This window comes from Pelotomaculum sp. PtaB.Bin117 (assembly GCF_002067195.1).
GTDB classification, from domain to species: Bacteria; Bacillota; Desulfotomaculia; order Desulfotomaculales; family Pelotomaculaceae; genus Pelotomaculum_D; species Pelotomaculum_D terephthalicicum.
Genome location: NZ_MVQM01000166.1, coordinates 1 through 57671 on the forward strand (window position 1 = coordinate 1; position 57671 = coordinate 57671).

At 45.7% G+C, this 57671-nt stretch carries 48 protein-coding genes, 1 tRNA gene and 2 riboswitches (1 of these 51 running past the window's edge); of the genes, 33 read left to right on the top strand and 16 right to left on the bottom strand.

Annotation, left to right across the window (positions count from 1 at the left end; all coding sequences use genetic code 11):
• The 10 genes from A4E54_RS12795 to A4E54_RS12840 all read left to right on the top strand — a co-directional run.
• The coding region (locus A4E54_RS12795; RefSeq protein WP_286726335.1) for a hypothetical protein at positions 1 to 351 on the top strand (351 nt) is incomplete at its 5' end.
• Positions 352 to 626: 275 nt separating this feature from the next.
• Entirely contained in the window at positions 627 to 2291 is a 1665-nt protein-coding gene (locus tag A4E54_RS12800) for a bifunctional diguanylate cyclase/phosphohydrolase (protein ID WP_286726336.1), read from the top strand.
• A gap of 516 nt (positions 2292 to 2807) precedes the next feature.
• Positions 2808 to 3728 (top strand): AEC family transporter, encoded by a 921-nt coding sequence (locus A4E54_RS12805; RefSeq protein ID WP_286726337.1) that lies wholly within the window; start codon positions 2808 to 2810, stop codon positions 3726 to 3728.
• Between the two features lie 252 nt (positions 3729 to 3980).
• Entirely contained in the window at positions 3981 to 5303 is a 1323-nt protein-coding gene (locus A4E54_RS12810) for a glycosyltransferase family 39 protein (protein ID WP_240084797.1), read from the top strand.
• A gap of 196 nt (positions 5304 to 5499) precedes the next feature.
• Positions 5500 to 6948: a sigma-54 interaction domain-containing protein gene (locus tag A4E54_RS12815; RefSeq protein WP_240084798.1), complete on the top strand. Its 1449-nt coding sequence runs from the start codon at positions 5500 to 5502 to the stop codon at positions 6946 to 6948.
• Positions 6949 to 7198: 250 nt separating this feature from the next.
• Positions 7199 to 9304 carry an acetate--CoA ligase family protein gene (locus A4E54_RS12820; protein WP_286726340.1) on the top strand — a complete coding sequence of 702 codons (2106 nt, stop codon included), beginning with the start codon at positions 7199 to 7201 and terminating at the stop codon, positions 9302 to 9304.
• A 60-nt stretch (positions 9305 to 9364) separates the two neighbouring features.
• Positions 9365 to 10549 (top strand): methyl-accepting chemotaxis protein, encoded by a 1185-nt coding sequence (locus tag A4E54_RS12825; protein WP_240084800.1) that lies wholly within the window; start codon positions 9365 to 9367, stop codon positions 10547 to 10549.
• 123 nt (positions 10550 to 10672) lie between these two features.
• Complete coding sequence (locus A4E54_RS12830; RefSeq protein ID WP_240084801.1) at positions 10673 to 11581, top strand: PLP-dependent cysteine synthase family protein; 909 nt, start codon at positions 10673 to 10675, stop codon at positions 11579 to 11581.
• A gap of 205 nt (positions 11582 to 11786) precedes the next feature.
• Positions 11787 to 12932: an aminopeptidase gene (locus A4E54_RS12835; RefSeq protein ID WP_240084802.1), complete on the top strand. Its 1146-nt coding sequence runs from the start codon at positions 11787 to 11789 to the stop codon at positions 12930 to 12932.
• Positions 12933 to 13026: 94 nt separating this feature from the next.
• The gene (locus tag A4E54_RS12840) at positions 13027 to 13923 is read left to right on the top strand and encodes a sensor domain-containing diguanylate cyclase (protein WP_240084803.1); all 897 of its coding nucleotides are present in this window, start codon (positions 13027 to 13029) and stop codon (positions 13921 to 13923) included.
• A 17-nt stretch (positions 13924 to 13940) separates the two neighbouring features.
• Here the strand turns inward: A4E54_RS12840 and A4E54_RS12845 are convergent, their stop codons facing one another.
• The 3 genes from A4E54_RS12845 to A4E54_RS12855 all read right to left on the bottom strand — a co-directional run bounded on the left by A4E54_RS12845 (position 13941) and on the right by A4E54_RS12855 (position 18230).
• A complete protein-coding gene (locus A4E54_RS12845; RefSeq protein WP_376741825.1) occupies positions 13941 to 15890 on the bottom strand; it encodes an ABC transporter ATP-binding protein in 1950 nt (649 codons plus the stop codon).
• Positions 15891 to 15894: 4 nt separating this feature from the next.
• Positions 15895 to 17622, bottom strand: coding sequence for an ABC transporter ATP-binding protein (locus A4E54_RS12850; protein WP_240084804.1), 1728 nt, complete (start codon positions 17620 to 17622; stop codon positions 15895 to 15897).
• Between the two features lie 188 nt (positions 17623 to 17810).
• Positions 17811 to 18230 carry a MarR family winged helix-turn-helix transcriptional regulator gene (locus tag A4E54_RS12855; protein WP_240084811.1) on the bottom strand — a complete coding sequence of 140 codons (420 nt, stop codon included), beginning with the start codon at positions 18228 to 18230 and terminating at the stop codon, positions 17811 to 17813.
• Positions 18231 to 18559: 329 nt separating this feature from the next.
• Between A4E54_RS12855 and A4E54_RS12860 the strand changes: the two genes are divergently transcribed.
• On the top strand, positions 18560 to 19540 hold the full coding sequence (locus tag A4E54_RS12860; protein ID WP_240084805.1) for an eCIS core domain-containing protein: 981 nt from the start codon (positions 18560 to 18562) through the stop codon (positions 19538 to 19540).
• Positions 19541 to 19578: 38 nt separating this feature from the next.
• Here A4E54_RS12860 and A4E54_RS12865 read toward each other — a convergent pair whose 3' ends face one another.
• Positions 19579 to 19977: a hypothetical protein gene (locus tag A4E54_RS12865; RefSeq protein ID WP_240084806.1), complete on the bottom strand. Its 399-nt coding sequence runs from the start codon at positions 19975 to 19977 to the stop codon at positions 19579 to 19581.
• Between the two features lie 443 nt (positions 19978 to 20420).
• Here A4E54_RS12865 and A4E54_RS12870 point away from each other — a divergent pair, with 443 nt between their 5' ends.
• Both A4E54_RS12870 and A4E54_RS15810 read left to right on the top strand, forming a co-directional pair.
• Positions 20421 to 20585 carry a YegP family protein gene (locus A4E54_RS12870; protein WP_240084807.1) on the top strand — a complete coding sequence of 55 codons (165 nt, stop codon included), beginning with the start codon at positions 20421 to 20423 and terminating at the stop codon, positions 20583 to 20585.
• A 180-nt stretch (positions 20586 to 20765) separates the two neighbouring features.
• A complete protein-coding gene (locus tag A4E54_RS15810; protein WP_240084808.1) occupies positions 20766 to 20948 on the top strand; it encodes a stalk domain-containing protein in 183 nt (60 codons plus the stop codon).
• Between the two features lie 188 nt (positions 20949 to 21136).
• Here the strand turns inward: A4E54_RS15810 and A4E54_RS12875 are convergent, their stop codons facing one another.
• The 3 genes from A4E54_RS12875 to A4E54_RS12885 form a co-directional block, all read right to left on the bottom strand.
• Positions 21137 to 22342, bottom strand: coding sequence for a cation:proton antiporter (locus tag A4E54_RS12875; protein ID WP_286726341.1), 1206 nt, complete (start codon positions 22340 to 22342; stop codon positions 21137 to 21139).
• Between the two features lie 165 nt (positions 22343 to 22507).
• A riboswitch (Fluoride riboswitch) is annotated at positions 22508 to 22566 on the bottom strand.
• Positions 22567 to 22606: 40 nt separating this feature from the next.
• A riboswitch (Fluoride riboswitch) is annotated at positions 22607 to 22663 on the bottom strand.
• A gap of 506 nt (positions 22664 to 23169) precedes the next feature.
• On the bottom strand, positions 23170 to 23994 hold the full coding sequence (locus A4E54_RS12880) for a methyl-accepting chemotaxis protein (RefSeq protein ID WP_282442340.1): 825 nt from the start codon (positions 23992 to 23994) through the stop codon (positions 23170 to 23172).
• Positions 23995 to 24519: 525 nt separating this feature from the next.
• Positions 24520 to 24608, bottom strand: a tRNA-Leu gene (locus A4E54_RS12885).
• A 199-nt stretch (positions 24609 to 24807) separates the two neighbouring features.
• Between A4E54_RS12885 and A4E54_RS12890 the strand changes: the two genes are divergently transcribed.
• On the top strand, positions 24808 to 27231 hold the full coding sequence (locus tag A4E54_RS12890; protein ID WP_240083845.1) for a Lon protease family protein: 2424 nt from the start codon (positions 24808 to 24810) through the stop codon (positions 27229 to 27231).
• 53 nt (positions 27232 to 27284) lie between these two features.
• Here A4E54_RS12890 and A4E54_RS12895 read toward each other — a convergent pair whose 3' ends face one another.
• Together A4E54_RS12895 and fliK are read right to left on the bottom strand one after the other, a co-directional pair.
• On the bottom strand, positions 27285 to 27587 hold the full coding sequence (locus A4E54_RS12895) for an EscU/YscU/HrcU family type III secretion system export apparatus switch protein (protein ID WP_240083846.1): 303 nt from the start codon (positions 27585 to 27587) through the stop codon (positions 27285 to 27287).
• Positions 27588 to 27599: 12 nt separating this feature from the next.
• Positions 27600 to 28196 carry a flagellar hook-length control protein FliK gene (gene fliK / locus A4E54_RS12900; protein ID WP_240083847.1) on the bottom strand — a complete coding sequence of 199 codons (597 nt, stop codon included), beginning with the start codon at positions 28194 to 28196 and terminating at the stop codon, positions 27600 to 27602.
• Positions 28197 to 28335: 139 nt separating this feature from the next.
• Here fliK and A4E54_RS12905 point away from each other — a divergent pair, with 139 nt between their 5' ends.
• From A4E54_RS12905 to A4E54_RS12920, 4 genes are all read left to right on the top strand, one after another.
• Positions 28336 to 29046, top strand: a complete 711-nt coding sequence (locus A4E54_RS12905) for a LysE family transporter (protein ID WP_286726342.1) — start codon at positions 28336 to 28338, stop codon at positions 29044 to 29046.
• A 55-nt stretch (positions 29047 to 29101) separates the two neighbouring features.
• A complete protein-coding gene (amrA, locus tag A4E54_RS12910; protein ID WP_240083849.1) occupies positions 29102 to 30502 on the top strand; it encodes an AmmeMemoRadiSam system protein A in 1401 nt (466 codons plus the stop codon).
• A gap of 18 nt (positions 30503 to 30520) precedes the next feature.
• Positions 30521 to 31534: an AmmeMemoRadiSam system radical SAM enzyme gene (gene amrS / locus A4E54_RS12915; RefSeq protein ID WP_240083850.1), complete on the top strand. Its 1014-nt coding sequence runs from the start codon at positions 30521 to 30523 to the stop codon at positions 31532 to 31534.
• Positions 31535 to 31703: 169 nt separating this feature from the next.
• Positions 31704 to 32015 (top strand): ribbon-helix-helix domain-containing protein, encoded by a 312-nt coding sequence (locus A4E54_RS12920; protein WP_286726343.1) that lies wholly within the window; start codon positions 31704 to 31706, stop codon positions 32013 to 32015.
• 126 nt (positions 32016 to 32141) lie between these two features.
• On the opposite strand, the gene A4E54_RS12925 is transcribed toward A4E54_RS12920, so the two are convergent.
• On the bottom strand, positions 32142 to 32585 hold the full coding sequence (locus A4E54_RS12925) for a YaiI/YqxD family protein (RefSeq protein WP_286726344.1): 444 nt from the start codon (positions 32583 to 32585) through the stop codon (positions 32142 to 32144).
• Between the two features lie 184 nt (positions 32586 to 32769).
• On the opposite strand from A4E54_RS12925, the gene A4E54_RS12930 reads away from it, so the two are divergent.
• Positions 32770 to 33747 carry a GTPase gene (locus A4E54_RS12930; protein WP_286726345.1) on the top strand — a complete coding sequence of 326 codons (978 nt, stop codon included), beginning with the start codon at positions 32770 to 32772 and terminating at the stop codon, positions 33745 to 33747.
• Between the two features lie 50 nt (positions 33748 to 33797).
• Here the strand turns inward: A4E54_RS12930 and A4E54_RS12935 are convergent, their stop codons facing one another.
• Positions 33798 to 35006: a DUF2225 domain-containing protein gene (locus A4E54_RS12935; RefSeq protein ID WP_286726346.1), complete on the bottom strand. Its 1209-nt coding sequence runs from the start codon at positions 35004 to 35006 to the stop codon at positions 33798 to 33800.
• 444 nt (positions 35007 to 35450) lie between these two features.
• Between A4E54_RS12935 and A4E54_RS12940 the strand changes: the two genes are divergently transcribed.
• The 14 genes from A4E54_RS12940 (at position 35451) to bioA (ending at position 52979) form a co-directional block, all read left to right on the top strand.
• Positions 35451 to 36686: a glycosyltransferase family 2 protein gene (locus A4E54_RS12940; protein ID WP_240083855.1), complete on the top strand. Its 1236-nt coding sequence runs from the start codon at positions 35451 to 35453 to the stop codon at positions 36684 to 36686.
• Positions 36687 to 36933: 247 nt separating this feature from the next.
• Positions 36934 to 37977, top strand: coding sequence for an N-acetyl-gamma-glutamyl-phosphate reductase (argC, locus tag A4E54_RS12945; RefSeq protein WP_286726347.1), 1044 nt, complete (start codon positions 36934 to 36936; stop codon positions 37975 to 37977).
• A gap of 175 nt (positions 37978 to 38152) precedes the next feature.
• Positions 38153 to 39364 (top strand): bifunctional glutamate N-acetyltransferase/amino-acid acetyltransferase ArgJ, encoded by a 1212-nt coding sequence (gene argJ / locus A4E54_RS12950; protein ID WP_240083857.1) that lies wholly within the window; start codon positions 38153 to 38155, stop codon positions 39362 to 39364.
• Between the two features lie 12 nt (positions 39365 to 39376).
• The gene (gene argB / locus A4E54_RS12955; protein ID WP_240083858.1) at positions 39377 to 40264 is read left to right on the top strand and encodes an acetylglutamate kinase; all 888 of its coding nucleotides are present in this window, start codon (positions 39377 to 39379) and stop codon (positions 40262 to 40264) included.
• A gap of 91 nt (positions 40265 to 40355) precedes the next feature.
• Positions 40356 to 41552 (top strand): acetylornithine transaminase, encoded by a 1197-nt coding sequence (locus A4E54_RS12960; protein ID WP_240083859.1) that lies wholly within the window; start codon positions 40356 to 40358, stop codon positions 41550 to 41552.
• Between the two features lie 20 nt (positions 41553 to 41572).
• Positions 41573 to 44776 carry a carbamoyl-phosphate synthase large subunit gene (carB, locus tag A4E54_RS12965; protein ID WP_286726349.1) on the top strand — a complete coding sequence of 1068 codons (3204 nt, stop codon included), beginning with the start codon at positions 41573 to 41575 and terminating at the stop codon, positions 44774 to 44776.
• Between the two features lie 26 nt (positions 44777 to 44802).
• Complete coding sequence (gene argF, locus A4E54_RS12970; RefSeq protein ID WP_286726351.1) at positions 44803 to 45744, top strand: ornithine carbamoyltransferase; 942 nt, start codon at positions 44803 to 44805, stop codon at positions 45742 to 45744.
• Between the two features lie 145 nt (positions 45745 to 45889).
• On the top strand, positions 45890 to 47101 hold the full coding sequence (locus A4E54_RS12975; RefSeq protein ID WP_240083862.1) for an argininosuccinate synthase: 1212 nt from the start codon (positions 45890 to 45892) through the stop codon (positions 47099 to 47101).
• Between the two features lie 39 nt (positions 47102 to 47140).
• Complete coding sequence (locus A4E54_RS12980) at positions 47141 to 48079, top strand: hypothetical protein (RefSeq protein ID WP_240083863.1); 939 nt, start codon at positions 47141 to 47143, stop codon at positions 48077 to 48079.
• Positions 48080 to 48207: 128 nt separating this feature from the next.
• On the top strand, positions 48208 to 48390 hold the full coding sequence (locus A4E54_RS12985; protein WP_240083864.1) for a hypothetical protein: 183 nt from the start codon (positions 48208 to 48210) through the stop codon (positions 48388 to 48390).
• Between the two features lie 329 nt (positions 48391 to 48719).
• On the top strand, positions 48720 to 50114 hold the full coding sequence (argH, locus tag A4E54_RS12990) for an argininosuccinate lyase (protein ID WP_240083865.1): 1395 nt from the start codon (positions 48720 to 48722) through the stop codon (positions 50112 to 50114).
• A 190-nt stretch (positions 50115 to 50304) separates the two neighbouring features.
• Positions 50305 to 50871 (top strand): biotin transporter BioY, encoded by a 567-nt coding sequence (locus A4E54_RS12995; protein ID WP_240083866.1) that lies wholly within the window; start codon positions 50305 to 50307, stop codon positions 50869 to 50871.
• 6 nt (positions 50872 to 50877) lie between these two features.
• Positions 50878 to 51591, top strand: coding sequence for a dethiobiotin synthase (bioD, locus tag A4E54_RS13000; RefSeq protein ID WP_240083867.1), 714 nt, complete (start codon positions 50878 to 50880; stop codon positions 51589 to 51591).
• Positions 51592 to 51605: 14 nt separating this feature from the next.
• Positions 51606 to 52979, top strand: a complete 1374-nt coding sequence (bioA, locus tag A4E54_RS13005) for an adenosylmethionine--8-amino-7-oxononanoate transaminase (protein WP_240083868.1) — start codon at positions 51606 to 51608, stop codon at positions 52977 to 52979.
• A 14-nt stretch (positions 52980 to 52993) separates the two neighbouring features.
• Here bioA and A4E54_RS13010 read toward each other — a convergent pair whose 3' ends face one another.
• From A4E54_RS13010 to A4E54_RS13030, 5 genes are all read right to left on the bottom strand, one after another.
• The gene (locus A4E54_RS13010) at positions 52994 to 53164 is read right to left on the bottom strand and encodes a hypothetical protein (RefSeq protein ID WP_240083869.1); all 171 of its coding nucleotides are present in this window, start codon (positions 53162 to 53164) and stop codon (positions 52994 to 52996) included.
• Positions 53165 to 53177: 13 nt separating this feature from the next.
• Positions 53178 to 54398, bottom strand: a complete 1221-nt coding sequence (locus A4E54_RS13015; RefSeq protein ID WP_240083870.1) for a Ger(x)C family spore germination protein — start codon at positions 54396 to 54398, stop codon at positions 53178 to 53180.
• The gene (locus A4E54_RS13020; RefSeq protein WP_240083871.1) at positions 54388 to 55488 is read right to left on the bottom strand and encodes a GerAB/ArcD/ProY family transporter; all 1101 of its coding nucleotides are present in this window, start codon (positions 55486 to 55488) and stop codon (positions 54388 to 54390) included. The genes A4E54_RS13015 and A4E54_RS13020 overlap by 11 nt, the downstream gene beginning before the upstream one ends.
• Positions 55489 to 57114 (bottom strand): spore germination protein, encoded by a 1626-nt coding sequence (locus A4E54_RS13025; RefSeq protein WP_240083872.1) that lies wholly within the window; start codon positions 57112 to 57114, stop codon positions 55489 to 55491.
• A 188-nt stretch (positions 57115 to 57302) separates the two neighbouring features.
• A protein-coding gene (locus tag A4E54_RS13030) for a hypothetical protein (protein ID WP_286726355.1) crosses the window boundary here: on the bottom strand, positions 57303 to 57671 show its end. It continues 678 nt past the right edge of the window; 369 of the gene's 1047 nt are visible here — the last part of the coding sequence; its start codon lies beyond the right edge, outside the window; it ends in the stop codon at positions 57303 to 57305.

The following is a 57671-nucleotide window of genomic DNA, read 5'->3' on the forward strand; positions in this document are numbered from 1 at the left end:
AACCTCTTCATCGGCGAGCCCAACACCGGCAAGTCCAACATTCTTGAGGCACTGGCCCTCCTCTCGTGGTGTGGGCACCCTGCCGACGAGCCTCTGCAAGAATATGTTCGCTTTCACACTATGCCGAACCTGTTCTACGATCAGTTGTTGGACCAGGAAATTGCCGTGACGGCATCACTATCTGACCAGTCGCGCCCCAGACTGCATGTTGCCGTGGATTTTCCAGGTATACGTTTTAACGATGCTTTCAGAAAATGCTGTCTTCAAAAAGGCGTTTATATCACGCCGGAGCACCGGCAATTTATCGGACCCTATGCTCCACTTGATATCGAAAAACGGTTTTATACTTAGTCAATCAGTGCCAATTCTCTGGCGCGAAAAACCGCATCATAGCGGTGCCGACCTCCAGCTTTTGGTAAGCAACCTTGGTTAACCCTTGAGTGTCTAAAAAGATGTACTTAATGAGGAGGGTTATTGCAGTATGGATATTAACCTAAACTATAGGTATGTGAACAATTTTGATTATAATCTTGTCTCGATGAGCTGAGAGGAAAATAGTCTGGCTGTCTGCAAAATTATTTGGTAAAATTGGACTAAAAAGCTAGCCTACTTTGATGGGAGCGACTATGCAAACTTCTGCCCTGCTATTAATTGCTTCACTCGGGGCCATTTCTGTTTTATTGATGTTGTATGTCTATATCTTTATGTTTGAACGTAGACTTTTTCTTGGCCTCTGGTTTATTGGCTGGGCCATCATTGCGTTTAATTATAGTCTGGATGCTTTTTTCCCTAACTTGTTGAGACAAAACTGCCTGATTTTATTTCTTAGTCTAAGTTCATATTTCTATGCAAACCTTTTAATATCTTGGGGTACTTTAATATTCCTGAAAATCAAAGCTGGAATATCCCTATTTTTAAGGGTAGGGATAATATGGTTATTATTTTTTATCTTTTTTTTAAATCAAAACTGGTCGGATCTGCAGATGATTAAATATACCTATTTAGCGGTATTTGCTCTATCCTCCTGGGTAGGCGCAGCTATGATCAAATCGGCCAAAAGGTACGGAAAACTCGCTCTTTTTTTAGGTTTATTAAATATAGCCTGGGTTGGCAATACCGTTATTTTTTCTTATATTCTAAAAATGCCCCAGATGGCTCCCTATATTGTTTCGCATACAATCTTACTTTTCAATGCAATTGGACTTATTCAGCTTTTTTTAAAAGAGCAAAAGGATGAGATTGGGCGAGGATTGGCTCATATAACTTACCTCACTTTCCACGACGAATTAACCGGATTGTATAATAAGACTTATTTTGATAAGAAAATACAAGAGTTGGCAAAAAATAATGACTGCCTGCCCATCTCCTTGCTCGTTGGCGATATGAACGGGCTAAAATTCGTTAATGATGTTTTTGGTCATCAGGATGGAGATAATTGGCTTAAAAGGATGGCCTTCATTATTCAACAATCTTGTCGTCAAAATGATATTATAGCAAGATGGGGCGGTGATGAGTTCGCTGTTATTCTTCCAAACACCGACAAAGAAACAGCTCTCGATATTGGACATAAGATTAACGCAGCATGTAAAAGCAACCAGGAGACAGATATTCTTTTAAGTATATCCTTGGGTGTAGCAACTAAAACCGATAGTAAAGCAGATTTGTCTAAGGTCTTAAAAGAAGCTGAAGAATTAATGTATGAAATTAAGCTTATCGAAGGCAAGAAAGCCAGGTGGGCTATCGCTGAAATCTTAGGTAAACTGTTGCAGAAAAAAGATTATGAAACCAAAGAACATATTGAAAGATTGGAATCTTTCGCTAAAGAGTTCGCACGAATTCTTAATTTCCCCAAGGAAAATTTTAATAATCTTGTGCAGGCTACAAATTTACATGACATCGGTAAAATCGGTATACCTGAAGATATTGTTCTGAAGAAGTCCCATCTTAATGAATCAGAATGGTTTATTATGAAAAAACATGTCGAAATTGGCTATCGAATTGCTCACGCGTCCGGAGAATTTGCCCATCTCGCCGATATCATTTTATATCACCATGAATGGTGGAACGGCCAAGGCTATCCCCAGGGGCTTAAAGAAGAAGAGATTCCTCTTTTGTCACGGATCATATCCATTTTAGACGCCTTTGATGTCATGACCCACCAGCAGCCTTATAAACCCGCCAAGACTATAAACGAAGCACTGCATGAACTTTGTCTCAAAGCAGGAACTCAGTTTGATCCTACTTTAGTTCCGATATTTATTAAGATGATGACCGATAAAAGCCTTAGCTAAAACAGACGATTATTCCCCTCTGGGGATAAACTGCCGGGGGAATAGAGTTCTTGATGAGTTCGTTTGACGATAATTTTAGAGATAAGTTTATCCGAATCAACGCACTAAGGCATATAGAAAATTGTATTATTGTCGAAACGGTAACGTCGAATTTAAAGGAAGGGATACATTCCTAAATCAGAATAGGAGATTAGTAACATAGCTTCTGAAGTATTAGAAAAAATGACTCTATATTTTAATGGTGATATCAGAAGGGTTAACCATGCCCTAAAAGTGTATGGTTTTGCTAAAGCCATGGATAAGGATACCACTAAACCCACATTTGATGAAGTTACTAAATCAATTTCTTATAAAAAAATTTTGTTCAATGATTAAAGAATTCGGTACAGACAGGTACATAAAGAAATTATTTACAATCAAAATGCTTTATATTATGTTTATTTCAGATCAGCCAAACTGAATAAATAAGAGCTGGCTAACTTATTGAGATATATAAAAGGTTTGGAGGAAAGTTAATTGATTGAAACGTTGAAGTTGGTTTTTCCATTTGTGCTATTCTTTATAATCGGTTACTTATTTAAAGTTAAGTTTAAATATGCGGAAGAAATGGGTCAAATAATAACAAAAATAATTCTATATATTACTCTTCCAGTTACGATTTTCTTATCATTCGTCAGTAATACGGAAAATTTAGGAAATGCAATTTATTTACCATTCATAGGCTTACTTATTCCGCTAATTCTATTTGGCATTACATATATTGTATCAAAGAGACTCAATTTAGATGAAAAAACTGAGTGTGTGTTTATTACATGTCCTCTGATAACAAATGCTATGCTATTTTTAAGTCCATTTATCTATTTGGTTTATGGTGATGTTGGTGTTACACGGCTCAGTTTATACGATGTAGGAAATTCGATTACTATTTATATGATAGCACAAACACTATTCGTCTCGTATGAGTGCAAAAGATTCAATTTATTTAAAGGTTTAAAAACGTTGTTGATGTCATTTCCAATATGGGGGCTTGTTGCTGGCTTAGTTGTAGGTGGAGTAGGAATTGTTATACCAGAGTTTATAATGAAACCGCTTAAGATAATCAGAGAAGTAAACACATTCTTACCGTTATTCGTATTAGGTTTTTACTTTAAGCCCGTGTTAGATAATATAAAAGTTGTTTTTAATGCTGTCTTCATAAAGATGGTTTTAGGACTTTGCTTAGGAATAGGCTTATCGTTTTTGTTCACAGAATCAATAGATAAAATTACTATTATCTTAGCATCTTCGGCACCAGTAGGAGCTGTAAGTTTAGTTTTTGCATCGGTATATGGTAAAGACACTAAATTTGCTTCAAGTTTAGTATCTTATTCTGCAGCAGTTGGAATTATTGTACTTACGATTTTAGAATATTCTTTTAATGTTTTTGGATTAAAATAATTATTTGTACCAATGTGGTAAAGCTGCAATGGCTCTTTTACCTAATAATAATCCCGCTTGTTTTCTGAACCTAAACAAATCAGATTTTATCTATTAGAGAAGGAATTAGACGCCTGGCGAATATTTTTATGGCTCTTTATGGGAAGAACTAAAAGGAACATTATCGAATGTATTAAAAATATTTTTTTCTTTTAGAATGGATGGACACTCAATGCGATCGAGAGTAAATGCTAGATCATAGAGGAGGCAATAATGGAATTTATAGGTAATATCGTAAAATATACTTCTCTCGCCTTAGTGATTTTGAGTTGTATACTTATTATTATTAGATTTCTAAATGAGCTTGAGTTTACTTCGATCATTCCACCAGTTTTAAAAAATATTACACGCAAAATAATTCTTGAAAGGGAGAATTTTATCGATTCAGAGAAAAGTGAAGCTCCTAAAAATATTTTTATAAAATTTCTGTTATTTGTGTTTGCAAGTAGAATATTAATATTTGCGGTTACATATATAATTCAAATGTTGCTGAAAAAACAGTTTATCAACCTTGGCACATACTTGCAAATGTGGTTTATCCAAGATACTCCTCATTATATAAACATAGCACAGAACGGATATCAAAATGTAGGAGAGGAACGATTCTATATTGTTTTTTACCCTTTATATCCATTTTTGATCAAAATTTTTAGTTTTCTTTTTTATGATTATCTAATATCGGGAATATTAGTATCTTGCTTATTTTTAGCTATTGCATGTCTATACGTGTATAAACTTGTTCTTTTAGAATTTGGAAACGAAAAATTAGCTGAGCAAGCTGTATTGTTACTTCTGATTTTCCCTTATTCTTTTTTCTTTGGCATTATATATACCGAAAGCCTATTCCTTGCACTGTCGGCAATGGTATTTTACTATTCCAGGAAAAAGAAATGGGCTCTAGCAGGTATTTTAGGTATACTTGGAGCTTTAACAAAAAATCAGGGCCTATTTCTATTTGTGCCTATTGCTATAGAAATATGTTTAAGTAGCTCAATAATAAATGAATTAAAAAAACATAGATATAAAAGCGCTCTAAAGCATTTATTTACAATTCTACCGTACTCATTATTGCCGTTTATTGGGTTTGCAATATATCTTCTTACAAATAAACTAGTCACTGGGAATTGGTTTAAGTTTTTAGAATATCAAAAAATACGTTGGGATAATAGTATGTGGCTTTTTGCGGATAGTATAAAAAAAGGATTTATGTGTGCATTAAGCTATGATAGGATTTTTTCTATTGGAACATTTATACCTCAAGTAATATTTTTTTTTGTAGCTATTATTTTAATTATTATATCAATAAAAAAAGTTCCATTATCTTATATTGTATTTTCATTAATTGTAATAATATTTTCGTATTCACCTACATGGTTATTAAGTGGACCAAGATACATTTCAAGTTTAGTTCCTATTTATATTTTCCTTTTATTATTTACGCAAAAAAGTAGAATTATTAAACATACTACTAATATTGTATGTGTATTACTTTTATTTTTATATTCTACGACCTTTATCAATGGTGGAACTTATTAGCATATATATGATAAAGCCAAGAAATCATTTTGATTACCTGCTCTTTTTACTGTGGATAATGTGTTATAATTATTGTGTGTTTTTTGTTTGCCCGGGAAATTCGGAAAGGGGTCTGCACTGCTCGCAAATCAAGATGCAAAGTTGTTTGCCAACTTGTATCAATGGTTGGAGCGCAGTATTTCAGGATATTATGAAAATGGATAATATCTGGGACAAATTTGCTTCAGTACAACAGCTATATCGGGAATTAAATGCTATCATAGAATCTTCTTTTGACGGTTTGATGATTACTGACTCCAAAGGGAGAATTATTAGGATAAACCAGGCGCTAGCCCGTATATGCGGATTAGATGCCTCTCATATTGAAGGTAAATATGCTAACAACTTATTTAAGAATGGTATTATCCTGTGTGAATCCATTGCAGTCAAAGCATTGAAGGAAAAACGCACAGTAACCAGTATGCAGAAACTCAATAATAATGACAAAGAAGTTATGGTTACCGGCAATCCGATTTTTGATGAGCAGGGAAATGTTACTAGAGTAGTTACTAACATCCGTGATATTACGGAACTCAATAGGCTAAAAGAAGAAGTCACGGAACTCAATAGGTTAAAGGAAGAAGTCAAGGTGTCAAAATTGCTGGCCACACGCTATCAGGCGGAAGTTACCAATTTTATGGCCGAATGCTTACGAAAAGATAAGATAATCGCGGAAAGTCCAGGGATGGTTAAGACGCTTAATCTTGTGGTGAAAGCGGCCAGGACAGATGCCACCGTCTTGATATTAGGCGAATCCGGCGTGGGAAAAGAAGTTATTGCCAGGGTAATTCACAATGCCAGCCAACGGTTGTGTACAGGGGGTTTTATCAAGATAAATTGCGGTGCCATCCCGGAAAACTTATTGGAGTCAGAACTATTTGGCTATGAACCGGGAGCATTTACCGGCGCCAATCCAAAAGGAAAACCGGGTATGTTTGAAATCGCAAACCATGGCACCCTGCTATTGGACGAGATCGGCGATTTGCCCTTGAATTTGCAGGTAAAACTGTTGCGCATTTTACAGGAGCAGGAGGTTTACCGTATTGGGGCTACCAGGTCAAATAAGTTCGATGTGCGGATTATCGCTTCTACTAATCGGAATATTGAGGAACAGGTTCAGGAGGGGAGTTTTCGAGAAGATCTTTTTTACCGGTTGAATGTTTTGTCCATAGAAGTTCCGCCTTTAAGAAAACGCAAAGAAGATATTCTGCCGCTGGCGAAGCAGTTTATTTCCCTATACAACGAAAAGTACGGTGTGGAAAGACGGATTGCTCCGCAAGCAATACCCATCTTAGAAGAGTATAATTGGCCGGGTAATGTCCGGGAGTTGCAAAACGTGCTGGAGAGACTGCTGGTCATGTCCGATGAAGAAGTAATACCGGCGGCGCAAGTTCAAAACGAGTTAACAAAGATTAGAGCCAAATATAAATCTCCGGTTAGTGTCAATGAGCTAATACCGCTTAAAGACGCGAAAGAGATTCTGGAAAAACAATTGATTTCTATGGCATTCGACTGCTGCCCCTCTACCCGTAAAGTTGCTGAGGTATTGGGAATCGACCACTCGAATATTATTCGCAAAACAGCCAAATACGGCATTAAGCGATAGTTATGTGAATAAATTGGCAGGTGGAAATAAATAATGGTGCGTGTTTACACCGAACGGTGTGATTTCGCACCATTATTTATTACAATTACCAGTAACTATGCTTAGCCATAATATTTTTTTATATTCATCTTTCAAGGAAAATAGCAACTGTTTACTGAAAAGTATAACAATTCTAAGTATTGGCACTAAATTTGCAGTATAATACTTATCAAGGGAGAAAATGATCTGCGATTTAAGGGGGTCGTCTTAAATGTTGCCTGACAGTGATTACAAAAAATTAACCGCGCCGGAATCCGTTGCTTTGGTTGGAGTTACCAGACGCACCGGGATAGGAAGCATCAACCCTCTGGAAGTATTGCTCAAATGGGGCTACCGGGGAAGGATTTACCCGGTCAACCGGCAGGGAGGAATAATATTAGGATGCCAAGCTTACACTTCCCTGCTGGATGTGCCGGAAATACCCGACCTGGCGGTCATTTGCGCGCCTCGTGACGCAGTGCCGGAGCTTTTCGGCGAGTGCGCCGCTAAAGGGATTAAAATTGTCATTATCACAGCCCAGGGTTTTTTCGACGGAGATGAGCAGGGCAGGCTGATGCAGGAGGAGCTTCTTGACATGGCTGCTAAAAACAGCATCAGGGTGCTCGGGCCGAACACCCTTGGTATTGTCAACAATTTTAATAATTTTTGCACTTCATTTGTTAATTTTATCAATCCCGTTAAACCGATAGGAATTACCTGCCAAACGGGCACTTTTTATTTAGGCGCTTCACAGCTGTGCACCGGCATAGGAATCATAGTTGATACCGGAAACACAACGGATATTGACGTCTCCGATGTATTGGGCCACCTCGCCAGGGAGCCCCATCTCAAAGTAATCAACATACACATGGAGAGCTTGAGAAACGGAACTAAGTTCATGGAGGCAGCTAAAGACGCCGTGCCGCTAATGCCGGTGATTATTTATAAAACCGGAACCAGCGCCGCCGGTTCAATCGCCGCGAGTTCACATACAGGCTCGCTTGCCGGTGAAGACAAGGTTTTTGACACTGCTTTTAAACAGTGCGGCTTGCTCCGTGTGGTGGACATCGAAGAAATGGGCGACCTTAACAAGGTATTCTGCACGTTTAGCGGCATCAAGGGAAACAGGATTGGAATTGTTTCGATATCCGGCGGCGCCGGAGTGATGGCTGCGGATGCCTGTGCCCGTTACGGCTTGGAAATAGCCACGCTGAGCAGATCCACCTTTGAGCAGTTGAATGAATTGTTTCCGGCATGGGCACATTGCAGCAACCCTATGGATATGTGGCCGGCCAGCATGTTTAACGGCTACCAGTATTCCTACCGCCGCATCCTGGAAGCCTTCATGCAAGACCCGCAGGTGGATTCGGTCATCTGCATGACCGGCTCATTTTTGGACAAAGAAGAGGACTTTTTAGACGTAACCGGTGTAATCAGGGAGATCGCCGGTAAATATCCGGATAAGCCGATAGTTGTTTCCACATGCGGGAATCGCTATCGGGATTATGAATTGGAATTAGAAAAAGACAACAACGTTTTGTATTATTTTTCTCTTGAGCGCGCCGCCAGAGCGCTCTCCGCGCTGTATAAATATCACCATCTAATCAAGAAAAATGTACGTTATACGGCACCCGTGCCGGTTAACCCCGGGCAGAATCCCGCCGGGGAGATTCTTGCCGGCAAGAGCGGAAACCTGGAGCAAACGGAAGCTTTCAGACTCCTGGAATCTTACAGTATCCCCGTGGCCCGCTGGGAAACTGCCAAAAACATGGAGGAAGCCGTTACGCTTGCCAAAAAAATAGGATATCCGGTGGCCATGAAAGTAATTAGCCCGGATATCAATCATAAGTCAGATGTCGGGGGTGTGCGGCTTAATATCGGGAATACTCAACAACTTGAAGATGCTTTTACGGAAATGCACAGGGAGATACAGCGCAGGCAAGCCGGCGCAAGAATTGAAGGAGTGCTTATTCAGGAGTACCTGCCCAAGGGAACCGAACTGTTAGTCGGATGCAAGAGAGATCCGCAATTTGGCCCGGTGCTGGCCTTTGGCATGGGAGGCGTCTTTACCGAGATACTGAATGATATTTCGTTGAGAATACCTCCTTTGAGCAGGGAAGAATTCATGAATATGATTAATGAAACAAAAGTGAGTAAAATACTGGCCGGTGCCAGGGGCACCATTGCGGTAAACTTTAATGAGTTAACTGATTGCCTGGCAGGTTTTGCGCAGTTGGTGATGGAGAACCCATCAATATCGGAGATGGATATAAATCCTTTACTGGCTTATGCTGACAGGATCGTGGCCCTGGACGCCAGGATCGCATTGGGACAATAAGCCGGCGGCAGTGCTGGCGCGGGGCATCGGAAGATTTGATATGGGAAGGAGATGCTATTAATGCTGAATTTATTTTCTCCCGCGAAGAAGAACACAACCGTAGCAGATGATACCCTGGCGAGGCTGGATTTCACCTCCGCCATAGCTAATTATTCGCTTGTTTTTAACGAGTTCATGGCGCTGTGCCTGGCCATAAAAGTAAAGGAAATTATGGGGAGCGCCACCGATTTGGCGGCGTTGTGCCAGGAGACATCGGCTGCCGCCGAAGAAACCTCGGCGACCACCCAGCAAATCAGCGCCGGCATGCAGCAGGTTAAAGCCGGCGAGTTGGATAATTACAACAGGCTGAGAGCCTTGAATGATTTGGCGAAAAATGCCGGCTCAGTGCTGAACAACATGGTCGGCAACGCGACAGAGCTTGTGGAGCAAATAAAAAGCATTGACAACATCAGTGAGAGCGTATCAGAAATAGCTGATAAAACAAATCTCTTGTCGTTGAACGCGGCAATCGAAGCGGCGCGCGCCGGTGAATACGGCAGGGGCTTTTCCGTAGTGGCAGAAGAAGTGCGGAAACTGGCCGATCAAACAAAAATAGCAGTGAAGGAAGTTAAAAACATATCGGTGCAGATGGATGAAAAAGCCATGGACACCGGAAACGCAGTGTCAAACGTGAAGCGTATTTTTGAACAGTACATCAGTGATACCGCAACAGTCGCCGAAATAATGAGCGCAAATGTGAAACAGGTAGAACAATCCGCAGACGCGGTGGAGAATATTGCCAGGACCTCCCAGCAGCAGGCCGTGACCACGGAAGGGTTAGTCGGGGTATCCAGTGATTTGGCGTCGGCAGCCAATTTTGCCGACGTATTCGCGGGCATAACCAGCCGGATGAATCAAGTTATTCTTCCATATTTAAAAAAACCCAAAGAAGATCACATCTTGAGCATCCTCGCCGCCAGGCTCACGGACCACACAAATTTTATCAAGAGTCTGATGGAAAAATACGGGAAAGAATCAACAGCGCCAAGCCACCTGGAGTGCGCTTTCGGCCGGTGGTATGAAAAAGAATACGAGCGGTACAAGCATATTAAAGAATATGCGGCCATTCGGGAATTGCACAAAAAGTTTCACGAGGCAGCCAATGTGTTTTTACAGGAGAACAGCTTGATCAAAGCAAAAGGTGTGCTCGATACCTCGCGGCGGCTGCTGGACGCTTTACTGAAATTATCCGCAGTGATTTGTTGAATTTCTAAAACTCTTTTTAATATTGAGCTAACAGTCTATCCGCGGGCGGCAGGAAATCGGGTTCTAAACGGCGAATAGAAAGGCGGTGTTTGGATTTAGACAAAACCTTGGAGGCGACATTGTATGGACATCTTATCTGCAATAGGAAATACACCGCTGGTCGAATTAAAAAATATCAGCGTAAACCCTAAGGTGAAGATTTACGGGAAGCTGGAAGGAAACAATCCGGGCGGATCTGTCAAGGACCGTCCAGCCTATTACATGATAAAAAAAGCAGAAGAATCCGGTGAGCTGACAAAAGGCAAAATTATTCTTGAGCCTACTTCGGGGAACACGGGTATTGCTGTGGCGATGATTAGCGCGGCCAAGGGATACCGGGTCAAGCTCGTAATGCCGGGTTGCGTCAGTGTGGAAAGAAGCAAGACCCTGGAGGCATTCGGAGCGGAAGTTGTCCTGACCCCGGCGGAAGAAGGAACGGACGGAGCTATACGGCTAGCCCACCAAATCGTCAGCGCTGAGCCGGATATGTACTACATGCCTAACCAATTCGTCAACGAGAATAATGCTCTTGCCCATTATGAGACTACGGGCCCGGAAATCTACACGCAGACCGACGGGAAAGTGGATGTGTTTGTGGCGGGTATGGGTACCACGGGGACGCTGATGGGAACTGGCCGCTATTTGAAGGAGAAAAAGCCGGGCGTACGGATCATCGGTGCCGAACCGGTTAAGGGACACACCATCCAGGGGCTGAAAAACATGGAGGAAGCCATCGTACCGCAGATTTATCATCCTGAGCTGCTGGACGAGAAGATCACCATTAAGGATGAAGAGGCTTTTGAGATAGCCAGAATGCTGGCCACGCGAGAAGGCATTTTCGCAGGTATGTCCAGCGGCGCGTCCGTGGCATGCGCCCTTAAGGTGGCTGAACGTATGGAGTCCGGTGTCATCGTGGCCATCCTGTCGGACCGCGGCGACAGGTACTTGAGCACCTCTCTTTTTATGTCCATTTGCGCTAAGTGCTCCCCCTAAATTCTGCGAACAATTATAATTACGGTATTGCCATCTTTTAACCCATGCCCAAAAGAGTATTTTATCCTGGCCGGGTTTTAGCACAAATATATTGCCGGTTAAGTGAAAAGCCTACCCGCTAATATAAGGGAGGTTTTTCTGTTTTAATACGGATGTTCCTGTTTGAACAAACTAAAAAAATGATTTAATGATTGGGGATGTGGACATGGTTGATAAACGTATAAGAATCCTGGCACAAAACCTTGTTAATTATTCCTGTGATTTGCAGGTTGATGAAAAAATCCTCATCGAGGCGGTAGGGCTTGAAATGCCGCTGGTGCAGGAGTTGGTGCGGGAAGTGTACCGTGCCGGCGGAGTGCCTTTTGTTACTATAAAAGATTCCTCGGTGGAAAGGTCCCTGCTGTTGGGGGCGACCGAAGAACAAATGAAAAGCAGGGCGCGGTACGAGGCCGACCGGATGAGTGAGATGGATGCTTATATCGGCATCCGTTCCGGGTCCAACTTTGCGGAGATGTCCGACGTCCCACCGGAAAAAATGTACTTGTACAACAAACACTTCTGGCATGAAGTGCATGGGAATATCCGGGTGCCGAGGACCAAGTGGGTGGTCCTGCGCTACCCTTCGCCCTCCATGGCCCAGTTGGCCGATATGAGCACGGAGGCCTTTGAGAATTTTTACTTCCAGGTCTGCAACCTGGACTATTCTAAAATGGACGCGGCCATGGACCCCCTAATAGAACTGATGGAAAACAGCGACCAAGTGCGGATTATGGGAAAGGGGACCGAACTGACATTTTCCATTAAATCATTGCCGGCCGTAAAGTGCGCCGGCAGGCGAAACATACCCGACGGGGAAGTCTACACCGCTCCGGTCAAAGACTCTGTGAACGGTGTTATCACCTACAATACACCGGCCCAGTATCAAGGATTCACCTATGAGAATATCCGGCTTGAGTTCGAGGACGGGAAGATAGTAAACGTTTCGGCAAACAACACGGAGCGGATCAACAAGGTGTTCGACACCGACGAGGGAGCTCGCTACATAGGCGAATTCGCTCTGGGAGTCAACCCCTACATAACGAAACCCATGAAAGACACCCTGTTTGACGAAAAAATCGCCGGTTCCATCCATTTTACCCCGGGTAGCGCCTACGAGCGGTGTTTCAACGGGAACAAGTCGGCCATCCACTGGGACCTGGTTTATATCCAGACACCGGAATACGGAGGAGGGGAAATATATTTTGACGACGTTCTCGTCAGAAAAGACGGGGTCTTCGTACTGCCGGAACTAGAGGGGTTGAACCCCGACAGTTTAAAGTTGATCAATCTTTTTTCGGAAAAAATAACTTAAGAAGGAAATACCTTGTGTAACTACCCACATCCTTACATCATATTATATCACATGTATTAGTAATAATTAACATTTATTTGAAGACGGTGATATAATGGATGTTCAGAATTGCCAGGATATTCTGGAGAATCTCTATGACGGTTTATATATTGTAGACAGGAAGAGAAAAATTACCTTTTGGAACAAAGGAGCGGAGAAGATTACCGGTTTTAAAAGTGCGGAGGTTGTTGGTTCATATTGCTGGCAAAATTTGCTCACACATGTTGACAGCAAGGGTACCTTACTTTGCAAGGGAATGTGCCCCTTGGCAAAAACCATCGAAGATGGAGTAATGCGTGAGGCTGAGGTATTTCTTCGGCACAAAGGAGGTTATCGGGTTCCTGTTTTTATCCGTATATCCCCCCTCCGGGACTTGAACGGGAAGATCACTGGCGCTATCGAGATTTTTAATGACAATTCCCCCAAAATAGATCTAGTCCAACAGATAGAGCAACTGCGTGAGCTCTCTTTGTTGGACCAATTAACCGGGCTGGCCAACCGGCGTTATGCGGAAATTCATTTACAGGGTAAAATTAAAGAAATGTCCGATTGTGGCTGTTCATTTTTCGGGGTGATATTTCTAGATATAGATCATTTTAAAAAGGTTAATGACGAACATGGGCACGATGTGGGCGATGAAGTTTTGAAAATGGTGTCAATGACCTTAAAAAGAGGAGTTAATGGAAAGGGTCTGGTTTGCCGTTGGGGTGGAGAGGAATTTATTGTGGTGATACCGGCCGGTGATATTTATATGCTTCAGTCTATTGCCGGGAGTCTGCGCGCTCTTGTTGAACAATCACGCTATTCAAATGGGCGGCATGTAGTATCGGTTACTGTATCCGCAGGGGCCACGATGGCCGTTCCCGGTGATACGGTGGATAGTATGGTGAAGAGAGCAGATGCACTGATGTTCCGGAGCAAAAAAATGGGTAGAAATAGGGTATCAGTTTAAACTGCTCTCAGCAGTAGCTAAGATATAACTTGATCACTAAGGTTGCCGCCCGCGAACTGGCTGTTATAAAGGTCGGCGTAGAAGCCTTTCTTGGCAAGGAGATCGTTGTGATTACCCTGTTCTACGATGGCTCCTTTGTTCATTACGAGGATAAGGTCTGCGTCACGGATTGTTGAAAGTCTGTGAGCGATTACAAAGCTGGTTCTTCCCTTCATTAATCTTGCCATCGCTTTTTGGATAAGCACTTCGGTTCTCGTGTCGATGTTGCTGGTGGCTTCGTCGAGAATGAGGATCGCCGGGTCGGCGAGAATAGCCCGGGCTATGGTCAAAAGTTGCTTCTGGCCTTGCGAAATATTTGAAGCTTCTTCGTTTAGCACAGTATCATAACCATCGGGGAGAGTTTTGATGAAGTGATGGGCATTGGCGACCTTTGCCGCGCGGATGACCTCTTCCCCGGTGGCACCTTTACGTCCATAAGCAATATTGTCCCTGATGGTGCCATTGAATAGCCATGTATCCTGCAGCACCATCCCGAACATCGTACGCAAATCTCCGCGTTTCATGTCCCTGATATCCACGCCGTCGATGGTGATCCGCCCGCCTTGGACCTCATAAAAGCGCATAATCAGATTCACCAGAGTTGTCTTACCCGCTCCGGTCGGCCCGACGATGGCGATAGTATTGCCGTGCTTAATATTTATGCTGAGATCTTCCATAAGCGGAGCATCTTCCTTATAGCCGAACCTTACATGTTCAAATATGATATTGCCTTGCGGGAGCCTAATGACTTTCGCGTCCTCCTGATCAGGGATTTGTTCAACCTCATCCATAATCTCAAATACTCGTTCCGCTGAAGCAACTGTAGACTGCAATATGTTGGCTATATTGGCCACCTGGATGATCGGCTGGGTAAATTGCCTGGTATACTGGATGAACGCCTGGATATCACCGATCTCAATTTTCTTGTGCGCGACCAATAAGCCGCCAGCAACGCATATGGCAACATAACCAACATTATTTACAAAGTTCAAGGCCGGGAAGATAACGCCGGACATGAACTGCGCCTTCCATCCGACGCCGTACAGTCTTGCGTTAATCTCTTTGAACTTCATTATTGAGTCTTCTTCATTTCCGAATGCTTTAACGATCTTATGTCCAGCGTACATTTCCTCAATATGACCGTTGAGTTCACCAAGGCATTTCTGCTGGTCCGCGAAAAACTTCTGAGATTTCTTGGTGATTATAGCTGTTATGAACATACTGGCCGGAAGGGTAAACAGTGCTATAAGAGTCACCACGGGGCTGATTGTCAGCATCATGATCAAAATACCGATAACAGTCACCAAAGAAGTGATCAACTGGGTCAAACTTTGCTGAAGTGTCGTCGCAATGTTGTCCAGGTCATTCGTCACCCGGCTCAGGATCTCGCCATGGGTGCGCCGGTCGAAATATTTGAGCGGAAGATGGTCAAGCTTGTTTTTCACGTCGTTGCGCATTTGATAAACAGTTTTTTGTGACACGCTCGACATGATAAAGGCCATCACGTAGCTGCACAGGGCGCTGATTAAATATAGCGCGAGCAGCAATAGCAGAATTTTTCCTATATATTCGAAGTCAAAGGTCGGTATGGGCTGCTTTTTAAGTTTGCTGATCACCTCAACCGGCATATTGCTTTGAATAGCTGTATAAAGCTGGGTATAATATTCGTACTTGGCGAGCATCCCGTCAGCAAGTTTGGTCGTAGCCTTCCCCATGATTTTGGGTCCCACAATTGCGAAAAGTGTACTTACAATAGCCAGAATAAGCACCGCAATGAAACGGTACTTTTCCGGCCGCAGATAATTTATTAATCTTTTTAACGTTCCTCGGAAATCTTTTGCTTTTTCCACCGGGGCCCCCATCATCGGGCCGCGGCCCATATGGCCTGGACGCGCCGGACCGGTTCTTGGTGAATCTTTTCCGTTCATGATGTTACGCAATCTCCTCTCTTGACAATTGGGAGGATACAATCTCACGGTATACTGTACATGTACTCATTAGTTCCTTATGTTTGCCGATGCCTTCAATCCGCCCTTCATCCAATACGATGATCCTGTCGGCGTCCATGACTGTTCCAGCCCTCTGGGCAACAAGAATAACGGTGGAAACAGTGGTTTCTTTTTTAAGCGCCGCCCGTAGTTGGGCGTCAGTCTTGAAGTCGAGGGCTGAAAAGCTATCGTCCAAGATATATATCCCGGGCTTCCTGACTAAAGCGCGGGCGATGGAAAGCCTTTGTTTCTGCCCGCCGGATAGATTGGTTCCACCCTGAGAGATAAGTGAATTATAGCCGTCTTGCATCTTAGAAATGAACTCGCTTGCCTGGGCGATCTCCGCCGCGCGGGCAACCTCCTCGTCGGTGGCGTCAGCCTTGCCGTAACGGATGTTTTCAGAAACGGTGCCGCTAAAGAGGATTGGCGTCTGGGGCACGAACCCGATTTTCGCCCGGAGATCTTTCTGGGGCATTTGCCGGACATCCACTCCGTCAACCAGGACACGGCCGCTGCCAACATCATAGAATCGCGGTATCAGATTAATCAGAGTGGATTTACCCGAGCCGGTACCGCCAATTATGGCTGTCACCTCGCCGGGATAAGCGGTGAAGGATATATTTCTGACGGCGGGCATTTCAGCGCCGGGATAGCTGAAAGTAACATCCTGGAATTCCACTCGGCCGCCCTGGCCGTCGGATTTTTCACTGTGTAAAGGGTCAAATATTCGCGGTTCCATATCCAGTACTTCATTTATCCGCAAGGCCGACGCTTGGGCTCTCGGAACCATGACAAACATAATTGTCACCATGATGATGGAAAACATGACCTGCATCGCGTACTGAAGAAACGCCATCATGTCTCCGATTTGCATTTCATTTTGACTGATGCGGTGGCCACCAAACCAGATAATTGCTATCGAGGTAAAATTCATCATGATGATCATGAGCGGCTGTATCGCCGCCATTATTTTATTTACCTTGATCGAGGTTTCGGTCAGGTCGCGGTTCGCTTTCTCGAACCGTTCACTTTCGCTCTTGAGTCTGTTGAAGGCGCGAATGACCCTGATGCCGGTCAAATTTTCACGGAGTACCAGATTAACTTTATCCAGCTTGACCTGCATTGATTTGAACAAGGGAACGATTACACTGGCGATGCATGCAATCAAGAGCAACATGACGGGGAGAACTACGGCCAGGATTAAAGTAAGCTGCTTATCCTTGGAAAACGCCATGATGATACCCCCGACGCACATGATCGGGGCATAGACCATAAATCGCAAACCCATTACCACCAGGGTGTGTGCCTGAATAACGTCGTTGGTTGTTCTGGTGATCAGGGAAGCAGTGCCAACTTTATCGAATTCTTGCAGGGAATAGCTCTCCACGCGTGAAAAAACCTTGTCGCGGATGTCTCTGCCGAAGCCCACCCCGATAATTGAAGACAAATAGCTGCTCATAATGGAGCAGAGGCTGCTGGCAAGCGCTACGAGGAGCATGTAGCTCCCGAATTTCCAGATATAATCTGTATTGCCCTTCATCATGCCGTTATTGACGACATCCGACATCAGCGTAGGCAGAGATAGTTCCGCCAGGGACTGGACGAAAAGGAACGCTATCACCCAAAACAAATTCCACATATATGGCTTAAGAAATCGGGATAGTCTAAGCATGGTTTATTCAATCTCCGCTTGAATTTAATTGGCCAGTTGATTAATTGGCTTTTACCGGCATATTGTCAAAAAACTTCATCCTTGCAAACTGCGCCAGGCCCGATCCTTGAAATAGTCCTTCCAAATCTATTTCATTCCATAGACCACCTTAAAGGATTGCGTTTTTAATACACCGGCCTGACAATAATTTAGTAAATGCTTTTCAGAATCTCATAGGTCCTCTTCAGCGTTTGCTCTAGTTCATTCAGTTCCATTTCAGGAAGTGTTTCAAGTTTTTCAATAAGATCTTTTTTTATTTCCGCTAGTATTTCATCGAACATGTTTCTGCCGGTTTCTGTTGCTTCTATGCGGACGATCCGCCGGTCTTTTTCATCTGTTTTTCTGATTAACAAACCGTTGTCAATGAGCTTGTAGACGAGAGGAGTAAGCTGTTGTTTTGATATCTGCATCTTACCGGCCAATTCCGACATCGAAAGAGATCCGCTCCGCCGCAGCACAGATATCGCAAAAAATTGAACGTGGCTTATCCGGGAGCGTGTAATTAATTCTGCCGGCCTGATGAATTTGTCACGCACACAGGCCATAAGTGCCAGTAAGTCGTCGGCCACTTGTTCCAATTTACTATAACACCTCCGGCATATGTAAATTTGGTTAAACAATAAAAACATTATACAGCAATCGGGCGTCGTTGGTAAATATATATTAACTATTAACTAAAATAATTATTAATCACTAACAGCATTTGGTTTGCAATTGCTTATCCGTACGTAACCTCGCAGTGGACTAGTGGCAAAAGAGTTAATAGGGGCATTCGCAAGAGATGAATTGTATTTTACCATACATATGTGTTAATATATGAAATATATTAACAGCCGTTAATGGGGAAAGATACGAACTTTAGTTGTTTATGGCGGCTTTACATTGAGGGGGAAAGAGTATGTTTACTCAATCGCCAAAGACGGATGCAAATAATAAGCATGATATTTCAAAGAAAAAAGATGGAAATAAAACTTCACATGACGTTATTGCAAACCACGGTTCATTGACACCGGCAAAAATTATCCAGCTCCAGCGTGCGATTGGTAATCATGCTGTTATGCAATTTTTGGAGCAAAAAATCCGGCAAAAGCATATCCTTCAACCTATCCAGCGGGTTGAATCCAATGATGATGACTTGCCGGAGGAAGAACAGCAAGAGGCGGTTCAAATGGCGAAAAGACAGCGCCAGGCTAATAATACGGGGATGCCCGATAATCTTAAAACAGGTATCGAAACACTTTCCGGTTTCGATCTCTCGGATATTCGTGTGCACCGTAATTCGGATAAACCATCGCAGGTAGGCGCCCTCGCGTACACGCAGGGGACGGATATTTACGTTGCTTCCGGACAGGAGAAGCATTTGCCGCACGAAGCATGGCACGCAGTACAGCAGAAGCAGGGGCGTGTTCAGCCGACAACGCAGGCGTTAGGATTGCCTGTCAACGATGAACCGGCGCTGGAAAAGGAAGCGGATGAAATGGGAGAGAAGGCACTTCAAGCAAAACAAGGGAGTAATCTTAGGGATTCAAACTATCAGAGCACAAATTATTTAATACAATCAAAATGGCAAGTAATAGAACTAAATACGGTAAGTAAAACTCCAATTCAAGCTGTCTGGACATTAAACAAAGAGAAAGCCGTATTTGTAGAAATGACAAAATCGGAACAGGATAAATTTGACCAGTTTCAAAATGCGATAAATAATGATGGGTTGCACCCGCGGGAAGCAGCTGAACAGATTGGTGATGCAGAATATGAAAATTTAGGCGGCAGCAGGTTTTCAATTCGGTTATCAAGGGGAGCGCGGGCATATTTTGACGTAGATGATGATAATGAAGTAGTAACCATAGTCCGCGTGGGGGATCATAAATTATCCTAGCCGTGCGGCGGCAACCATGATGATATTATAAAATTATTTTATGCCTTCTTTCTGTAATACATTTTTTTAGCAAGATAGACAATGACCCTGGTAATCAAATAAATGCCGAATATCGCTCCAAAACCCCATAGACCTGAAGTAATATCGGAAAATTCCATATTGCCTCTACCAGTTATTTTCTGCTCAATTTCTAACCCAAAAACAAATACCATTAGAACAGTTGATGTAAAAATAAGGGAAATGACGGATATTGACCATTTCGCTAGGCGTTTAAAAGTAACGTCTGCAACAAAAAAAATTATTATGCCGATGATCCCAATTACCCAGAAATGAAGTTCTTGGTCTGTTGGCTTAAATCCCAGGTATTTAGAAATGTAAACTATAGAATCATGAACATTATTTAATATACTTGCTATAACCTTCAGAACCTGCTCCATATGATATCACCCCACTTTTTTCATAGCTTTAATTCCCACATAGCCAATATTACCATATATGGGCAATATTGGCTATGTGGTTGTATGAGTTTTTTTTTGCATCCAACGCAAGGTGTATTAAAATACAGGAAATCGCCGCCTCCGGACAGCAAACAAAGAGAAGCTGTAATGCATCTGCGGTGGAGCAATTAGAAAGGGGGGCGGTAGCAAAACAAAGAAAAACGCAAAAAGCCGCCAAAAAGCAGGTTTAATAAATCCATATAAAGATTCTTGAGCTTGACAAGGGAGAATTGACAGTTTAAATTATAATTGATTTGTAATATATACCCTGGAAGGGCATTATTATTGTGCCAAAAGCAGTTGGTGTGTTGTTTTATGACGGTATGTTCTGTCAATAAAAACCCGTTTTTACCGAAATTTGACGGTGGAAAGGGGGTGAGTAATTGGATAAGTGGGAAGATAAGTGGGAGTTTTATAGAGATAGCCAGGGATTATGGCAATGGGCACGTAAAATGTTAGACGGAAGAACTGTTGCTTCATCTACTCGAGGATTTAATAATAAGGAAGACTGTATCGAAAATGCTAGAGGACGTGGGTATAGTGATTAAGGAAAAGAGCCTTCGGGCTCTTTCTTTGTGTGCCTGACAGTTTGGCATACTTATGGGGTTAAAGACCCCAAGTGCGCCGGGCCAACCGGAAGCACAAGCTGTCAGGCAGGGCGTCACCGAGAGGTGAGGTTCGGAAGGTTGTAGGCCATAACGTAAGTGGTTAATATATAGTAATAAAGGATGTTAAGTCGGGAGAGAACGCCTAATATTTATGTCGTCGGGATAACTATTAAAGTTGCCGGGCAGATCCTGGAAGGAAAAGAGATCGATGGCCGTACTTGGGCATCTGTCCGAGCTCTGACAGAAGCATTGGGCAAAACAGTGGCCTGGGATGGGGCAACCAGAACCGTAACAATTAGTTAGGCGGTTGCATAGATGCGCTGAAAAAGTAGCATACTAATCAAGGGACTTTCGCAAAACCGGCTTAGTCCTCAATGTAAACCCTGCTCAATGGTGAGCGGGGCTTTTGCTTCATTTTTGCTATAAAACAGAGTATTAAAGTGGTTGGAAACCAAAAATTCCAACCACTTTATAGTATACGGAAAATAAATTTAACCCTCTTCGCTCAAGTCTTCTTCTTTATATGTGGGTTTTATCTGTTCTTCCGGCTCGGGCAGGAGATGCCGGGGTAGAAAAGCAAATCCGGCGATAACCGTTGGAACAACTGCGCTGGCAATAACTGATGCCACCAAAAAAGAGTATTGAGCCTGCGTTACAATTCCATGGGAGTAGCCGAATAACGCTGAGATTGTTCCAAATGTTAATCCGGTGGACATCATCAGAGTGTAGTACCATCGCTCATTGCGTTCACGCCGAAACAACCCAATAAATGGATATAAGCCGAAAATCTTCGACATCACTTTGCTTGCCAGCAAAACCAGGAAGGCCAATGGTGCCGTAATCAAAGCGGATAAAGAAACAAGTGTACCCGCGCGAATGAAATAAAAAGGGGTGAGAAATCCCACGGTTAAAGTCCTTAATCTTCGCAGCCAGAAGGTGTCTTTATTGGAGAATTCGGCCAGAATCATACCAATGAGGTATGCGGGAAGCACCGCCTCACTTCCCGACCAAACAGCCAAAGCACCTAATCCAAAAAGGACGAGTATGACCCACTTCGCCCTTATAGCGGCAGTCCTGTATGCATAAACACGGGTCAACCACCGGGTGAGAAAAGGCAACAGGAACAAGACCACAGCAGTTACAATAACAAAAACAACAGTCCTATAGGTAAACGGGGAAAATATAAGGCCAAGGGCAATGACTGTTCCAAGATCATTTATAAAGCAAGCTCCTAGAATTCCTTTGCCGAATTCGGTTTCGTTGAAGCCGGTTTCCAGCATAACTGCGTAGACAACCGCCATTGAGGTCGTGGAAAGTGCCACACCGCCTAACAAACTAGCCTGCAATGTCCAACTAAGAGCATAATAAGCTATCGCGGTGCAACCCAGAAACGGTGCGAAAAAGCCGATTAGCCCAATAACCGTTACTTCTTTCAACTTTTTTTGAAGTACGTCTTTTTCAAGTTCAGCACCAGCCAGGAAAGTCAGCAAAACAGCTCCGGATGAAGCCAGAAAAGTCAACCATTCCTGATTAGAACCTAAAGCTTCTGTCTTACCGAGGGAAGCAGCTACAGCAGCTGTAATTACTCCAACGCATATTTCTACCAGTGCAATTGAAATGCGGAGGTGATAGGCGATGATAGCCGAAAAAACAGCCAATCCAAGCCAAAAGAAAGCCAGCATATAGATATGTTCCATATTTTCGTTCACCTTTCATTTTTAAAGATTTATAACATATAGGATAAGAAATCAATTATCAGCTCCTTAAATAATTTTTGACTGCAACAAACTGTAAAGTTACACCACCCCCTCTCGTATTCGCAATTAAAGTTTGATAAGAGCTATAAAAACAAAAACCCCCACCCGAAGGTAGGAGTCATCAGCTTTTTAATGCTCAGGCGAACTCCATCGCCCCCCGTAGCGGGGATAATATTACTTTGTTCAAAAAATAAAAACCTCCCATTACCGGTAGGAGCCATCAACGATCCGCATATGGCGAGCTCCATCACCATATATTATTATAACATATATAACATACCCTCTAAAAAAATATAAAAATTGATTTGATAGAAGCAACCCGGTTAAGGCTGCTTTTCTATTCCGAGGCGGGTTTAATCCTTCTTGGAGGACCTGAGAAAAATTTACTCCTGCTTCATCACCAAGGACTTTTAGATATTTAGTAATTGATACGTTGATTCCATAGTGGTTAAATCGTTTGCTTTGCGGTATTTCGCAAAGTCGATGTCCGCCCACGAAACAAACTCATTAGCTTCATGCGGAGGTTCATAGGCGGACGGTTCTGGGAATATGCGTCCGTCATCCTGTTCGCATACTCCCCAAAGGCCAATAGCATCATGAGCCATATAAATTGCTTCTGCCAGGTCTTTACCTTGTGTATTAATGTCAAGTTACAACATATCCCGAATTGGTGGGGGTAAGGATTACAGGATACACTTTTGTCATCTAGCAACATTCTCCTTTATGGTAGTAGGCTGACCCTCTAGAGGCAGCTTCCGGTCATTGGTTTATTCTACAATTTTTTGAATTTTTTCCGCTGAGATGGTTAGTTCTTGCATGGCTGCGGAAATCTCCTGAGTGGCTGCAGCCTGTTCTTCGCTTAGAGCGGCTGTATCAATAACTTTTTCAGCCATTGTCATTGCATTATTATTTATTGTAGCAAGGATATCTTTGATTTCTTTGACGCTCTGAGCGCTTTTTACCGACATCTTACGAATTTCATCGGCCACGACAGAGAAACCTTTGCCATATTCTCCGGCCCTTGCTGCCTCTATGGCAGCATTAAGACCTAGTAGATTAGAAGTGTTAGCAACTTCATTAATAAACCCTAAAATCGTGTCAGTCTTCTTGACCTGAGCAATTATTTCTTCAACCTGTATCTTTAGGATGTCTTGACTATTAGCCAGTTGCTGGGCGGACGAAGCAAGTTCTTCTATTGTAGCTGAGGTCTGTTGAGTTGAAGATACTACTAATTGGGCTATTTGGTTCGCCTCATCCTTGCCCTTCAAACCGAGACCGATGAATATAGCGCCTATTACATCACCTTTTTTATCTTTCAGAGGTATGCTCCTTGATTTGAAAGATACGCCATAGACCTCTTTATCTAACACCACCTCAGTAACTTCTCCCGTTGTAATGGCTTTATACATACCGCCTCCCTCGGGAACTGGTTTTCCGGCCAAGTCACCCAAGTCTATTTCGGAACTTGGGATATAATAAATATATTTCTCCTTGTCCGATATTCCGATCATGAAGTCCATTGGGAGCATTCCCTGGATGATCGGGGCAATTTCTACTAATTGATCCAGGACGTTATCTTCTGATAATAACATTTCTGTCACCTCAACTTTTGAATATGCTTTTTAAGCTCTCTCAATTACATATTACTACATAAAACATAATACGACAAAATTTTCATGAAAACTTGGTGATCCCCATGACCAAACTCTACCCCAACCCGTCCAGGTACAAACATCCCGAGCACCTCATGCTAGTATGCCGGAGAATACATCTACTTCATTAACAAATGATGTTATTGACCAACTTGAGCGTCTGGCAAAGTTGAAAGAGCAGGGTATTCTCACTGAGGAAAAATTTAAAGAGCAGAAACAAAAAATATTGAATAAATAATTCAGCCCGGCGCTAATCCGGGTTTTGATTGGCACTGATGCTCACACGTTGGCGTTTTTTTGTTAGTAATGGCGGGCGGAGTGATTGGGAGGATAAGGGTGTAGGGGGAATATTTAAAAGACGTTTTGTCGGTTCGTTTGTTTTGTGTTTTGCTCATTTGGGCACCGAATGCAAAGATCCAGCCATTTTATTTAATGGCCAGATCTTTAAAATAACCTTGATTTTATTGGTGCCCGAGACCGGAATCGAACCGGTACGAGCTTTGAGGCTCGCAGGATTTTAAGTCCTGTGCGTCTGCCAGTTCCGCCACTCGGGCATATAGCGCTAATTTCGCACAGTCATTTTAGCACATCCAAAATTAAGTTGTCAACTGCTCGGGCACCATGCCTGTGCTTGAGCATCAGGTCACTCTATTAAATGAGGGGTGTATCATTGATACAAGAAAGCAAAAGAAGGAGTAAATGGTTGTCTGTAGAATCATGATTAGATATAGAAAGGCTAGGGGGTGGGGTAATTTGGATAGCCTGGAGAAACTCAAAGTGCCGGTTGATAAGCTAAGGCGAGTTTGTAGCCGGGAAGAATTTGATTTTTGTAAAACAACCGCCGATGTTTCGCCGCTTGATGGATTCATCGTTCAGGAACGCGCGGTAAGGGCTATGCAATTTGGCTTGGCCATGAGTGCCTCGGGTTATAATATTTTTGTTGTCGGACCTCCGGGTACAGGTAAAAGTACATACACTCAGGCTGTTGTGTCTCAGGTGGCTGCGGGTAAAACCGCGCCGGACGATTGGTGCTATATATGCAACTTCGCTGATCAGGACCGCCCTCTGGCTGTTTCATTGCCTGCCGGAGAGGGCTATGGGTTTCAGAGAGACATGGAAGAATTGCTGTCTGATTTGCGGATTGCCATACCGAAGGCTTTTGAAGAAGGTGATTATGAGCAACAAAAAAGTTTAATTATACAATCTGTTCAGCAACAGATGGATGATTATTTTCAGGAGCTCAATCAGGAAGCCAGAGAAGCTGAATTTAATATGAAGCAAACCCAAAGAGGGTTTGTCTTCATACCGCTGAAGGATAACAAGCCTATCCCGCCCGAGGAATTCGATCACATTCCTGTCCAAGAACGCCGGGAAATAGAGGAAAAAGGGCGGAGGCTGCAAAAAAAGTTTGATGATACTATGCATAATGGCCGGGTACTGGAAAAACAGGCAAAAGAAAAAATAGAAGAATTGGAAAAGCAAATCGCTTTATCTGCCGCGGGTCCCATTGTTGACAGGCTTTTGGTAAAATACGATTCGTTTCAGCCAATTGTGCAATATCTTAAAGAGGTTTTAAGAGACATAACGAAAAACACTGTTTCCTTTAAAAACCAGGTGGCCGAGCCGGCCATGCCGTCTGTTCCGGTGCAATTTCAACAGGATGACACTGATCAGTTTACCCGTTACAAAGTTAATCTTTTTGTTGCGAACGACAAAAATGCGGGCGCTCCCGTAGTAACAGAACCCAGCACCAGTTATTATAATATTTTCGGGAAGGTTGAGTACCGCAGCCATGTCCTGTCTACACATACTGATTTTACAATGGTAAAGCCTGGCGCGATTCACCGGGCAAACGGAGGGTTCCTTATCTTACAGGCTAAAGACGTTTTAAGTAATCCGTTAATCTGGGACACGCTGAAAAAAGCAATCAAATACCGCCAGGTCATGGTGGAAAATATTGGTGAACAATATCATCTTGTTCCTAACGTTACCTTGAGACCGGAACCGATCCCGTTTAATGCCAAGGTAATCCTCATCGGTTCTCCGCACCTGTATCAACTACTGTATAATATTGATGAAGACTTCCAGAAACTTTTTAAAGTTAAGGTTGATTTTGCCACGGAAATGCCCCGGACTCCGGAAAACTTGCGCAAGTATGCTTCATTTGTCAGTACCGTTTGCCGTGAAGGCGACTTGAAGCATTTTGATTGGAGGGGTCTGGGCAAATTGACCGAGTACGGTTCTTACCTCGCGGGACATCAGGATAAGCTTTCCACCAAGTTCAATGAAGTAATCGAGATTGTTTATGAAGCGGCAGCATTAGCTCAATTTGAAGGCTCTTCCTTTGTTGGAGCAAGTCATGTGCAAAAAGCTATAAAAGAGCGAAGATACCGTTCCGGCAGGATAGAAGAAAATATTCAGGAGTTAATTATTAGTAATACAATAATGATTGATACTCAGGACTCTGTGGTAGGGCAGGTTAATGGTCTTGCCGTTAGCGAATTTGGCGGTTATGTATTTGGCAGGCCGGTTCGCATTACCGCGAGGACTTATCTGGGACGTGGCGGCATTATAAATATCGAGCGCGAGGCTCAGATGAGCGGGAGTATTCATTCTAAAGGCATCCTTATTTTGGCCGGATACTTGGGTGGAAAGTTTGCTCAGAAAAAACCGCTCGGAATAACTGCGCAAATTACTTTTGAACAACTCTATGACGGTGTGGAAGGAGACAGTGCTTCCAGTGCTGAGCTGTACGCGATTCTTTCCAGTTTGTCTGGTGTTCCTCTCAAGCAAAGCTTGGCGGTAACAGGTTCAGTTAATCAGTTCGGTGAAATTCAGCCAATTGGTGGAGCGACTGAAAAAATTGAAGGTTTCTTTGATATTTGTCAGGCAAGAGGTTTGTCAGGAGAGCAGGGTGTGGTGATACCTATCCAAAATGTTGAAAATTTAATGTTGAAGGAAGAAATAATAGATGCTGTGAATGAAGGGAAATTCCATGTTTATGCAATTAAGGATATTGAAGAAGGCATTGAATTATTAAGTGGAGTAGCAGCGGGAAAAATGATGGAAGACGGCAGCTACCCCAACGGTAGTGTTATGAGCCTGGTGGAACAAAAAATTAATGGAGATTTCATTGAATGTATAGATATGGCTTCGACAGACAAACCAAATAGGTAATAAAATTACCGGAGTTAATCACAACCTTATTATAATTAAACACTTGTTTTGCGCTAGCGGGTTTTGTGTTGGGTACCGGTATTCATATTAGTAGATTTTTGATCCAGGCCGGCAACGAAAACCAGGATCTTGGCCGCTGCATCATATAAATCTGGCGGAATCTCTCTCCCAATTCCCAGGTCGTGTAAGGTCTTAGCCAAAGATTGGTCCCGGTACACCGGTACTCCCGATTTTTTAGCAATCTCTTTTATCTTTTGTGCTTTTAGTCCTTTGCCGGCAGCAACAACAATTGGCGCACCATCCTTGCCAGGTTCATAGCGCAGCGCTGTGGCAATTTCTTTTCGCAAATCTTCCATAAAATAATAACCTCAAATCTTTTGGTTCAGCAAATAAGCTTCAAACTTGGGAAGTACCTCGTTAGTAAGTCCGCCAAGACCTGCGCGAGCCTGGCTGGTTAGAGACACTTCCTGAAACCCGATTTCTTTTAGAGCGTCTCTTATTGGAGAGAAGTTTTCCCGCAGGATTTCGCTTGACCTTTCGCTGTCGGTAAAATACCTGACGGATAAGCAATTATTCCGCCATGACAGGTTAATCCAGATCTGGCCCATGTTGTCGGTGTCGATGTAGACAAATATTTCTGTGGCGGTTTTATTCGCGGTGGTCGAATCTGACGCGTTTCTCTCGTCTAATCTGGCGAAAAACCTGGCTTCCGGATAAAGCTCGGAGCGCAGGGGCAGGGGAGTAAAAGCAGGCTGGTTGGCAGTTGGTTCTACAGTTTGCTTCGTTTCAGCTCGCGAGGAATACCTTGCATGAGGGGTGTTATCCAGCGCATCAAGCACTTTCTTGCCAAGAGCCATCGCGTCCCGGGCACTCGCGGCACCTTCTGTTTTAGGTGCGGGCGATACCTTGCTGATATTACGATTGGACAATTCAAATAGTAAGTTGGTTAATAAGCTGATATTCATGTTACTAACCCCGCTCAATTATTCAATCTATTCTATCAATCGGCCTATATGCGCTTTTTGTGAAGGGGGTAAGTTTTTGATGAAAAGGATTATAATGGCAGAAGATAATGATAAAGATAAATGATTTGGTGGTGTCTTGATGGATTTGCCGGCTATATTTACTACTGCTTTCATAGTTGGTTTTTCGGGAGCGATGGCACCCGGGCCGTTACTGACTGTGTCAATTAGAGAGAGCTTCCGTTTGGGCTTTGTCGCCGGTCCTCTTCTAATGGTGGGGCACGGGATTCTGGAATTAGCCCTGGTCTTCGCGCTTGTTGGCGGACTCTCGTTTTTCTTGACCCAACCTGTTGTAGCGCATATCATCGCTGTAGTTGGCGGAGCATCCCTGGTTTATATGGGTTATGGCATAGTTAACGATGTCTATAAAAAAAAATTAAAATTTAATATACAACAACGGGAGACAAATAGCGCAAGTGACGGAAGTATGGTAACCGGCATGATAAGTGAAAGTAAATCCGCTGAGAGCGAGCCTTCTTTGGGGAGAAGAAGGCTGCACGCTGTATTATTAGGTATGCTGGTCAGTATTTCTAATCCTTACTGGACGATTTGGTGGGCGACTGTCGGACTGGCTTATATTTCTACGTCAATGAACAGCGGTTACACTGGTCTAGCTGTTTTTTTTACAGGGCACATTTTGTCCGATTTCACTTGGTACAGCCTGGTGGCCGCGGCAGCGGCCGGTGGCAGAAAGATTTTAAGCGACGGTGTGTACAAAGGTGTTCTTACTGCCTGCGCTGTTTTTATGATCGGTCTGGGGAGCTACTTTCTTTATAATGGTCTTTTTGTATGAATGTTTTAGCCTGTGGTAAAAATAAACCATCATAAAAAGGAGGAAGAATGTTATCGTGTCGGTTGTATATTGCGGAATATGCCCTCACCCGCCTATTGCCGTGCCGGAGGTCGGCCGGGAGGAAGCGGAAAAGGTTGCTGCGACCCAACGGGCAATTATTGAACTGGGCAGGCGGATTAAGCGAAGCGGCGCTGAGACAGTCGTAATAATATCGCCGCATGCTCCGGTTTTTCGGGATGTGATTGCAATTAACCGGGTAGCGGCGTTAAAAGGTGATCTGGCAAGTTTCGGAGCCGGGGGACTGCAGTTCAACCTGAATAACGACCAGCTGCTGGCGGGCAGTATCAACAGACAAGCTGCCGCTATCGGTGTTGATGTTGTAGATCTGCATGAGGATATGGAAAAAAGATATGATCTCAACCTGCGCCTTGACCATGGTGTTACCGTGCCCCTCTATTTTCTCCAAAAGGGAGGCGTGGAGCTGCCCTTTGTCCATGTGGCCATGGCCTTTGCGCCGTTAGAAAAGCTTTATCTTTTCGGAATCGCGGTTCGCCGGGCCGCGGAGTCTTTGGGTCGAAAAGTGGCCTTGGTGGCAAGTGGGGACCTCTCTCACGGATTGACTAAGGACGCTCCCGGCGGCTACCTGCCGCGGGGTAAAGAATTTGACGAACAGTTGGTCCGGTTGCTATCCGTTCCGGATATTGAAGGCGTCTTGAAGATGGAGCAAACCCTGGTGCAACTGGCCGGTGAATGCGGCTATCGTTCCATTGTGATGATGCTGGGGGCGCTGGACGGTTACGATGTCAAATCTGAGATTTTATCTTACGAAGGGCCTTTCGGAGTCGGCTATATGGTGGCTTCCTTGGAACCGCGCGGAGAAAATAAATCGCAGTCCGTTCTGGCCAGGCTAGAGGATGAGCAAAAAAAAAGAATAGCGCGGCGCCGGGCCGCTGAAAGCTTTCTGGTGAAGGTCGCCAGGGAAACACTGGAAAGACATGTTAAAGGCGAACCTCCTGTGGATGTATCGTGTATGCCGGAGGAATACAAGAAGAGAGCCGGCGTGTTTGTATCAATTAAAAAACGTGGGAGCCTGCGCGGTTGCATCGGTACTATTGAACCAACCAGACCAAGCATAGCCGAAGAAGTGGTTGCCAATGCCATCAGCGCCGGGACAAACGATCCGCGTTTCCAGCCGGTTAGGCAAGAGGAATTGGCAGACCTGGAGTATTCTGTTGATGTCCTTCAGCCCACCGAACTGGTCAGCGGCTTCAATGAACTTAATCCGGAAAAGTATGGGGTAATTGTTCGGAGCGGACGGCGGAGCGGTTTACTGTTGCCTAATCTTGAAGGGGTTGACACTGTCGAAGAGCAGGTTTCCATAGCACGGCAAAAAGCCGGAATCGGGCCGAATGAGCCGGTTCAGTTGGAGAGGTTTGAAGTGATCAGATATAAATAATTGAAGGAGTTTTTACCGGTGCGCGAGGCCTTATTCTATGAAAAAAAAGAGCAGAATCTCACAGCTTGCCGCCTCTGTCCGAAGCTTTGCACCATCCGGGAAGATAAGGCCGGTTTCTGCCGGGTGAGAGAGAATAGAAAAGGTAAGCTTTATGCCGCCAATTACGGCAAGGTAACTTCTTATGGACTGGATCCGATTGAGAAAAAGCCCTTGTACCACTTTTACCCCGGTTCTTTGATAATGTCATTTGGTACTGTGGGCTGCAACCTGCGTTGCGGTTTTTGCCAGAATTGGAGCATTGCCCACGGAGACCCGGACACGGCCGAACTCACACCGGAACAAGCGGTCGAAATGGCCCGGCGGCAAAAAGAGAAGGGCTACCCGAATGCCGGCATCGCCTACACCTATTCTGAACCTTTTATGTGGTACGAGTTTGTGCTGGATACAGCCCGGCTAGCCGGCGAGGCGGGGTTAAAAAATGTTTTGGTTACCAACGGTTATATTAACGAGACTCCGCTGCGTGAAATTCTTCCGTATATTGACGCTATGAATATTGACATTAAAGGTTTTACCGGGGATTATTACCGGAATTATTGCGTAGGCAGGCTGGAACCGGTTTTGCGAACGGTCGAGATAGCCTGTGCGCAAAAATGTCATGTTGAGTTGACCAACCTCCTGGTGACCGGCCTTAACGACTCTTCTGAAGAAATCGAAAGGCTGGTTGACTGGATTGCTGCCCTGGACCGGGAAATACCGCTCCATTTTTCTCGTTATTTCCCGAATTTTGAAATGGATTTGCCTGCAACGCCGCTGAAAACATTAAAAAGAGCCGGGGATATAGCCCGCAAGAAGCTTTCCTACGTTTATATAGGGAACGCCCGGGAGTTGGATGAACAGGATACCTGCTGTCCGGAATGCGGAAACAAGTTAATCAGCAGGACCGGTTATACTGTCGGCGCGACCGGTCTGGATAATAAGAGATGCCGGTATTGCGGCAGGAGAATTAATATTGTCGGTGATATTATTGTATAATAATTACCATGTACCATATATTAAGCGATAACAGGATATATTATCAGTTAATTAGCGATAAAATAGAAATTTTCGCACTAAAACTCTTGAAATAAATTAAACCGGGAATTATAATTGTTTGTAATATTTTGTTCATAGTTAGTGAGTAGAGGTAAGGGGAATCCAGGAGATGATAGAGAGGGTAAATTTATACGTTGATAAGGATGATTGGAAACTCTTAGACGAAATATCCCAGATGCTGGATAAGAAACGCAGTGAAGTAGTACGTGACATTATTTCTTTATTTCTGGCAAATTTAAAAGCATCATTCGGAGATGAACCAAAATTAACCAGGGAAAATCTGTCTGGGTTTTATGAAGCAATGCTGGCAGTTGGGAAAAAGGACAATGTTAAAGAAAATGCATCTAAAGAAATAAAACTTACTGAGCAGAGCCAAACAACTAAAAATAGAAAAAAGAAGAAGAAAAATAAACGCAAGTAATAAGCATGATAACTGATCACAGGTTGCCGCCTGTCACAGCGGTAATAGAGTTGTTAATAGCCAATAAGACCCGTTCAGCTGAAGGGTCTTTTGTTATGTCCGCCGGCTGGGTCTTTTACAGTACTGCTAATTTAGGCTGCGGTCTTTTAGTAAAATGTAAAGACCTTTTTTGAAATTTTTATCATCATCTGACGTTCTTTTAGCCGGCCCTTTAGTTCTGCCGCCGCTTCTCCGGTGCTTTGCTTTCAGTTCCCTTTCTTCCAGCAGAAAGTCAATAGTGGTCGAATCGAAAATACGTCCTGAAGGGGATAATGCAGCGGCTCCCTTACCCAAAACCATTGCAGCCAGACCCCAGTCTTGAGTGACTACAATATCTCCCTTGAGGGCCAGCTTCATTATTTGCATGTCAACCTCTTGAGGAGCGTTTCCAACCACGATATGGTTTTGCGAATCGATCCGGTGGTTGAAGTTCGCTACGGTAATCATAGGCAGCGAAAATTGAGCTGCGGCTTGCCGGCATATTCCCAATACCTTTCTGGGAGCGGCATCGGCATCAATTATTATTCTCATGCTCAAAAACCATCCCTATGTGAATGTATAAGTATCTTTAAAAGTCGTTTTTGCCTTATTTATATAAATTATGTAAAAAAGCAGATTCTCAACATTTTGCATGTTGATTTGCTTTCTTGAATTTGGGAGAAGTTATAAATTATAATTATATATAATGAAATTGGTTCTTGGGAGGAGATTAAACTTGCCCGCTAATCTCACACCGCTATATTATAAAGCAGAAGAAAATTTTAAAAAAGCCGTTACTGTATCGGAAAAAATTGCCGCTTTAGAAGAAATGCTCGCAGTGATACCAAAGCATAAAGGTACTGAAAAAATGCAGGCAGATTTAAAAAAGCGTTTGTCCAAGCTTAAGGAAGAAGGACAAAGAAAGGCTAAAACAGGGCGTAAAGATCCTTTCTGGGTAGAAAAGCAAGGTGCCGGACAAGTTGTGTTGTTGGGGTTCCCAAACACCGGCAAATCTTCTTTACTTGCCGCCGTAACCAGAGCCCGGCCCAAAGTAGCCGAATACCCCTTCAGCACGACTTTACCTATGACAGGAATGATGGCTTATCAGGACATATTGATTCAATTGGTTGATACCCCGCCAATCACGGGAGAATTGGTCCCCGACGGCTTGCCCGGCACTCTTCGTAACGCCGATGCCTTGCTGATTTTGGTCGACGCAGGTTCAGATGACTGTCTTGAGCAACTCCTGACTTGTTATGGTTATCTAAAAGAAAAGAAGATTATTGCCGACGATGTATCGTCCGGAATGCGCGCTATCCCACTTGACCGTTGCCTGGTGCTGGCGACCAAAGCGGAGGTGGAAGGCAGCGCTGAACATATTCAGATTATGAATGAACTTGGACCGGCTGATCTGGAAATAATCCCTGTTTCAGCAGAGACAGGGATTGGCTTGGAATTAATGCGGGTTAAGGTTTTTGAACTGCTGAAGGTCATCCGCGTCTATACAAAAATGCCTGGTAAAGCTCCGGATATGAAAACTCCCTTTATCTTGAAAAAAGGGAGTAACATATTGGACTTGGCTGAAAGTATCCACCGTGATTTGCCGCAGTTGATGAAAAACGTCAGAGTTTGGGGCTCAGCCCGTTACGAAGGCCAGTCCGTCAACCGGGATTATCATTTGCACGACAAGGATATCGTTGAGATAAACCGGTAATTGTATGCGTTTTTAGAAGGTGCAGCGATGTCTAAGTATTGCTTGCTGAATTACTGCTGTTTCATCCCCTGCCAAATGTCTCTCGCCCGCTCTACTATGCCCGGTAACATTTCCCTGGCGGGATGCCTTAAAATAATGTCCAACCACTTTGCGCCTTCTTTTTTGTTGCCTAGTTTTAAATTAAGCACCCCGAGAAGGTAAATGATGTTCATTTCCAGCTTTGGATCGCGAATATTTTCTTTAGAATAAGCCTCTTTAAAACGGTCTACGGCAAAATGAAGGTACTTTAATTCTGAACTTGCCTCGTTTTTGAACCTGTACAACCAGGCTATTTTTAAGAAAGCATTTCCTCGCTTGGAGTTTTTCATTTTAAGATTTTTTATCGAGAGGGCAAAAAGATGATATGCTTGAATTGATTGTTCAATAGTGCGCGTTCCGCTGTAATCAAAGTTATCATATTTCCATAATGGTTCTATCTGTTTAAGGATCTCTTCTTTTTGCTGGTCATTGATTTTTATTGAGTAAGTATCTTCGTTAAAAGCATAGCCACACTGGGGACAAACTATTATTTCATAATAAATTGGATTTATATTTTCGTAGTGGCTGCATAAGTCATCATCGACTTTTTTAATGCGCATAGAACTGGACCGGACGTGTGATGTGGTGATTTTATTTTCGCATATTGGGCAGACATATTCTTTTTGGTACAACATCTTTTTAATATCTTCTTCAGGTATTGATAATTCTGAAATATTATAATGATTATAATGGCTCTCAATGGTATCAAAGCTTATGCTGGACATCTTGTTGAATGCTTCGGACGATTCCATATTTTTCATATTTATCTGCCGGAGCTTGGCACTTATTTTAATAATTACTTTGATGGCCACTTCCTGGTTTTTTCTCAAAAAATCAAAAAAATCATTTCTGTCCAGTTTGAAAAGCACTGTGTCTTCAGCGGCCCTTGCATAAGCGGAACGCTCAAAACCATCAAGCAGCGACATTTCGTCAATTATCTCCGTAGATGTCAATGTCTCATGAATTACTTCATTACCGTTAGAACCGCGATTATATATGTCAACTTTCCCTGATAAAACAATGTACATACATACTCCCTCATCGCCTTTCTCGAAGATAGTTGCATTTTTTTTGAAACTGACGACTTTTAATCTTTTTACAAGTTCGAATAGATATCTCTCTTCCGTGTCATTAAGGAAAGGTATTTTTTTCATGACCTTAATAGTTTTTTCAGTGTCCAAAATATCACCCGCCAAAAATTTTTTTGTTTTTATATTATAACATAAATATACTACTAATGAGAATAATTACCTTATATGTTTTGTGTTTGTTTAAAAGGAAGAATAACCAATCATTTATTTACAAAATAATTTTTGAATTCTTGGCAGATATCTCTCATATAATAATATAACTGTATTAAACTAATGCGGCGTATGCCCGGATGATTATGCAGGCAGTGTAAGGCCCGTATGGTGTAGACAAGTATAAGCGCGGCAAATGCTGGATAGTCTAAAAAACAAGGCTGGAATAAAAATGTATATCTTAAATAATGTTTCCGGTACCATTTTTTTCTTATTGTTTTTGGGTATTTTCATGAAATCATGGGAGGATTTTTTATTTATTAGCAGAACTTACTTCTGGTGTAGTTTTTATGCTAGTATTTTTACCAGGTGAAGGGGATGGCTATGGAGGTAATTAGTTATGCGATCCAAGCAGTTTTAACAGTGTTTACTTTTTATTGCTTTGTTATTTCGCTTTTCGGCTTTTATCGCAGGCATGAGGACTGTTTATTACCGCCCAGTTCCCGACTTGCCATAGTAGTGGCAGCCCACAACGAGGAGAGGGTTATCGGTGAATTAATAAGGAACCTGCATGAATTAAATTACCCAAAAGATTTATATGACATATATGTTGTGGCGGACAACTGTATTGACGATACGGCAAAAATAGCGGCTGAAAGAGGCGCTCTGATTATTGAAAGGTTTAACAATGTGGAGAAGGGGAAAGGTTATGCGCTTGAATACGCTTTTAACAAAATATTTAATTCCGGCATAGAATATGACGCAGTTGTTGTGTTTGATGCGGACAACCTGGTTTCCAAAGATTTTTTAATGATAATGAACACACACCTGTTAAAGGGCGAAAAGATTATTCAGGGCTATCTGGATACTAAAAATGCTCAGGATACCTGGATTACAAAAGCTATCTATATATGTTACATTATTACCAACCGTTTCTTGCAATTAGCAAAGTACAATATAGGTTTGACGTGTGCCCTCGGGGGTACGGGCATGTGTCTTTCTGTTGATGTGCTGAAAAAATACGGCTGGGGTATGACTTCCCTGACGGAAGACCTGGAATTCCAGACAAAAGCGCTGATGAACAATCTAAAGGTCACCTGGGCGCACGACGCCAGGGTTTATGATGAGAAGCCGCTTACCTTGATGCAGTCATGGCGCCAGCGCAAACGCTGGATGCAGGGTCACTGCAACGTAGCCGGGCGTTATATGTTTAAGCTATTGTGGGAAGGTATTAATAATAAAAATTTCGCGATGATTGACGGGGCACTGTACTTAGTTCAGCCTTTTTTTTGGATGTTTACCGGACTCGGCATGGTCACCAATATCTTTATCGGACCTGAGATGTTGCTGGAAAACCCCACGTGGGCGGTAGTAGGTTTTTTTGCCCAGTTCTTTTACTTTAGCCTGGGGTTGGCGATGGAAAGAGTGAAACCAAAGGTTTACTGGTGGCTGTTTTTTTACCCGATTTTTGCCATTACCTGGATTCCTGTCGCGTACATCGGGTTTGCCATGCGCAAAAATAAGGAATGGAACCATACCTTGCATATCCGGGATATCAAACATGAAAATTTGCAAAATCTTTATCTTCCCACCAAGGCCGAAGGCAGGAGGACCAGTTAGAATTATAATATTTTCAATAGAACAAGATATTAGTTTTAGAAAAAATATCGACTTTGCAGTAGAAAGGGCAAATAATGGGTTGGGTACTGAACTCAACCCATTTGTCTTTTCCTGAGTTATATAAAGTTGCCCCGAGCGTAGGATTATTATTGTATTATTATACATATTTATGTATAATTATTAATATTGGCTTTAGCGTACCACAAGAGGTTTATGTTAAATATCTTTTTTCCTGAGGTGATATGACATGACAGTGAAAGTAGGGATCGTCGGAGCAACGGGCTATACAGGGGTCGAGTTGGTAAGAATTTTGTCCCGCCACCCGGAAGTTGAACTGGTGGCTTTAGGGACTCAGAGTTATGCCGGTCAACCATTCTGGGTGGTTTATCCGCACCTGTATAAATATAACCAGTTAACTTGTGTAGATGCTGCTCAAACGGATATGCTGTACTCCGCGGACGTGGTTTTTGTTGCCCTGCCTCACGGGCACGCCATGCCGATTGCCGTTGAGGCGGCTTGCCGTGGGAAAAAACTAATTGACTTGGGGGCTGATTTCCGGCTGGCAGATTACAAGGTATATGAAAAGTGGTATAAAGTTGAGCATACGGCCAGAGAATTGCTGGCAGATGCTGTTTATGGTTTGCCTGAAATAAACCGGAAGAAAATCAGAGAGGCAAAAATAGTGGCTAACCCCGGCTGTTATCCGACCAGCGTTATTCTGGCTCTTGCTCCTCTTTTACGGAATAAACTGGTCGACTCAGGCAGTATCATTATCGACTCAAAATCAGGTGTTTCCGGAGCGGGGCGGGGATTGTCCCTGGGTATTCATTTCAGTGAGGTTAATGAGAATTTTAAAGCTTATAACGTGGCGGTACACCGTCATACTCCGGAGATTGAGCAGGAACTGGGCAAACTGGCCGGGGAAGATGTAACAGTATCTTTTACTCCTCACCTGTTGCCCATTACCAGAGGTATTCTCAGCACTATTTACGCCAAGTTGTCCAACCTGCCGGGTGAAGGCGAAATAATAGAGCTTTACCGGGAGTTCTACAAGGATGAGTTCTTTGTGCGGGTCTTGCCGGAGGGGATGCTGCCCCAGACCAAATGGGTGGCTGGAACAAACCATTGTGATATTGGTATTGCTGTTGACCCCCGCACAGGCAGGATTGTGATCATTTCAGCCATTGACAATATATTTAAAGGGGCTGCCGGTCAAGCGGTGCAAAATATGAATATTATCTGTGGATTGCCGGAAGATACCGCTTTAGTAGGGGCGGGGCTTTTCCCTTAATAATCAGTTATGTTTTTACGAAGATTCTTAGATGAGCTGATATATAGAAACAAACTTCTTTTGTATGAGGCTGGTAAATTACTGGAAGAATATTCTCGGGCTTATTCAGAATTCTGACTCCTGAATTCTGAATACCAGAATAAGTAATGCGTATATAAAATAGGAGGTTGCTTAAGTGGAAAGCGAATGGAAACTGTCCGGCGGAGTGACTGCGGCCGCTGGTTTTCAGGCAGGTACGGCTTCCGCCGGGATAAGGTATAAAATAAAAAAAGATATAGCTGTTATTTATTCTAATGTGCCGGCAGCAGCAGCCGGAGTTTTTACTACTAACATAGTAAAAGCGGCGCCGGTTTTGCTTTCAATGGAACGTGTCGCCGGAGGGAAAGCGCAGGCAATTGTTGTTAACAGCGGTAACGCCAACGCGTGCAATGGTGAGCAGGGGATGGAAGATGCCCTGGCGATGGCGTCCGCGGCGGGTGTTGCCCTGGGCATTCCTGGGGAACTTGTTCTTGTGGCCTCCACCGGCGTGATTGGACAGAAGATGCCCATGGATAAAGTGCTGCCGGGTATTCGGCAGGCTGCCGGTGAAATAAGCGCGGTTGGAGGCGCAATGGCAGCCGAAGCGATTATGACCACTGATACTGTTCCCAAAGAGGCTGCCCGGAAGATTGTCATAGGTGGAAAAACGGTGACTGTCGGCGGGATGGCTAAAGGCTCGGGGATGATTCACCCTGATATGGCTACCTTATTATGTTTTATTACCACGGACGCCGCAATATCTCCCGCCTGTCTCCAGCAGGCGCTTAAATATGCCGTTTCTTGCAGCTTTAATATGATTACTGTGGACAGGGACACCAGTACCAACGACACGGCAGTGGTTCTGGCAAACGGTTTTGCCGGGAATCCGGTTATTGACGGTGAAGGCGATGAATACATATCGTTTCGTGATGTTTTGACCGATGTCTGTGTCAGCCTGGCGATGGATATTGCCAGGGACGGAGAGGGCGCGACCAAGCTGATCCAGGTGGAGGCCCGCAACGCGCGTACCCTTGAAGACGCCCGCCTGGCGGCAAGGGCGGTGGCCGGGTCAAACTTGGTCAAGGCCGCGATTTTTGGCCGGGATGCCAACTGGGGAAGGGTTTTATGCGCTGCCGGTTACTCGGGGGCCAATTTTGACCCGCGTAGGGTAGATATTTTTCTCGGTAACGAGCAGGTTACTAAAAAAGGTTGTTCAATTGAGTTCAGCGAGGAAAGAGCCCTGGAAGTTTTAAAAAAAGATGCTGTACGGATTATTATTGATTTTAATGCCGGAAAATATGATGCTACCGCCTGGGGTTGCGATCTGACCTACGATTACGTCAGGATAAATGGAGATTACCGGACATAGGAGGGTTTTGAGATGTCTACGGCCATTGAAAAAGCGGCTATTTTAGTGGAGGCTTTGCCATATATAAAAAAATTTTACGGCAAGACTGTTGTAATAAAATACGGCGGTCACGCTATGATTAACAATGAACTTAAAGAGGCCGTGCTTACCGATGTGGTGCTGATGAAATATGTCGGGATGCAGCCGGTGATTGTTCACGGGGGAGGCCCGGAAATAACCGGAATGCTGAAAAGGGTGGGCAAAGAGTCAAGATTTGTTGACGGTTTACGGGTTACCGATGCGGAAACCATGGAAATTGTGGAAATGGTTCTGGTAGGTAAGATTAATAAGGACATAGTAGCTCAGCTCAACCGCATCGGCGGGCGGGCGGTGGGTTTGTCAGGCAAAGACGCGAACATGTTCCAAGCGGTTAAGAAACTGCATCAGACACGTACGCCGGAAGGCGGGGAAGAAATGGCGGATATCGGCTTTGTAGGTGATGTCGGCAAGGTCAATCCCGAGATTATCACAAAACTGATCAGAGAGGAATATATTCCGGTAGTGGCGCCGGTAGCCGTAGGAGCCGGGGGAGAAGGCTACAATGTCAATGCCGATTACGCCGCAGGCTGTCTGGCGGCCGCGCTGGGAGCCGATAAACTGATTATCTTAACCGATGTGGAAGGAATCATGGCTGACCGGAACGATCCGGGCTCGCTCATCTCGATTCTGCGGGTAAATGAATTCTCCACTCTTGTTGAACAAGGAAAAATTGACGGTGGCATGATTCCCAAAGTTGAGTGTTGTTTGGAGGCACTGGCCGGAGGAGTGCGTACAACCCACATTCTGGACGGGAGAGTGCCGCACTCGATCCTTCTGGAAGTATTTACCGATAAAGGCATCGGAACAATGGTTGAAAAATGATAATTACTCGGGAGTCAGAGCGAAAAAAGGTTTATACCTGAGTAATTACCAACTTTATTTAGGTTATAAAATGAAGCGGGGTGACTATGTTATGAATACGAAAGAGATAATAGAGATGGGCGATCACTACCTGATGCGGTGCGTCGGGCGTATGCCTTTAGCTCCGGTCAGAGGACAGGGCGCCGTAATGTGGGATGCCGACGGGAATGAGTACCTGGATTTTGTCAGCGGTATTGCTGTAAATTCATTCGGGCATTGTCATCCGGAAGTAGTTGAAGCCATTTCCCGGCAGGCAAAAAAACTGATTCACTGTTCTAACCTGTATTATATCGAGCCTCAAGTGCTTTTAGCCAAAATTTTGGTTGAAAACTCCGGCATGGGTAAAGTTTTTTTCAGCAACAGCGGCGCCGAGGCGAATGAAGCCGCAATTAAACTGGCGCGTAAGCACGCCAAGCTGAAATACAGCCCACGGAAGGTGGAAATAATCACCGCCTGGCAGTCTTTCCACGGCCGGACGCTGGCAACAATAACCGCCACCGGCCAGCCCAAGTACCAGCAAGGTTTTGAGCCGCTCCCCGGAGGCTTTAAATATGCTCCGTTCAACGACCTGGAGGCCATGGAACAGGCAGTTGGCCCGGATACTTGCGCCGTGCTGCTGGAACCGGTCCAGGGGGAAGGCGGCGTCAACGTGGCGTCGCGTTACTACCTTGAAGGAGTGAAAATGCTCTGCCGGGAGCATGGCGCTTTGCTGATTTTCGACGAAGTGCAGACCGGCGTCGGGCGCACCGGACGTTTCCTGGCCTGTCAGCACTACGGTGTGAAGCCTGATATTCTTACCCTGGCTAAAGCGCTGGGCGGCGGTTTTCCGATCGGCGCCGTACTGGCGACAGACGATGTGGCTGCCGCTTTCCAGCCGGGAGATCATGCCTCCACTTTTGGCGGCAACCCGCTGGCCTGCGCCGCCGCGCTGGCCGCCATGGATTTGCTGCTTACGGGTGGTGTGGTGGAAAATGCCGCCGCGGTAGGCGCCTATATGTATGATAAACTGGTGGAGTTGGCCGGAAAATATGATTATGTGCAGGAAGTGCGCGGACTCGGCCTTTTGCTGGGTATCGAGCTGAACGTTGAAGGCAAGGATATCGTTAACGGTTGCCGGGAGAAAGGTCTTTTAATCAATTGTATCAATAATAATGTACTTCGTTTTATCCCGCCGCTGACGATAACAAAGCAGGAGGTAGACCGGGCTGTGGGGATACTGGAGGGAGTTATGGGCAATCTGAATTACTAAAGTAACCGGGAGGTTGGGCAATGCCTAAGCGGAATGACATAAAAAAAGTTCTGGTAATAGGTTCCGGTCCGATTGTTATCGGTCAGGCTGCGGAATTCGACTATGCCGGTACCCAGGCCTGTAAGGCGTTGCGCGAAGAAGGTATTTCCGTGGTGCTGGTTAATTCCAACCCGGCTACCATTATGACTGATCTGGATATTGCCGATCTGGTCTATATAGAGCCGCTTTCATGGGAAAGCTTAGCCAGGATCATTGCCAGGGAGCGCCCCGACGGGCTTCTCCCCACCCTGGGCGGCCAGACCGGTCTGAATATTGCCGTGGAATTAGCTGAAAAAGGTGTGCTGGCTGAGTACGAAGTGAAATTGTTGGGAACCTCTCTGGAGGCTATTAAACGTGCCGAAGACAGGGAGCTTTTCAAGAAGCTGATGCTCGAAATCGGTGAACCGGTGCCTGAAAGCGCTATCGCTGAAAGCGTGGAAGAATGTCTGGCTTTCGCCGGTTTGAACGGTTACCCGGTCATTGTCAGGCCGGCGTATACCCTTGGCGGGACGGGCGGCGGTATTGCTTACAACGAGTATGATTTGACAGAAGTTGCCCGCCGGGGCCTGAAGATGAGTATGATCGGCCAGGTGCTTCTGGAGCAAAGTGTTGCCGGATGGAAAGAGATAGAATACGAGGTGATGCGGGACGGCGCGAACAACTGCATCACTATCTGCAATATGGAAAACATTGACCCGGTCGGCATTCATACAGGGGACAGTATTGTCATTGCCCCGTCTCAAACCCTTTCTGATAAAGAGTATCAGCTCCTGCGGTCGGCTTCTCTGCGGATTATTCGCGCGCTGGAGGTAGAAGGCGGGTGCAACGTCCAGTTTGCCCTCGATCTCAAGAGTATGAATTATTTTGTAATCGAGGTTAATCCCAGGGTCAGCCGCTCAAGCGCGCTGGCTTCCAAAGCCACCGGCTACCCTATTGCGAAGATGGCCGCCAAGATAGCCATCGGGCTTAACCTGGATGAGATTATCAATCCCGTTACCGGCAAAACCACGGCCTGCTTCGAACCGGCTTTAGACTATGTGGTAGTGAAGATACCCCGCTGGCCTTTCGACAAATTCGGCAGCGCAGACCGGACCCTGAGCACCCAGATGAAGGCTACAGGGGAGGTTATGTCTATTGACCGTACTTTTGAAGGGGCGCTGATGAAAGCGGTGCGCTCTCTGGAAGTGGGCGTGGATAGCCTCCACCTGCGCGGGGCCGCCGCCTGGTCCGAGATGGAACTGCAGGACAATCTTTCATATCCCAACGATCTGCGCCTTTTTGCCATAGCCGAGGCCTTCAGCCGCTTTTGGAGTATGCGTGAAATTGCCCAGCTCACCATGATCGATTATTTTTACCTCAGCAAGATAAAAAAAATAATTGAGCTGGAACGCAAGCTGCGAACCGAAGGGCCCAAGCCCCCTCCAGATTTGCTGCGCCAGGCAAAAATTTCTGGTCTGCCTGACTCTCTGATCGGCCGCCTGACCGGACGGACGGCGCAAGATATACGCGCTCTGCGCAAAGAATACGGAGTTGCTCCAACTTATAAAATTGTCGACACCTGTGCCGCCGAGTTTGCCGCCGCCACTCCTTATTATTATTCAACCTATGAAGATGAGGACGAGGTGCCGGTTTCCGGGCGGCCCAAAGTGCTTGTTTTAGGTTCAGGGCCGATTCGCATCGGGCAGGGAATAGAATTTGATTACTGTTCTGTTCATTCAGTATGGGGGCTGCAAAAAGAGGACATCGAAGCAGTAATCATCAACAACAACCCGGAAACAGTCAGCACAGACTTTGATACCGCCGACAAGCTTTATTTTGAGCCGTTGACTCTGGAAGACGTGTTAAATGTAATTGAGAAAGAAAAGCCTCTCGGCGTAATTGTCCAGTTTGGCGGACAGACGGCAATCAACCTTACTGCCGGGCTTGTCTCGGCGGGCATTAAAATTCTCGGTACTCCGGTGGAAGGAATTGATACGGCCGAGGATCGCGGCAAATTTGAAAAATTGTTAACGGAGCTTGGTGTGCCGCAGTCGGAGGGAAAATCAGCCACAACGGTTGAAGCGGCCCGGGACATAGCCGAGAAGTTAGGCTATCCCGTCCTGGTCAGGCCTTCTTACGTACTTGGGGGCCGCGCGATGGAAATTGTCAGCAATACCAGCGAGTTATTGAAGTATATGGCTACCGCCGTGCAAGTTTCTCCCAGACACCCGGTGCTGGTGGATAAATATATTCTTGGCAAAGAGGTGGAAGTGGATGCTGTCGGCGACGGGCGAGACCTTTTTATCCCGGGGATCATGGAACACATTGAGAGAGCCGGAGTACATTCTGGTGACAGTATTGCCGTTTATCCGCCCCAGACCTTAAGCCGTCAGGTAACGGGGAAGATTGTTGAATATACCTTGAAAATCGGCCGGGCGCTGCGAATCTGCGGGCTGATTAACATCCAGTATGTTGTGGATGACAGCGGGGTCTACGTCCTGGAAGTAAACCCGCGGGCATCGCGCACTGTGCCGGTGTTGAGCAAGGTTACCGGGGTTCCGATGGTTCAGGCGGCAACGAGAACCATGCTTGGCAAAAGTCTGGCGGATCTGGGCTACCGCCCCGGACTCGGACCCGAACATGGCTTTATCGCTGTGAAAGCGCCGGTATTCTCCTTCGAAAAGCTCAGCCAGGTTGAGATCTCGCTGGGACCTGAAATGAAATCAACCGGTGAGGTGATGGGAGTTGACCGCACTTTTTCCCATGCTCTATATAAAGCCATGCAGTCGGCCGGGCTGCGGGTGGCATGCAGCGGAGACGTGCTTTTTTCCATAGCGGACCGGGATAAGGAGGAAGCAATACCTCTGGCGCGCGAATACGCTGGCCTCGGGTTCCAACTTCAGGCTACCCCGGGTACGGCGGAATTTCTGAAAAAAGCCGGGCTGACGGTACGTGAGGCAGAAGAAACAGTTTCCTTGGTTTGTTCCGGGAATATAGCCCTGTTGATTAATACCCCCACCCGGGGGAAAAACCGCGAACGGCCGGGCTTTTTGCTGAGGAGAACCGCTGCCGAGTATAAAGTGCCTTGTTTAACTTCGCTGGACACTGCGCGCGCGCTGTCAGTGGTCCTGCGCTATCTAAAACAGGGAGGAGGGCCGGAGCCGTTGAGCATGGCGGAGTTCGGAGCGTCAAGCGTATGTTGTTAAGCTTTTAGAGAGAAGGGATATAAGAGTTGGATGCACAGAAAGTTGTTTTAAAGGGGCGCGACCTTTTAACCCTGCACGATTTCAGTCCGGATGAAGTGGCCGCTATTATTGAGCTGGCCGGTGAATTGAAAGAAAAACAAAATTGTCAAGTACCTCACGCCTGTCTGCAGGGAAAGACTTTAGGAATGATCTTTCAAAAGTCTTCCACCCGTACAAGAGTGTCTTTCGAGGTAGCCATGTACCAACTTGGCGGTTACCCGATGTTTTTAAGCGCAAATGACTTGCAGCTCGGGCGGGGCGAGAGTATTGCCGATACCGCCAAGGTGCTTTCCCGCTACCTGGACGGTATTATGATCAGAACGTACTCTCATGCCGAAGTGGAGGAACTGGCACATTACGCCACCATTCCGGTGATTAACGGACTGACCGACCTCCTGCACCCCTGCCAAATCCTGGCCGACCTGCAAACTATAAAAGAAAGGAAGGGAACTTTTGCCGGTTTGAAGCTGGCCTATGTCGGGGATGGTAATAATATCTGTCATTCCCTCCTGTTCGGCTGCGCCAAGGTGGGTATGCATATCAGCGTGGCCTGCCCGGACGGATATATGCCTGACGGGGAAATCGTCAGGCTGGCGAAGGAAGACGCCTTGCCGACCGGCAGCAAGGTGGAAATAATGAACGATCCGGTCGAAGCAGTCTCTGGAGCGGATGTAGTCGTAACCGACGTGTGGGCCAGCATGGGGCAGGAAGCTGAACAAAAGAAAAGGGCTGGTGTATTCCCCCCGTATCAGGTCAATGAACAGCTGGTTGCCCACGCCGCGCAGGACTACATTTTTCTGCATTGCCTGCCTGCCCACCGGGGCGAGGAAGTAAGCGCCGGAGTGATAGACGGACGGCATTCAGCCGTCTGGGATGAGGCGGAGAACCGCCTGCACGCCCAAAAGGCTGTTTTGGCCTTGCTGTTATAATTTATTGACATATGTGAATAACTGTTGTAGAATTCTACAACAGAGTAATATTATTCCTAATTGTGATAATTGGCGGCATTTTTATGAAAATTGTTCGGAAATTAGCATAAATTCAGTTCAACAAGGTGAAGGAGATGTTGCGCAAATGTCAAAGGCAAAGGTTGTCTTGGCTTACTCGGGCGGGTTGGACACATCAATTATTATTCCCTGGCTGATAGAGAATTATGGTTACGAGGTTATCGCAATGGCAGCCGACGTGGGCCAGGGTGAGGAACTGGCGCCTCTTAACGAAAAGGCCATCAAAACCGGCGCCAGTAAGATTTATATCGAGGATCTGAAGCGGGAGCTTGTTGAGGATTACATCTATCCTACTTTAAAGGCCGGCGCAATTTACGAGGGTAAATATTTGCTGGGCACTTCCATGGCCCGGCCTCTGATCGCTAAAAGGATGGTTGAAATTGCTAAAAAAGAAGGCGCCGAGGCAGTGGCGCACGGCGCCACCGGTAAGGGCAACGACCAGATTCGCTTTGAACTGGGAGTGAAGTCTCTCGCCCCGGAATTGAAGATCATTGCTCCCTGGCGGGAATGGGATATTCGCTCCAGAGAGGACGCCATTGATTACGCCAATGCCAGGGGCATCCAGGTGCCGGTAACAAAGGACCGTGCTTACAGCATGGACCGCAACCTCTGGCACTTGAGCCACGAGGGTGTGGATCTGGAAGATCCCTGGAATGAACCGAAACCGGATATATTGGAATTAATCACACCGCCGGAAAAAGCTCCCGATAAGCCGGCCTACGTCAGTATTGAATTCGAGTGCGGCATACCCGTTAAAGTGGACGGGGCGGCTCTTGATCCGGTAGCTCTTATTGAAAAGCTTAATCAGATCGCGGGGGAAAACGGTGTCGGCATCGCCGATATGGTGGAAAACCGGCTGGTGGGCATGAAATCCCGCGGTGTTTACGAGACCCCGGGCGGCACGGTTTTGTACCAGGCCCACCATGAGCTGGAGCTGTTGACCCTGGACCGCGCAACCATGCATTTTAAAGAATTAGTTGCTTCCCGGTACGCCGAATTGGTTTACGACGGGGTGTGGTTCGCTCCGATCAGAGAAGCCCTTGACGCCTTTGTGGACAGCACCCAGAGAACAGTTACCGGAACGGTGGTAATGAAACTCTACAAGGGAAACTGCACGCCGGCAGGCACAAAGTCGCCGTATTCCCTGTACAACCAGGAACTGTCCACTTTCAGCAAGGACGAAATATACAACCAGCGGGACGCGGAGGGTTTCATCAACCTTTTTGGGCTGCCGTTGAAGGTAAGGGCGCTGATGGAGAAGAATGCGGGATTAAAATAAAAGAATTAGCCAAAGTTTATCATAGGTGGAGTAATCGGGATGAAAAAAATTGCTTTTACAATTGTTTTAATCTTGTTAATTGCCGGTGGACTGACAGGATGTTTGGGTAAGACACAAGAACAAACAGATGCCTCAGCCCAACAGGAAGAGGGAGGATATTCTTCTTCCTCCTCTTCCTCCTCGGGTTATGTATTTAATATACCTGAGACATCAAAAGAAGAAACCCTGAATATACCTGGAAACATCGGGCCGGGGCAGCGTATATTTATTAACGAGTCAGAGGCTGCGGTTGACGGGTTTGGAAATTTCAATGCTCAGCTGAAGCTGACTCCCGGGTTGAATTCTGTTGCATTAAAAGTTGTTTCGAGTGACAACAAATCCATTTACGCAACGGCAAAAAGCGTAAATTATATACCTTCCGACAATCCCAAGCTGGATGTGACCATTCCGGGAGAATATAATTCCGACACGGAGATGCTCATAATCAAAGGCGCGACAGAGCCCGGCTGTCAGGTGGACGCTAATGGTTATCGGGCGACACCGGATGAAAAAGGTGATTTTATTGTCAGTGTGCCGCTGGAAAATGGTGAGAATGTAGTTAAGGTTACGTCAACTAATCAAAAAGGAAAAACAAGCACTGTGCAACAAGTCGTTACTTACAGCAGGCTTAATAACAAACAACCTACGCTCGTCGTTTCGTCACCGGAACCGAAAGACGGCTATGTTTCCACGGAAAAAATTAAGATTAGCGGTTTTACCGAACCTAATAACTTGATTGAGATTTATAATAATTACTACAATGGAGACAGCGCTGTAAAAAGCTTGATTTTTAAAGGGACTACAAGCAACGGTCAGTTTTCCGCCGACGTGACATTATCGAAAGAAGGTGGCGGTGTCAACAACTTGTTAATAGTGGCGACAAATGCATTTGGCGGGACTATATCCGAAACGAGAAATGTTATTTATAAAGCCTCATAGCACAATTAGATAATGAAATATTAAGGGTATTTGCTGGAAAGCAGCTTGCCGGTGACGGACGCCGGACCGGATGTAGAAGGCGGTCACTGGTTATTTATTTTACCCTATAAGGTAAAGAGGTAATTAGATTGAGCAAGCTAGTCATAACATTTATATGTGAGAACAGGCATGATCTGGAAACAGTAACCGTCGATCTTGCCCGCAGGGGAGAAGTAACAAAAGAGGAAATATGGCGGATGCTGACCAAGGACTGCCGATGTAAAAAGTGCGGCAGCGATAAGTTTATCTACCGTACCCGGTATAAAGATTGATAAATTTATGTTGACTAGCCAATAATTAGGCATTATAATCATTTTATTCTGTTATTGGAAAGGAGGATGAGAAATGACGAGGGAACTCATTAATGAAATCCTAAGAGACGTCGGATTAGAGTCAATCTGTGATGGCGAATACGAGAAGGAGGATTAATCTAAGCGATGGATACTATATCCGGAAGCAAATTAGGAAGGAGGCAGGTGAGCAAGGTATCTGCCTCCTTCCTAATTTTATTCTATATTTATTTGGCAGTAAAAAAAGCCCATGTTAAAATAAAACGATAAATACAATATCCGCTGAGGAGAGGCTAAAGGAGGGTCAGGCTATGAGCAAATTATGGGGCGGCCGTTTTCAAAAAGAAACAGATCGACTGGTAGAAGACTTTCACTCTTCCATTTCTTTTGACAAGCGGCTTTATAAATATGATATCAAAGGCAGCATCGCCCATGCCCGGATGCTGGGCAAAACCGGAATTATTTCTCAGGCGGAATCAGAAGAACTGGTGCGCGGGCTGGAGGCGGTGCTGGCCGACATCGAAGCCGGGCGGGTGGAGTTTTCCGTTGGTGCTGAGGACATTCACATGAATGTGGAACAGTTGCTTACCGCCAAAGTGGGAGAAGTCGGCAAAAAGCTGCACACCGCGCGCAGTAGAAACGACCAGGTCGCTCTTGACATCCGCCTATATATCAAAGACGAAATAGAGCAGGTCGGCGCATTGCTTCGTCAGCTGCAAACCGACTTATTAAATCTGGCGGAGAGGCACGTTGATACTATAATGCCCGGCTACACTCACCTTCAGCGCGCGCAGCCGGTAACGTTCGCGCACCATTTGCTGGCCTATTGCCAGATGTTCGGCCGTGATGAGGACCGGCTGCAGGACTGCCGCCGGCGGGCTGACGAGATGCCTTTGGGAGCGGGTGCCCTTGCAGGGACAACCTTCCCCCTGGACAGAAAGTTTGTCGCCGAACAGCTTGGTTTTTCGTCAATTACCTGGAATAGCCTGGACGCGGTGAGCGACCGTGATTTCGCGGTGGAGTTCACGGCGGCGGCTTCTTTAATTATGGTTCATTTAAGCCGGTTTTGCGAAGAAATAATTCTCTGGTCTACCGCCGAGTTTTCCTTCATCGAGCTGGACGACGCCTATAGCACCGGAAGCAGTATGATGCCCCAGAAAAAGAATCCTGACGTGGCTGAACTGATCCGGGGCAAGTCCGGCCGGGTTTTTGGGGATCTGCAAACGTTATTGACCATGCTTAAGGGGCTTCCTCTGGCTTATAACAAGGACATGCAAGAGGACAAGGAAGCGCTTTTTGACGCGGTGGATACCGTGAAAAAATGTCTGCTGGTTTTCGGACGGATGCTTAACACGATGCGAGTAAAGAGAGATAATATGGCGGCGGCGGCGAGGGGCGGTTTCACCTGCGCTACCGATTTGGCTGATTACCTGGTGCGCAAGGGTGTGCCGTTCCGCGAGGCTCACGCGGCGGTTGGGAAGGCGGTTTTTTACTGCCTGGGAAAAGAGCAAACGCTCGAACAGTTAAGCCTTGAAGAATACAAAAAATTTAGTCCTCTGGTGGAAGAGGACGTGTATGAGGCCATCAACATCACATGCTGTGTCGAGGCCAGACAGCTGCCCGGCGGTCCCGCGGCGGAGGCGGTGCTCGAGTCTATTGAAAAGATCAGGCAGCGTTTAGCGGGAACCAAAACCTCACAAAGATAATTGAAATAGCCAAGCCGTTTATCCTGCTTTTGCGAAAAGAACAATGTTTTTAAATTATGCGAAGTTCCAAGCAGCTACAGTTATTGTCAACCTATATACATATTATAGTTGACATATGGACCTGCTCATAATATATTAAAGTTAACCTTTACCATGGGATTGGTTAACAATATAAACGAGGGGGCCTGTCATGAAAATATCTGTCAGAGAAATGACATTAGTGTCCATGTTTGCCGCTTTAACAGCGGTGGGAGCTTTTATCAAGGTACCCATCCCGTATGTGCCTTTCACTCTTCAATTTCTATTCGTCTTGTTCGCCGGTATGCTTCTTGGCAAGAGACTTGGCCTTTTAAGCCAGGTAATATATGTGATGGTAGGTTTGACCGGCGCGCCGGTGTTTGCCAGCGGCGGAGGCCCCGCTTACGTTCTCCAGCCGACATTTGGTTATCTGGTCGGGTTTGCGGCCGGAGCATATATAGTCGGACTGGTGGTGGAAAGAGTGCCCGGCGATAATTTTAAAAAATATCTTTTCGCCGCTCTGGCTGGTCTTACGGTTGTTTATGTTTTTGGCGTTACGTATTTATACCTTATTTTAAACTTCGTGGCGCATAAGACATTCTCAGTTGCTCAAGCGCTCTGGATCGGGGTGGCAGTTTGCCTGCCCGGCGACCTTTTTCTCTCAATAGCGGCCGCGGCAGTGAGTGTGAAGGTTATAAGAAGTTATGCCGCCGCAGGCGGGATTACCGGAAGAGGGTGATTTTTTTTGGCAAAAGGCTTATTTGTAACCGGAACTGATACCGGGGTGGGCAAAACGGTAATAACCGGCGGCCTGGCCGGAGTGTTCAGGAAAAACGGGATTGCGGCGGCGGCTTTTAAACCGGTGCAGGCCGGCGGGATCGAAAGTGAGCAGGGACTGCTGTCTGAAGACGCTCTTTTTTATCGGGCGGCGGCTGGCTTGCCGTACTCCGTCAGGGACATGAACCCTTGCTGTCTCAGGATGCCCCTCTCGCCTAATATAGCCGCGCGGGTTTCCGGGCAGGTAATCGACCCGGCGGCTCTAGCAGAAGCATACCAGCGCCTGGCCGGCGAAAATGATTATGTTTTAGTTGAAGGGGCGGGCGGGCTCTGCGTTCCCCTGGTAGACTATAGCTTTACCATGGCTGACCTGGCGCACTTGCTGGGTATTCCATTGCTGGTGGTGGCCAGACCGGGACTGGGTACCATCAACCATACTGTTTTGACGGTCAGACACGCCCAGTGGATGGGGTTGGAAGTTAAGGGAATTGTGATAAATGGCTACCGGAAGGAGCAGGCTACCTTAGCCGAGCGAACCAACCCCGAAGTTATTGAAGGGATGACCGGTGTGCCGATTCTCGGCATTGTGCCATACCTGCCGGAGACGAATGTCGAATTGTGTCGTGCCGGCGGTCTAGTAGAGATAATAGAGGAAAAAGTAGAGTGGCGCAGTTTAATGTGAATGGGGGAAAGTCATTGAAAGATTATCCAGGCGAACTATTGGAACAGTGGGACCAGGAATACATCTGGCATCCCTTTACTCAGATGCAGGAGTACGTGAAAGACAAGCCTCTGGTAATTGAAAGGGGAGAAGGGAGTTATCTCACCGACATTGAGGGAAAACGTTATCTGGACGGGGTGTCCTCTCTTTGGGTGACTGTGCACGGGCATAATAAAAAGGAATTAAACAGCGCCATTGCGGAACAGTTGGATAAAATAGCCCACTCGACGCTCCTGGGGCTTGCCAATGTTCCCGCAATCTTACTGGCAAAGAAGCTGGTGGAAATCACGCCGCCCGGCTTGAATAAGGTTTTTTACTCGGATAGTGGATCCACCGCGGTGGAAATTGCCCTGAAAATGGCTTTCCAATATTGGCAGCAAAAAGATGGCGGGGCTTTCAGCAAGAAAATCAGATACATCTCCATGGGGGAGGCTTACCATGGAGATACCATCGGCTCTGTTAGCGTTGGCGGGATGGAGATGTTTCATGATATATTCAGGCCGCTTCTTTTTGAATGTGTGCATGTGCCCGCTCCTTATTGCTACCGCTGCCCGCTGGGTCTGGCCAAGCCTTCCTGCGGCATGGCCTGCGCTCAGGCTGTGGAAGAGGTAATGAGCAAGAGCCACTGTGGAATCGCCGCCATGATTATTGAGCCTCTTGTGCAGGGAGCCGCGGGGATGATCGTGGCTCCGGAAGGGTATTTGAGAAAGATAAGAGAACTGTGCAGCCGCTATAATATTTTGCTGATTGCCGATGAGGTTGCCGTCGGTTTCGGACGAACGGGCAAAATGTTCGCCTGCAGGCATGAAGACGTGAATCCGGACTTGATGTGTCTGGCCAAGGGCATCACCGGAGGCTACCTGCCCCTGGCCGCCACCCTGGCCACTGATGAAGTATATCAGGCTTTCCTCGGGTCGCACTCAGAACGCAAGACCTTTTTTCACGGTCATACCTATACCGGGAATCCGTTGGCCTGCGCTGCCGCGCTGGCAAATATCAAACTGATTGAGAGTGAAAAAATAATTGACGGGCTGAATGAAAAAGTTTCATTCCTTGAGCAGGGCCTGAAAAGATTTAGCGGCCTCGCCCATGTGGGCGACATCAGGCAAAAGGGTCTGATGGCCGGTATTGAGCTGGTGCAGAATAAAGATACCAAAGAACCCTACCCGTGGGAGGATAATATAGGTCACAAGGTGATTCTGGAGGCCAGAAAAAACGGCCTGGTAATACGCCCTCTGGGCAACATCATCGTATTGATGCCGGTGCTGTCAATGAGCATCCCGGAACTAGGCCGGTTGCTTGATATCACCTACCATGCCATAGTCAAAATAACCGGGGAGGCGGACTGATGTTGATGTTCAGCTCAATAAAATGCAATTTCTAATACGCGCAGGAAGGCCAGGGTATACCCGATAACCAGGATTATAGCGAAAGCGCATAATTCACGCCAGAGTTTTTGACGAACCAGGCGCGGCGCGTCAAAAAGCACTATGGCGACAAGAGATAATATGAGAAGCGTAATGTTTATTAGCATCTGGCAGCCACCTTTACGGCTTGGGTTCAGCCGATTTTGTGATTTTTCCGGTGCGGCGTATCTTCGCGTCTACCGCGATGTTCACTTCCAAGGTGGGGAATATTTCATCCCATTGATCCTCCAACTGTTTCCATTCCCTGGGATACTTCCGCCGCACCGCCTCGCCGAAGCCGAAGATATCCGCATTTAGTTCTTGTGCCTTAATCACGGCGGCGCTAATCTCGTCCTCAATTACTGTCTTTTTTTGCTCCTCAAGTTCTTTTAAGACGATTGGTTTGCTAACATCCATTGTATCCGGCTGCTCTTCACCCAGGTTGCCTTCTTCCCAAACATCAATGTTAATAATTAAATTCCCGTCCGTGATTTCCGGCTTAATTTTACTCTTGGCCCGGATTATCTCGATCGCGGCCAGCTTGTCTTCTTTTTCCGGGGAAGAAACCACAATGATCCCGCTTTTTACTTTTCCGGTAACCCAGAGCAGTCCCCGGCTTTCCTTTTCATCCAGCCAGCCGGTCAATTTATAGTGACGGAAAACGGCTGTCTCCGATACTTTAAGTTCTTTTGGCTGCACTGCCGTTGTTCCGTCCTGATTAGATTTTCCCTCCCCTGCGTTCTCCTCATTTCCTTTACGGAGCACATGGATCACTGTGGCAACCGGGGCGGTGGTCTTGCTCTCCACCGCTTTTAAAAAATCAATGATCTCCGTGGCGGGAGCCTTGCTGTGTGCCATTGTGGTTTTGACCATGCTATCAATGCCGTAGGCCCAAATTTTATTAATTCTCAGTTCAGTTTCCAGAACCTCCTTGGCTTCACCTCCTTTCACAACTATAAGGTAGTCCCGGATGTTTGGCTCATGGTCGCGCTCATAGAAGTCTATGACTTTATCAAGGCCTTCCCTGGCTAGTTCCTCCCCTATAACAAGAACTCTCACTTCTGAAAGAAATAGTTTTTCCCCAACAACCATGGACAGGTTGCGGAAGGCGTCAAAAGCGGTAAAACCTGTGCCGGTGTATACTGTCACCGCATTCATCATGCTACCCCCCCTGGCCAACGGGATGGCTTTGATTTCCCCGGCATCAACGACCTGCACCGTTACCTGTATTTTCCCCTCCTCTTCAGCTTTATCGGCACCGAATCCGGCGACAATTGCCCGGCGGTCCAGTTCCACCCTGTTCCAGCAGCCGGTCACAAAGAGATGCAATATCAAGAAGACAAGAAATAATTTAATTTTCACCGGCCGTTCCCCCTTTACCGCGCAGACAGGCGGCCACCAGCAGAACTAATGGCAAGACTGCTTCGACAAAAACAAAATAAGGCACTAATTTTACCATTTGCTCATATAAATCAGCAATATTCCCCCACAGCACTACCGAAAGCACGGTTAGCAACACACCGGCAGGCAGCACCAGAGCTTTGTACTCTTTTAGATTGAGCCATTGGGCCGTGGCCAATACAAAGCAGTAATAGAATACACTCACTTTTACAAACACGGCGATAACCCACAATAGCAAAAAAAGAGGCTCCACCCTCTCAATCAGTTCGGCCAAGCTGACCAGCCTGGCCGCGAAGATGGCGGGAACCGGTATACGCGCGGCCAACTCGCCCAGGACAGCTATAGTCGAAACAACAGCAAGCAACTCGCACAAGCTGATAACCACAAAGCTTTTGAAAATTATCCCCCTGGTCCGGCGGGTAGTATTAAGATATGGTATAAACATTACCATCACGATAGTTTCCGCGAAATAGACCAAAGCGACATATGTTCCTTTAAACACGGGCAGGATTCCTTTCTCCAGCACAGGTATAAAATTTTTAATTTCCATCTGCGGAAACAGCATTATTGCAAGGATAATCCCAATCGTCAGACTCACGGGCAATATTATTTCGTTCGCCCTGGCTATCACCTCCAGCCCGCTGCGGACAGCATAGGCGGCGGCAAAAATAATACCAATCAAAAAAAACACCAGAGGAGTTTCAGGCATAAAAAAGGTAATTGACAGCTCGCCGAAAAACCTGATCGGGAAGGTATTAAGATAAAGGAAAAAAAGAACGTATAAAAATCCGATGATTTTTCCGGGAATACGTCCGGTCACTATTTCAGCGTACTCGACAATGGTTTTATCGGGAAAACGCATTCCCAGGCTCATTATAATACGTCCGACCACTATGCCGTAGACTGTAAGTAAGAGTATGGAGATCCAACTGTCCTGGGCAGCTTCTTGATATATCATCGAAGGCAGAAACCCAATGGAGGTAGTGGACAGTATCGTTGTGATAACAAGGAAAGCGGCTTGCCTGTTAGATATTCTCCCTTCTTCAAGCATTTACTCATCCACCTTGTACCGGTGCGCCGGTTTCTTCTCCTCGTTCCTGGGTGGACTTGGAGATGAAACTACCCCTGCTCTCCGGGTATTTTTCCAACCGGTAACGCGGGGTCTACCGGTCATTACCCACCATGGGGCGCGGATGAACGTATCCTTCAAGTCACCTGGGCTTAGAGGGGCGGCAGGTGATAGGTAAGGCGCCCCGAAGGAACGCAGGGAGGCCATGTGGGCTAATACCAGGACAAAACCAAGAAACAATCCGAAGAAACCGGCGAACCCGGCTAAAATAGTAAAAAACAGACTTAGAAGAAGGTTGGTGTCGCTTTGTGGGGGGACCACGAAAGAACAAATCCCTGCCAGGGCAATAATTATAACTGCCGGTGCGCTTACCAGCCCGGCCGAAACCACCGCCTCCCCGACCACTAAGGCCCCCACGAGGCTCACCGTCAAGCCCACCGGCCTGGGCAGGCGTACCCCGGCCTCCCGCAGGATCTGAAAGAAAACTCCCATCACCAGAATCTCGCCAATCGCGGGGAAAGGCACTCCCTCCCTGGACGAGGCCATGGAGATGAGCAGGGGTGACGGCAGCACCTCCGGGTTGTAGGCTGTGATGGCCACATAAAGGGCGGGCAGTTCGGCGGTGATAATTACGCATAATAACCTGATCATTCTGAGTAATGAACCTGGTATATACCTTGAGTAATAATCTTCGCTGACCTGGAAAGATTCAATATAAAGATAAGGCACAGTCAGGACAATGGGTGTTCCGTCGGTAAAGATGGCCACCCTTCCTTCCAGGAGCTTTGCCGCCACCTTGTCCGGCCTTTCCGTGTTTCCGACAGTCTGAAATATGGAAAAGGGAGCGTCCTCAATAAATTCTTCCAGATAGCCCGACTCCAGCACGCCGTCAATATCAATTCTCTGCAGGCGCTTTTTCACCTCATCCACTAATTTGGTGTTTACAATCCCCTTGATGTAAGCGACGCAGATGTCGGTTTGGGTTACCCCGCCCACTTGCATACGCTCCAGCCGCAAGTCAGGGCTTTTGATCCTCCGGCGCAGCATGGAGATGTTAACAGAAAGTGCTTCGACAAAACCCTCCCGGGACCCCCTGACTACAGTTTCAGTGTGCGGTTCTTCCACTGATCTGGTTTCAAAACCCGGCAGCTTCAGGATAAGCCCTGTGTCTTCACCGTTGAAGAATAAAACTATGCCGGCTCCGAGAATCCCGTCCAGCACTGTGCGAAAATCGCCGATTTTTTTAACGTCGGCGATACTTAAAACCTTTTCCTTTACCGAGTCGGCCAGGTCCTTACTCCCCGAACCGGGCGAGGGTTCCACATTGTGCATATCTATCATTAAGGCCCGCATCACATTTTCCCGCAGGGCGGTCTCATTGATTAATCCATTTATATAAACTAGCGCCACCCGGGTCCGGCACACGAGCAATTCTCTAACTACAACATCCATGCTGTTGCCCAGAGTATCTCTAATCATATTTAAGTTAACAGCCAGGTCCCTGGAAAGTTTCACGGTACCGGCAGGAGAAGTGCATGTTGAAAAAGATTTGTTTTTTTCCCGGCCGCGCCCAAGGGATAATAATCTTCGGAATACATTTCTGGCCATCACTTTGGTCCTCACCATTCAATAGAAGATAAAGTTATTATCTCCAATAAAAAACTAATTACCCGTTAAATGAGAACTTTACATTATCGTAAAGTATTTGTGGGAATAGGTAAAAAAAGAGGGATTCCTTTTCAATATAAAGGAATCTCTCTTTTTCCCAGTGCGGAAAATATGTACTGATTTTTTACTTACTTTATGATTCCAAACACCCCCAGAAACACTTCCAAAAGGATCAGGAAAACGATGGCAAGTTCCAGGAGTTCTGAGCGCTGGTTAATATTCCTGTTGCTCAGCATGGTATAGCTTTGGGTGATAATGTTGATCTTCCGGTTGATGCTTTCCTCCCAGGCTTTTGTGCGCAAAATTGAAAGTGCGGTTCCGTAAACTCTTGCGTAAAAGACATCCTCGGTTACTTTCAAGGAGTTGTCAATTCTTTCTGTAATTTCTGTGATGTCTACGATCAACTCCATCAACTGGTTCATGATTCGCCGGTAGTGATTCAAACGCCTGAAGCTGGTTAGTTTCTCCGCTTCTTCGATGGCATCGTACATTTTTTC

Bases quoted from the DNA above. Each gene is read 5' to 3' on its own strand.
- A4E54_RS12800 (WP_286726336.1), top strand. From the start codon at position 627: ATGCAAACTTCTGCCCTGCTATTAATTGCTTCACTCGGGGCCATTTCT.
- A4E54_RS12810 (WP_240084797.1), top strand. From the start codon at position 3,981: ATGGAATTTATAGGTAATATCGTAAAATATACTTCTCTCGCCTTAGTG.
- A4E54_RS12815 (WP_240084798.1), top strand. From the start codon at position 5,500: ATGGATAATATCTGGGACAAATTTGCTTCAGTACAACAGCTATATCGG.
- A4E54_RS12820 (WP_286726340.1), top strand. From the start codon at position 7,199: ATGTTGCCTGACAGTGATTACAAAAAATTAACCGCGCCGGAATCCGTT.
- A4E54_RS12825 (WP_240084800.1), top strand. From the start codon at position 9,365: ATGCTGAATTTATTTTCTCCCGCGAAGAAGAACACAACCGTAGCAGAT.
- A4E54_RS12830 (WP_240084801.1), top strand. From the start codon at position 10,673: ATGGACATCTTATCTGCAATAGGAAATACACCGCTGGTCGAATTAAAA.
- A4E54_RS12835 (WP_240084802.1), top strand. From the start codon at position 11,787: ATGGTTGATAAACGTATAAGAATCCTGGCACAAAACCTTGTTAATTAT.
- A4E54_RS12840 (WP_240084803.1), top strand. From the start codon at position 13,027: ATGGATGTTCAGAATTGCCAGGATATTCTGGAGAATCTCTATGACGGT.
- A4E54_RS12845 (WP_376741825.1), bottom strand. From the start codon at position 15,890: ATGAACGGAAAAGATTCACCAAGAACCGGTCCGGCGCGTCCAGGCCAT.
- A4E54_RS12850 (WP_240084804.1), bottom strand. From the start codon at position 17,622: ATGCTTAGACTATCCCGATTTCTTAAGCCATATATGTGGAATTTGTTT.
- A4E54_RS12860 (WP_240084805.1), top strand. From the start codon at position 18,560: ATGTTTACTCAATCGCCAAAGACGGATGCAAATAATAAGCATGATATT.
- A4E54_RS12865 (WP_240084806.1), bottom strand. From the start codon at position 19,977: ATGGAGCAGGTTCTGAAGGTTATAGCAAGTATATTAAATAATGTTCAT.
- A4E54_RS15810 (WP_240084808.1), top strand. From the start codon at position 20,766: ATGTTAAGTCGGGAGAGAACGCCTAATATTTATGTCGTCGGGATAACT.
- A4E54_RS12875 (WP_286726341.1), bottom strand. From the start codon at position 22,342: ATGGAACATATCTATATGCTGGCTTTCTTTTGGCTTGGATTGGCTGTT.
- A4E54_RS12880 (WP_282442340.1), bottom strand. From the start codon at position 23,994: ATGTTATTATCAGAAGATAACGTCCTGGATCAATTAGTAGAAATTGCC.
- A4E54_RS12895 (WP_240083846.1), bottom strand. From the start codon at position 27,587: ATGGAAGATTTGCGAAAAGAAATTGCCACAGCGCTGCGCTATGAACCT.
- fliK (WP_240083847.1), bottom strand. From the start codon at position 28,196: ATGAATATCAGCTTATTAACCAACTTACTATTTGAATTGTCCAATCGT.
- A4E54_RS12905 (WP_286726342.1), top strand. From the start codon at position 28,336: ATGGATTTGCCGGCTATATTTACTACTGCTTTCATAGTTGGTTTTTCG.
- A4E54_RS12920 (WP_286726343.1), top strand. From the start codon at position 31,704: ATGATAGAGAGGGTAAATTTATACGTTGATAAGGATGATTGGAAACTC.
- A4E54_RS12925 (WP_286726344.1), bottom strand. From the start codon at position 32,585: ATGAGAATAATAATTGATGCCGATGCCGCTCCCAGAAAGGTATTGGGA.
- A4E54_RS12940 (WP_240083855.1), top strand. From the start codon at position 35,451: ATGGAGGTAATTAGTTATGCGATCCAAGCAGTTTTAACAGTGTTTACT.
- argC (WP_286726347.1), top strand. From the start codon at position 36,934: ATGACAGTGAAAGTAGGGATCGTCGGAGCAACGGGCTATACAGGGGTC.
- argB (WP_240083858.1), top strand. From the start codon at position 39,377: ATGTCTACGGCCATTGAAAAAGCGGCTATTTTAGTGGAGGCTTTGCCA.
- A4E54_RS12960 (WP_240083859.1), top strand. From the start codon at position 40,356: ATGAATACGAAAGAGATAATAGAGATGGGCGATCACTACCTGATGCGG.
- carB (WP_286726349.1), top strand. From the start codon at position 41,573: ATGCCTAAGCGGAATGACATAAAAAAAGTTCTGGTAATAGGTTCCGGT.
- A4E54_RS12975 (WP_240083862.1), top strand. From the start codon at position 45,890: ATGTCAAAGGCAAAGGTTGTCTTGGCTTACTCGGGCGGGTTGGACACA.
- A4E54_RS12980 (WP_240083863.1), top strand. From the start codon at position 47,141: ATGAAAAAAATTGCTTTTACAATTGTTTTAATCTTGTTAATTGCCGGT.
- argH (WP_240083865.1), top strand. From the start codon at position 48,720: ATGAGCAAATTATGGGGCGGCCGTTTTCAAAAAGAAACAGATCGACTG.
- A4E54_RS12995 (WP_240083866.1), top strand. From the start codon at position 50,305: ATGAAAATATCTGTCAGAGAAATGACATTAGTGTCCATGTTTGCCGCT.
- A4E54_RS13010 (WP_240083869.1), bottom strand. From the start codon at position 53,164: ATGCTAATAAACATTACGCTTCTCATATTATCTCTTGTCGCCATAGTG.
- A4E54_RS13020 (WP_240083871.1), bottom strand. From the start codon at position 55,488: ATGCTTGAAGAAGGGAGAATATCTAACAGGCAAGCCGCTTTCCTTGTT.
- A4E54_RS13025 (WP_240083872.1), bottom strand. From the start codon at position 57,114: ATGGCCAGAAATGTATTCCGAAGATTATTATCCCTTGGGCGCGGCCGG.